Raw genomic sequence first — 41,337 nt, 5'->3', positions numbered from 1 at the left:
CCCCAGTTGAAGGCGAACCGGGCCGCGCCGCAGTGGGAGGCGAGCAGGCGCGCCTGCTCGGGGGTGGGGTCCAGGGCGTAGCGGTAGGCCAGGTGGACCCGCATCAACCCTCCCCCTCACGCTACGTCACCGACCGTCAACGTAGCGTAGGAGCCATGATCAACGACCCCCCGATCGGCGAACAGACCGACGCCCACCTCGGGAGCGCAGGAAGCCGCAGAAGGAGCCGGTGGCCTTGCCAGCCGTGACGGTGGAGGGGTCGGTGGAGGCGGGCACGCCGAGGAAGACGCCTGCGCCGAAGAGACGCAGGCGTACCCCACGGTGGTTGCGCCACGCGAGGCGGCAGAATCGACGTCTGCGACCGGGATCAGCTGTCCGACCTTATGCGCGGGCACGGACAGGGCGCCTTCCCGATACCACCGGTAAGCGGTGATCGGATGGACACCCCGCGCCTTAACCCACTCTTTCACGATCACTCACACATCCTGATACATGCTCAACCAGCAACTGCTTCCAACCCCGCCTGACGCGCCGGGCCGGGGGCGGCGGGCCGCCCCCGGGGCCGCGCGGCCTCACCCGGCGCGCCCCGCGCACGGCGGGCCGTCGTCGGCGGCGCCCGGGCCGGCGAGGCGGCTCCTCCTCAGTCGTCGAGGAGCCGCCACACGGTGAGGGCGAGCCTGGCCCGTACCAGCCCGGTGGGCTCGGTGAGTTCGAAGCCCAAGGTCTTCCCGAGCTGTTCGAGCCGGCGGGAGACGCTGCTGTGGTGCAGGTGGAGAAGGTCCGCGGCCCGGCGCAGGGATCCGGTGGCGCAGTAGGCGTCCAGGGTGTCCAGATCCTCCGGGGTGCCGGCCATCCGGGCGATCGCGGCCACGTCGGCGTTGTCTCGCGCGGTGTCCTGGGGGACCTGCGCGAGCAGCGCCAGCACGCCCAGGTCGTCGTGGTGGACGACCGGCCGGCGCGGGGTGGTGAAGCGCAGGGCGGTGCGGGCCTCCCGCCAGGACCGGTCGGGGCTCTCCGCGGCGCCGACGCCCGCCTGCACGCCTGCCGGGAAGCGGGCCGGGTCCATGGTGGTGGCCAGGATGACGCCCACGTCGGCGACCGGTGCCGCCTTCACCGGGCGGGCCGGGCAGATCAAGCCGCCGACCTGGTCGAGCGGACGCCGCGACCGTACGGCGATGACGCGGATCGGCAGGTCGGCGGCGAAGCCCAGCAGTCGCAGGGCCCGGGCTCTGGCCGCCTCGTCACTGTCGGAGCTGATCACCAGCTCGACGAGCGCGGGGTCGGCCATGGTGGTGCGGGCCGGGCCGTACCTCTCGACGACCGCCGTGGCGGCGATGGCGAGCCGGTCCAGCAGCAGCTCGTCGAGCGGGCCGGGCGGGCCCGGGCGTTCCAGCCACACCGTGCCGACCTCCTCCCCGTCGAGGGTGATCGGCGCCGTGGTGGACGCGGGTGCCGCCGGGGCGGACGCCTCCCCGCCGTCGGGCGACATGCGGATCGCCCGCCCGGTGCCGTGCAGCCGGATCCCGGTCACGCACTCGGCCAGGCCCGCCGAGGCCCGTGCGAGCGCCGGAAGGTCCACCCGGCGGCGCATCAGCGTGTCGTAGAACATCACGACGCGGAGCGCGCCCCCCGCCTCCGAGTCCAGCCGGGACAGCCGTGCGGCCAATGCCTCCATGCCGGAAGGATATGCGGCGATCGTCGCGCGGCAAGGGGGCAATGCCCGACAAGTGGCGGATGATGTCCGGGGCACCGACTGCGAGCATCGTGGTCATGGATCCCGAACTGGAAGCATTCATCCCGCTGATCCCGAAGGCAGACCTGACCGACCCGGTCACCGAACGCAAGAGCTTCGCCGAGCTGGCCACCTCGATACCGGTACCCGACATCGCGGACGTGGAGATCGAGGACCGTACGGTGCCCGCCGACCCGGACGTGGCAGTGCGGATCTATCGCCCGCACCGGGCGCGGGGCGCCGTCATCTGGATGCACGGCGGCGGGTTCGTCATGGGTGACGTGGACACCGAGCACCCGTGGGCCCTCCGGCTCGCGGACGCCTCCGGCGCGGTGGTGATCTCGGTGGGCTACCGCCTCGCCCCCGAGCATCCGTTCCCCGCCGCCCTGGACGACACCTACGCCGTGCTGACCTGGGCGGCCGAGCACGCGGCGGAACTCGGCGTCGACCCGGAGCGGATCGCGGTCGGAGGTCACAGCGCCGGCGCGGGGCTCGCGGCCGCGGCGGCGTTGCGGGCGCGTGACCAGCGGGGGCCGCGGATCCGCTTCCAGCTGCTCAACCAGCCAGGCCTCGACGACCGGCAGGAGACCTGGTCGGCGCGGCACTTCACCGACACGCCCTGGATGAACCGCGACACGGTCACCTCGGCCTGGCGGCACTACCTGGGGTCCGCGCCCGCCTCGCCGTACGCCACCCCGGCGCGGGCCACCGATCTGTCCGGCCTGCCACCCGCCTACATCGCCACCGCGGAGCTCTGCCCGAACCGCGACGAGGACATCGACTACGCGCTGCGCCTGCTGCAGGCGGGCGTGTCGGTCGAGCTGCACCAGTGGCCCGGCACCTTCCACGGGTCGCACGCGATCTTGTCCGCAGAGGTGTCGCGACGGCAGATCGCCGAGCTCGCCGCGGCCCTGCGCCGCGCCCTGGCCGAGTGAGGCCGGCGTCGGCGGCCGGGCCGGCCACCGTCGGCCCGGTCATGTGCCCGATTACGTGCTCGGTCCCGTGCCCGGTCACGACGAGACTGACGAGGAGGGGAGAGTGATGAACGCCACCGCCGTCGCCGAGGCAGAAAAGCGGTCGGCACCGCCACCGGACGCCGATCCCGCGGCCGGGCAGAGCCTGGCGAGGCTGCTGCACCCTTACCGCTGGGGTTTCGCCGCCGTCGTCATCCTGCAGGTCATCGGCGCTGTCGCGGGTCTGGCGCCGCTGCTGGCGGTCGTCGAGCTGGGCCGTGCCCTGTTGTCGCCGGGCCCGATCGATCACGGTCATGTCCGGCTCGTCGTGATCGCGGGTGCGATCGGCTTCTTCGTCCGGCTGCTGTTCACGGCCGCGTCATCCGGCATCGGGCACGTCCTCGACGACCACGTGCAGCTGTCGCTTCGCCGGCGACTGGCCATGCGGCTGGGGCGCGTACCGATCGGCTGGCTCTCCCGGCGCCGGACCGGCGAGCTGGCGAAGGTGGTGGGGCGGGACGTGAGTGCCATGCATCCGCTCATCGCCCACGCCCCCGGCGAGCTCGTCTCCGCGTTCGTGGTGCCGCTGGTGTCGCTGGTCTACCTGCTCACCATCGACTGGCGGCTCACGCTGATCACGCTGATCCCGGTGGCGCTGGCGGTGGCGCTGGTCCCGCTGATGATGACCCCGGCCCGGCTGCGCGAGCAGAAGGCGTTCGACGCCGCCATGGAACGGATCGCGAGCTCCGTCGTCGAGTTCGTCCAGGGCATCTCGGTGATCAAGGCGTTCGGCGGGGGCGAGCGCGCACACCGTGAATTCCGCGCGGCCGTGGACGATTTCGCCCGCGTCTTCTACCGGATGGTGCGCGGTCTCTCCGCGCTCGGTGCGGGGATGCAGGTGGCGCTGTCGCCGCCGTTCGTGCTGCTGGTCGTGCTGACCGGCGGTACGGCTCTGATCACTACCGGTTCCATGGCCCCGGCGGACCTGCTTCCCTTCCTGCTGCTGGGACTGGGCCTCACCGCTCCGGTGGCGGCTCTCGGCCACGGTTTCGACGACCTGCAGGCCGCCCGGCGCGCGGCCGGTCGGATCCGGGACGTGCTCGCGGTGCGGTCGCTGCCCGAGCCCGCGCACCCGGTCGTGCCACGGGGGCACCGGGTGGAGCTGCGTGACGTCCGGTTCGGTTACGAAACCGGCCACGAGGTGCTGCGCGGGATCGACCTGGTGCTCGAACCGGGGACGGTCACCGCGATCGTGGGACCGTCGGGAAGCGGGAAGTCCACGCTGGTCCAGCTGCTGCCCCGGTTCTTCGACCCGACCCACGGTTCGGTCGTCCTGGGCGGTGTCGATCTGCGCGAGCTCGGCGGGGAGCTCCACCGGATGGTCTCCTTCGTCTTCCAGGACGTTCGGCTGCTGCGCGCGTCGGTCGCGGACAACATCGCGCTGGCCGTGCCGCGGGCCGGCCGCGACGACGTGGTGCGCGCCGCCCGGCTGGCGAACATTCATGATCGGATTCTCGCGCTGCCGCGCGGATACGAGTCGGTGATCGGTGAGGACGTCACGCTGTCGGGTGGCGAGGCGCAGCGGATCTCGATCGCACGCGCGCTGCTCGCCGACACGCCCGTCCTGGTGCTCGACGAGGCGACCGCCTTCGCCGACCCGCGGACCGAACAGGCGGTGCGCGACGCCCTGGTGACACCGGCGGGCGAGCGGACGATCCTGGTCATCGCCCACCGTCTGGAGACGGTCGCCGGCGCCGACACCGTCGTGGTCCTGGAGAACGGGGTGATCGTCGAACGCGGCAGGCCCGCCGACCTACTGGCACAGAACGGAAAGTTCGCCGCGTTCTGGCAATCCCATCCGTCCGCGAGCGCCGACGAGACCGAAACCCGCCGTGGCATACCGCAAGGAGACCAGCCTCGATGATTCGAATGCTGCTGCGCGTGCTGGGGCACCGGTACGCCCGCCCGGTACGTCGCACCGTGGCCCTGATGACGACGACCGCGATAGCCGAGGGCCTGTCCTACGCACTGCTGGTTCCCGTGCTGCGGGCCCTGTTCGGGGGCACGCCCGGGGACGCCCGGCCCTGGCTGATCGCGTTCGGGGCCGCGGTCGCGGCCTACGCGGCGCTGCGCTACTACAGCGATTTATCCGGTTTCCGCGTCGGGACCACGATGTTGCGCGGCATGTATCACCGCCTCGGCGATCACCTGGCCCGCCTGCCCATCGGCTGGTACGGCGCCGGCCGGGTCGGCGAGCTGTCCGTCCTGGCCGGCCGCGGCGTCCTGCAGGCGATGAGCGCGATCGCGCATCTGCTGGCACCGTCCATCTCCGCCGCCGTGACCCCCCTGACGATCATTGTCGTGATGCTCGCCTTCAACTGGCGGATGGGGCTGGCCGCGCTGGCCGCCGCCCCGATCGTGGCGGCGATCCAGATCTGGACGGCACGATCGACGGCCGCCACCGATGCCGAGCGCGCAGAACGCGACCACGAGGCCACCGGGCGGGTCATCGAATACCTCCAGGCCCAGCCGGTGCTGCGAGCCGGCGGCCGGAGCGCCGAACGCTTCCGGCTGCTCGACGACTCACTGCGAGAGGTCCAGCGCGCGTCCCGCCGTACCGTGCTGGCGACGCTGCCCGGCGCCGTGGGCCTGACGCTCACCGTGCAGGCGGTGTTCACCGTCCTGCTGTTCCTGGGCGCCTACCTCGCGCTCGGCGGGAGCATCGGCGCCGCTGAGGTGCTGGCCATCCTGGTGCTCGCCGCCCGCTGCGCCGATCCGCTGCTGTCGCTGGCCGACATCGGTAGCCAACTGCGCGGCGCACGTTCCGAGTTGGCCAGACTCGACGCGGTGTTGCGCACCGAACCCCTGCCGGAACCGCGCGAGCCGATCCAGCCGCAACGGCATGACCTGGAGTTCGACTCCGTCACCTTCCGGCACGGCGGCCACACGGTGATCGACGGGGTGTCGCTGTCCGTACCGCAGGGACAGCGGCTCGCCGTCGTCGGGCCGTCGGGCGCGGGCAAGAGCACCTTGCTGCAGTTGCTCGCGCGTTTCCACGACGTGGACCGAGGCGCGGTGCGCGTGGGAGGTGTGGACGTGCGCGCGATCGACACCGAGGTGTTGATGGCGCGGATCGCCATCGTCTTCCAGGACGTCTATCTCTTCGACGGCACGATCGAGGACAACGTGCGTCTCGGCCGCCCCGACGCCGGCGAGGCCGAGGTACGGGCGGCGGCGACCGCGGCACGGCTGGACGAGGTGATCGAGCGGCTGCCCGGCGGGTGGGCGACGAACGTCGGCGAGGGCGGCGCGCTGCTGTCGGGGGGCGAGCGCCAGCGTGTCTCGATCGCGCGGGCGCTGCTGAAGAACGCGCCCATCGTGCTGCTGGACGAGGTCACCTCCGCACTCGACCCGGTCAACGAGACGGCCGTCCACGAAGGCATCGAGCGCCTGATGGCGGGCCGGACGGTGGTGATGGTGGCGCATCGGATGCGGACCGTCCGGCGCGCCGATCGCGTCGTCTTCCTGGACGGCGGCCGGATCGTGGAGGAGGGCGGCCACGACGACCTGCTGCGCCGCGGCGGCCGCTACGCCGATTTCTGGGAGATCTCCATGACGCCGACACGTACCCGGTAGCGCGAAGCCACGCCCGGCCGGCCCCGTCACGCGGGGCCGGGGCCGGCCGCGGTCTCCAGCCAGGCGAGCGCGGCCTCGACGGTCCCCGCCGAGGTCACCCCCTCGGGCGAGGGCGGGCGGCGCACGACCACGACCGGCAGCCCCAGCTCGCGGGCGGCGAGCAGCTTCGCGGTGGTCATCTCGCCGCCGCTGTCCTTGGTGACCAGCACCTCCACCCGGTGCTCGCGCATCAGGGCCAGCTCGCCGTCCACCGTGAACGGCCCCCGGCTGAGCAGCACCTCCAGGCGCCGCGGGACGACCGGCCCCGGCATGTCCACCGAGCGGGCCAGGAACCACTGGCCGTCGAGGCCGGCGAAGACCGGCAGGCTGCGGCGTCCCGTGGTGAGGAACACCCGCTCCCCCAGCGAGGGCAGCAGCTCGGCGGCGGCCTCCAGGGAGGGCACCCAGCGCCAGTCGTCGCCGGGAGCCTCCCGCCAGCCGGGACGCCGCAGGATCAGCAGCGGCAGGCCCGTCCGGCGCGCCGCCTCGACCGCCGAGGCGGTCATCCTGGCCGCGAACGGGTGCGTGGCGTCCACGACGACGTGGACGCCGTGCTCCGCCAGCCACGCCGCGAGCCCGCCGGGGCCGCCGAAACCGCCCTCGCGCACCTCCCCCACCGGCAGCTTCGGGTCGCGGACCCGGCCCGCCAGCGAGGACACCACGCGCGTCCCCGCGCGCCCGGCGAGCGCGGCGGCCAGCCGCCTGGCCTCGTCGGTGCCGCCCAGGATCAGCACGTTCAGCGTGTTCGGCACGCCGTCACCTCGGAACGCGGGCTCAGTCACGGCAGCGGGCGGCCGAGTACAGGTGGCTGTCGGGAAACTCCGAGGCGGTCAGCACGCGGCCCACGACGATCACCGCGGTACGGAGGATCCCCGCGTCGCGGACCTGTCCGGCGATGTCGGCCAGGGTGCCGCGCAGGATCACCTCGTCGTCGCGGCTGGCCCTCGCCACCACGGCCACCGGGCAGTCGGCGCCGTAGTTGGGGACGAGCTCCGCCGCGACGGCCTCGATGCGCTGCACCGCCAGGTGCAGGACCATCGTGGCCCGGCTGCGGCCGAGCGTGCCGAGGTCCTCGCCCTCGGGCATGGGGGTGGCGCGCACCGAGGTGCGGGTCAGCACGACCGTCTGCCCCACCCCCGGCACGGTGAGCTCGCGCCGCAGCGACGCCGCGGCGGCGGCGAAGGCGGGCACGCCCGGGATCACCTCGTACGGCACCCCCTCGGCGTCCAGCCTGCGCATCTGCTCGGCCATCGCGCTGAACACCGACGGGTCGCCGGAGTGCAGCCTGGCCACGTCGTGCCCGGCCCCGTGGGCGGCGACCATCTCCGCGACGATCTCCTCCAGGGCCATCCTGGCGGTGTCGACCAGCCGCGCGCCCGGCGGGCACGACTCCAGCAGCTCGGCCGGGACCAGCGACCCGGCGTACAGGCACACCGGCGCGGACGCGATCGCCCGCTGGCCCCGCACGGTGACGAGGTCCGCGGCGCCCGGCCCGGCCCCGACGAAACGTACCGTCATCGCTTCTCCTCCGGGACCGGCGGCTTGACCGCGGTCCAGATCGTGACGGGCATCATGGGCCGCCAGCCGGTGAACCCGCCGACCGGGGCGGCCCGGCTGACCGCGAGCCGGACCATGCCGCCGCCGAGCCTGCCGTGCCAGCGGGCCAGGACCGCCTCGGACTCGACGGTCACCGCGTTGGCCACCAGCCTGCCGCCCGGCCGCAGCGCCTCCCAGCAGGCCTCCACCATCCCGGGAACGGTCACCCCGCCGCCGACGAAGACGGCGTCGGGCGGCTCCAGCCCGGCGAGCGCGGCGGGCGCGGCGCCGGTCACCACGTCGAGACCGGGAACGCCCAGCGCCGCGGCGTTGCGGGCGACCGCGGCCGCCCTGCCCGGGTGGGACTCCACCGCGACGGCCCGGTTGTCCGGGTGCGCGCGCATCCACTCGATGCCGATGCTGCCCGCCCCCGCGCCCACGTCCCACAGCAGCTGCCCGGGGACGGGTGCCAGCCGGGACAGGGTGACCGCGCGCACCTCGCTCTTGGTGAGCTGGCCGTCGTGCTCGAACGCCTCGTCGGGCAGGCCGGGCAACCGGGGCAGCGGAACGGTCCCGGCGTCGGCGCGGCACTCCACGGCGACGACGTTGAGGTCGTGGGTGGCGGGCAGCGACCAGCTGGCGGCCGTACCGGAGACCGCGCGCTCCCCGGCGCCGCCGAGCCGTTCCAGGACCGTCATCGGGCTCGCGCCGTAGCCTCGGGCGTTGAGCAGCCCGGCGACCCGGGCCGGGGTACGGCCGTCGGCGCTGAGGACCAGCACGCGGCGGCCGTCGTGGACGACCGGGTGCAGCACCTCGGCGGGGCGCGCCACGAGGCTGACCACCTCGACGCGGTCGGCCGCCCACCCGAGCCTGGCGCAGGCCAGCGAGACCGACGACGGGTGCGGCAGGACCCGGACCCGGTCCGCGCCGAGCAGCCGCACCAGGGTCGTGCCGATGCCGTGGAACATGGGGTCGCCGCTGGCCAGCACGCACACCCTGCGTCCCCGGTGGGAGGCGATCAGCGCGGGCAGGGCCGGCAGCAGCGGCGAGGGCCAGACGACACGCTCGGCGCCGGGTTCGATCCCGGCACCGGGTTCGGCGTCGGCTTCCGGGACCAGGCCCAGCTGCCGGGCGCCGCCCATCAGGACCTCGGCGGCGCGCAGCTCGCGCCGCGCCGCCTCGGAGAGACCGGCCCAGCCGTCGTCCCCGATCCCGACGACGGTGACGACGGGATCGGAGGCGAGGCCGGTGGTGGCGGGGTCAGACATTGCCCAGCACCCGGGTGATGCGGATCTCGACCACGACGCGGGCGGGGTTCTCCCGCGGCGCGCGGTAGCGCTCGGCGTAGCGGCGCTCGGCGTCCGCGACCGACCCGGGGTCGGTACGGATCACCGCGCGCCCCTCCAGGGTCGACCAGCGGCGCCCGTCCACCTGGCAGACCGCGACGGCCGCGCCCTCGTCCCCCGCCGCGAGCACGTGGCGGACCTTGTGCGAGCCACCCGAGGTGATCACCCTGGCGATCCCCGCCTCGGCGTCCAGCGTCACCCCCACCGGGATGACGTGCGGCGTGCCGTCGGCGCGCACGGTGGTCATCGTGCACAGGTGACGCTCCCGCCAGAACGCGCGGAGTTCCTCCCCGAGATCCTTCAACAGCCGATCCTTCCCCGATACCGTTTGCCGGGCGACATGGTAGCCCCGGGCCGCGCCCGCCACCGGACCCGGCCGCCGGTCAGGCCCCACGCCCACCCCTGCCGGACCGGACCGAGGCCGAGCGGCGCCGCTCCGGCCGGGGCGGCGCAGGCCGGCCCGCCCCCCTCGGCCGGTGCCGGTCAGCCGTCCACGACGGGCCGGTCGCGCTCCTCCTCGTAGGCCCGCAGGACCTCCTCACGCCGCTCCGCCGGGAGCCGGTCGATGTAGAGGCGGCCGTCGAGGTGGTCCGTCTCGTGTTGCAGGCACCGGGCCAGCAGCCCGGTGCCCTCAACCGTCAGGGGCGCCCCGGTGACGTCGAAGCCGTGCACGACCGCCCGGTCGGGCCGGGCGAGCGACGCCCGCTGTCCCGGCACAGAAAGGCACCCCTCGTCGTAGTCCGCCAGGGTGCGCGCGGCGGCCTCGGGCAGCACCAGGACCGGGTTGACCACGACGCCCTTGCGGTACTCCTCGGTGTCGTCCGGGCAGTCGTAGACGAACACGCGCAGGGGCACCCCGATCTGGTTGGCCGCGAGCCCCACGCCGTCGGCGGCGTACATGCCGGCGAACATGTCGTGCACCAGCGTGGCCAGGTTCTCGTCGAAACGGGTGACCGGCTCGCAGGGCCGGTGCAGCACCGGGTCGCCGACGTGACGGATGGGCGCGGGCCGGCCCTCTCCACTAGCCTCCACCGCTCAGCCTCCCGGGTTGAAGATGACGTCGTCGGGCGTGATTCTCACGGTGATGCGCCGCTCATCCGGGGTCCGGAAGGGATGGGACTCCGCGGTGCTGTGCAACGAGCCGTCCGGCCTGACGGTGGTCGCCCAGGCGTGGATGGGCTGCCTGAGCAGTTCCCTGGCGTCTTCACTGAGCTTTCCCACGGGGACCTCCACGTCATGGACGATGCCTATGGAGTCATCGAACATCACGCACGCGTGATCGCTTCCGTCGCCCCCGGGAAACCGCGGGAGGCTCGCGAAACCGGGCGCGCGTCCGGTCCGGGGCGGACCGGGGTGGGACGGAGCCGCACACGATCCCGATCGATCACTCAGCATTGACGATCAGTGACTCTGCGCGTTACCACTTGACCCGGCTTCATGCTGTCGCAGGACGACACGCCGCCGCACTGAGCGGAGCGAGGCCTCATGCAGAGCGTGCCGCCCGTCCAGGACGTGCCCGCTTCCCCGGGCCGGGGGCGAGACCCCCGCCCCCGGCCCTCACCCGGCCGGCGCACCCCAGGCAGGCGGCATCCTGGTAGGCATGAGCTATCGCATATGCGTGGTGTGCATGGGCAACATCTGCCGCTCCCCCATGGCCGAGGTCGTGCTGAGGAAGACCCTCGACGACCACGGTCTCGGTGACCTCGTCACGGTCGACAGCGCGGGCACCGGCGGCTGGCACCAGGGCGGCCCGATGGACGCGCGGGCCGCCGAGACGCTCTCCGAGCACGGCTACGACGGTTCGGAGCACCGGGCCCGGCAGTTCCTGAGCCACTGGTACGACCGGGTCGACCTGGTGCTGGCCATGGACGCCCACAACCTCGGCGCCCTGCGCCGCCTCGCCCCCGACGGCGCGGACGTGCGGCTGTTCCGCTCCTTCGACCCCGCCGCGCCCGAGGGCGCCGAGGTGCCCGACCCCTACTACGGCGAGCGCGAGGGCTTCGCCGAGGTGCTGGAGATGGTCGAGGCCGCCTCCAAGGGCCTGGCCGAGCACCTGGCGGCCACTCTCAGGTGAGATCTCCCGCCGGCCCCCCGCTTCCGGCCGTCGCCGCCACGACCGGTGAGGGGTTCGGTTTTTCCGTGACGGCATTTCGCCTGCGCCCGCGCCACCGCCTTTACAGTGTAGATCAAAAGCTGGCCCCCGGGGTTCGCGATGCCGATAATTCGAATGACCGCCCCGGGAAAGATCGGGACAATCAGCAGGTATGCGCCACTGGCCTCTGCTGATCATGCCCCGGCTCGAACTGCGGATCCCGGTTCCGGTGGAGATCCACGGCCTGCAGCCATGCCTGCCACACTTCGGTCTGCGTTGACCGCATACCCGTTGGGAAACGGTGCGTCGCCGTTGCCGCGCCGGTCGGCCTCGTCCCGTCACGCGTGTCTGCGGGGAGGCTCGCCGCCTGGTCGATCCGCCGGAGCGACCCTTCGCGTGGCGATGAGGTAGGTGACCGCGGCCGTGAAGGCGAGCAGGGCGGTCCAGTCGTTGAGGCGCAGACCGAGGATGTGGTGGGTGGGGTCGATGCGGAGCCACTCGATCCAGGCGCGACCGGCGGTGTAGGCGGCGACGTAGAGCGCGAATGTCCGGCCACGGTCGAGCCGGAACCGCCGTTCGGCCCAGATGACGAACCCGGCCACGCCCAGGTTCCACAGCGACTCGTAGAGGAAGGTCGGATGGTAGGTGGCGGTGGATTCCATACCCGGTGGCCGATGGGCGGGGTCGATCTCCAGCGCCCAGGGCAGGGTCGTCGGCCTGCCGTACAGCTCCTGGTTGAACCAGTTGCCCCAGCGGGCGATCGCCTGCCCGAGCGCGATCCCGGGCGCGACGGCGTCGGCGAAGTCGCGCAGCGCGACGCCGCTGCGGCGGCAGGCCAGCCACGCGCCCACCGCGCCGCCCGCGACGGCGCCCCAGATGCTGATCCCGCCCTCCCAGATCGCGAACGCGCGCAGCGGGTCGTCGCCGGGGCCGAAGTACTGCTGCCAGTCGGTGGCCACGTGGTAGAGCCGGGCACCGACCAGGCCGAACGGCACGGCCCAGGTGGCGATGTCCCCGACCGCGCCGGGCTCGCCGCCGCGAGCGGCCCAGCGGCGCCGGGTCACCCAGATGCCGACGAGGACGGCGAGCAGCATCAGCAAGGAGTAGGCGCGGATCGGGAGCGGGCCGAGGTGCCAGACGGCTTGGGTCGGGCTGGGGATGGCGGTCACGCCGTCGAGTCTGGTCCCGGTACGGCGGCGCCCGCATCGAACGGAACACCGATCACGTGATCAGTCGACTGGTTGATGCCGAGCGGACGGGTGGTTGATTATCGTCGGCGGTGTGGAGTCCTGGGAGCGGTCGCAGCGCCGGTGGCAGCACGCCTTCTTCGCCTCATGGCTGGTGCTGACCTCGGCCGGCCCCCTGAAGGAGGCGGGCCAGGTGCTCCCGGTCGTGCTGGTGGCCGGGCTGGCCGCCTGGTACGCGGTGTGGTTCGTCCTGCGCACGCCGCCCTCCGACGGCGTGCCCGCGCCGTACACGCTCGGCGGTGGGCTGCTCTGGCTGGGGCTGTTCGCCATCGACTCCTCCTTCCTGGTGGTCGTGCTGAGTGTGCTCGTGCCGTACTGCATGGACGCCGTGCGGGTCGGGCTGGTCGCGGTGGTGTCGTGCGCCGGGGGCTGGCTGTGGCATCGTTTCCACGCGACCGGGTCGATCACCTGGGCCGAGATCGTCATCGCCGCGCTGATCGCGATCAGCGCGGCCACCGCGGTCGGGTACTTCGGCTCGGTGTCCCGGCAGAGCGCCGAGCGCAAGCGGCTCCTCGACCGGCTGCAGGTCGAGCAGGAGGCGCGGGCGGCGGCCGAACGGCAGGCGGGCGTGGCGGCCGAGCGGCAGCGGCTGGCCCGCGACATCCACGACAGCCTGACCCAGGGGTTCGCCAGCGTGGCGATGTTGCTGGAGGCGGCCCAGGCGACCCTGCCGGACAACAAGCACCTGACCCAGGCGCTGCGGGCGACACGGGAGAATCTGGCCGAAAGCCGCCGGGTGGTGAGAGCGCTGCGCCCCGGCCGGCTCGACGAGTGCGGCCTGCCGGAGGCCCTGCAGTGGCTGTCCGGCCGGCTGTCGGACGAGACCGGCGTCCACGCGCACACCGTGATCACCGGCAAGCTCCGGCCGCTCGAAGCCCAGGTTCAGGCGGAGCTGCTGCGCGTGGCGCAGGAGGCGGTCGCCAACGTTCGCCGCCATGCCCGCGCCGAGCAGGTCACGCTGACCCTGTCGTACATGGAGGACCTGGTCGTGCTCGACGTCCACGACGACGGCGACGGTTTCGATCCCGGACGGGCCGCCTTCGGGCACGGCCTTTCGATCATGCGGGAGAGGATGGAGCAGCTCGGCGGCACGCTGCTCGTGGAAAGTACCCCAGGTGCGGGCGCCACGGTGGCGGCCAGCCTTCCAGTGGTGACGCTGAGCGGGGCGCGATGACCGTCCGGGTCCTGATCGCCGACGACCACCCGGTGGTCCGCGACGGCATCCGGGCGATGCTGGGCACCCAGGACGATCTGGAGGTGGTCGGCGAAGCGGTCTCCGGCGCGGACGCGGTGCGGCTGGCGCGCGACCTGCGGCCCGACGTCACCCTGATGGACCTGCAACTGCCCGAGATCGACGGCGCGACGGCGATCGGCCGGATCCGCGAACACGACCCGGGCGCCAAGGTGATCGTCTTGACCACCTACGACACCGACGGCGACATCTCACGCGCCATCGACGCGGGGGCCACCGGCTACCTGCTCAAGGACACCGGCCGTGAGCAGCTGTTCGACGCGATCCGGGCGGCGGCGCGAGGGGAGAGCGCCCTGTCGCCGGCGATCGCGACCCGAGTGTTGTCGTGGGCGCGGGCCGATGCCCCCGATGCCCTCAGCGGCCGGGAGATCGAGGTCCTCGGCGCGGTCGCCCAGGGGATGAGCAACAAGGCCATCGCCGCCCACCTGTGCATCAGCGAGGCCACGGTCAAGACCCACTTGCTGCACATCTTCGCCAAGCTCGGCGTGGACGACCGCACCGCCGCGGTGACGGTCGCCGCTTCCCGCGGCATCATCCGGCTGGGCGGTTAGCCCCTTCGGCCGAGCTCAGCGGTGAGCCGGCCGCGCGGATGCGGGCCGGCGCCTCCGGCCGAGACCGCTCTGGGTCACCGGATCATCGGGAGTGAGCCAGAGCCGTCAAATCCGCGCGCGACACGGATGTCCGGCCCGCCGCGAGGTGAGTTCGAACGGTGCGGCGCTCACCGTCCGTCTGTCGTCGCGCGCGGAGATGGTGCCGGTGGACACCCCGGATCGTTGCCAGTGGACCGCGGCCAGGATGTTTGAATGAATCATGACCGCGCGATATGACGGCCAGGCCGAGTGGTACGACGACTACATCGGGCCCGGCGCCGCCGCCAACGTCGCCCACATGGCCGATCTCCTGGGCCCCGGTGAGGGCCTGTGCCTGGACATCGGCTGCGGCACCGGCCTCTACCTCGACGCCATCCGATCCACCGGCCGGACCGTCGTCGGCCTCGACCACTCGGCCGACCAGTTGCGTCTCGCCCGCCGCAGGGACGGCGCCCCGCTCCTGCAGGGTGACGCGACGACGCTCCCGTTCGCCGCGGACACCTTCGGCACCGTCACCGCGCTCTGGGTCTCCACCGATATCGGCGACTTCGCCGGGCTGATCAAGGAGGCGGCCCGGGTGCTGCTTCCGGGCGGGCTGCTGCTGTTCTACGGGGTGCACCCCTGTTTCAACGGTCCGCACATCGAGCTCCGTACCGACGGAGCGGTGGTCATCCACCCCACCTACCGGCTCAGGGGCTGGCACGAGCGCTCGCCGTGGTGGCGCGAAGGCGGGGTCCGAGACCGGGTCGGAATGAGCCACGTGCCGCTGCCCGACCTGGTCAACGCGTTCATCGACGCGGGACTGAGCATCGATCGGCTCTTCGAGCCACGCGAGCACGCCATCCCATCGGTGCTGGCGGTAAGGGCGTTCCACCGATACTGAGCCGACCGCCCTCAGCCGGCGGCGGCGGTCCGCCGTACGCGAGAGGCCCGGGATCTCCCCCAGGGCTCGCCACCACGCGTCGCCGGTCACCGGACGTCCCTGCGGGTGAGCGCGACGGCCGCCGCGCCGAGGGCCGCGACGACGTACAGGGCCATCACAGCCAGCGCCGCCGCCGGGGACAGCCCGATCCCCGCGGCCGCGTCGCCGAGCCCGACCGCCAGGGGCGGCTCGCCCGCGGCCTGCCGGGTCAGGTCCTCCAGCAGCACCGAGCCGACCCTGGCGTTCCACGGCTCGGGCAGCGCGGTCGCGAACCTCGGCAGGACGTACAGGTACGCGACGACGCCGGTGATCGCCCCGGCGGTGGAGCGCAGCACGACGCCCGCGCCGAGCCCGACCATGGCGAGCACCACCGCCGACAGGCCGGCGGCGAACATCCCGGGAAACTCCTCCCACAGCGGCGTCGCGAAGCCCGGGATCGGGCGGTCGCCGATGATCAGCCGGCCGGCGGCGAACGTCACCAGCCCGCTCCCCTGCCCCACGGCGAACGCGACGGCGGCCACGACCGCCGCCCTGGCCGCCAGCACCACCGCGCGCTGCGGCACCGCCGTGAAGGTGGTGCGGGCCATGCCGGTGGCGTGCTCGGAGGTGAACGCGAGGACCCCGAGCACGGCCATGCAGATCTGCACCGGCAGCAGCAGGAGCTGCTCGGGCCGCGCGGCGCGCAGGGTGGCCCGCCGTTCGGGAGGCAGCCCGTCCCACAGACCGCCCACGTAGAGGGTGAACACCACCATGAGCACGACGGAGGCGGCGACGGCGGTCAGGACGTACCAGGTGGAGCGGACGGTGCGCAGCTTCAGCCACTCGGCGGCCAGCACGTCCGCTGTCGGCCGGCTCCCCGTCACCTCGCGGCGCGGGAGACGCGGGAGACCGGTCATCGCCCGCCCGCCAGGTACTCGGTGCTGTCGCCGGTCAGCTCCATGTACGCCTCCTCCAGCGAGGCGCCGCGCGGGGTGACCTCGTGCACGGCGAGGCCGGCGGCCGCGGCCAGGTCCCCGATCCGCGCGATGTCCAGCCCCCTGACGACCAGTCCCCCGCCCGGTTCCGTCCCGACCGTCGCGCCGGCGGCCTCCAGCACGCCGGTGAGCTCGGCGGTGCGCGGTGAGCGCACCAGCACACCCCGGTCGCGGCGGGCGGCCAGGTCCCCGACCGTGGTCTCGGCGACCAGCCGGCCGCGCCCGATGATCACGAGGCGGTCGGCGGTGAGTTCCATCTCGCTCATCAGGTGGCTGGAGAGCAGCACGGTGCGTCCCTCGGCGGCCAGCGAGCGCATCAGGTGGCGGATCCACCGCACGCCCTGCGGGTCGAGCCCGTTGACCGGCTCGTCGAACATCAGCACGCCCGGGTCGCCCAGCAGTGCCGCCGCGATCCCCAGCCGCTGCCGCATGCCGAGTGAGAGGTCACCGGCCCGCCTGCGGGCCACCCCCGCCAGGCCCACCCGCTCCAGGACGGCGGCCACCCGCGAGGCCCCGATCCCGTTGCTCCGCGCCAGGCAGCGCAGGTGGTCGTAGGCGCTGCGCCCGCCGTGCACCGCGTTCGCGTCGAGCAGCGCGCCGACCTCGTGCAGGGGGTGCCGCATCGTCGCGTAGCGGCGCCCGTTGATCAGCCCCTGGCCGGAGCTGGGGGCGTCCAGCCCGAGCAGCACCCGCATCGTGGTCGACTTCCCCGCGCCGTTGGGGCCAAGGAACCCGGTGACCAGGCCCGGCCTCACCTGGAACGACAGCCCGTCCACCGCGACGGTCGCGCCGTGGCGTTTGGTCAACTCCCTGACTTCGATCATGCCGTCGAGGCTCTCGCGGGGCAGGCCCCGGGCGCGTCGGGCCAGGGCGGGCACTTCGCGGTCGGTCCCGGGTCCGACGGCGACGCCCGCGGCGCGGGAGGGTCGGTCCCGGGGATGACGTCCCGTGGGGGGAGGCGGGGACGCGACCTTGGCGGATACGGTCTCATCGTGGACCTCACCATGGACGACTCGCTCTTCCCGCGGCACTGGAGCCGCGCCCGGCTCGTCCGCCTCGACACCCTGGGGGCGGCGGGGTACGCGCTCGCGCTGCTGCTGTTCGGAGCCGGGCACCCGGACCCGGCGGTGCCCGCGTGGGCGCGGTTCCTGATCCTGGCCGGGATCACCCTGCCGCTCGCGGTACGGCGGCTGTGGCCGCTCACCGTCTTCTGCGCCGTCCTCGCGATGTCGCTGGTGTCCCTCGTCGTCCTCGGCACGGTACACGACAGGTTCGCGGCGGCGGCCTTCGCGATCTACATCGTGGCGCTCACCCGGCCCCGGCCCCGGTGGGAGCCCACGATCGCGATCGGCGCCTGCGGCGCGGTGGCCGTCCTGCTGCTGTCGGCGGTGGGCACCTCCGCCCCGGCACCCGGCGTCGCCGGGCCGCTGCTGGTGGGGGTGGCGTTCATGGGCGGCGCCTGGGTCGCGGGCCGCGCCGTGCGCGAGCGGCGGGCGTACACGGCGCGGGCGGCCGAGCAGCTCGCGGGCCGGGCGGTGGCCGAGGAGCGGCTGCGGATCGCCCGCGAGCTGCACGACGTGGTGGCGCACAGCATGAGCCTGATCGCGGTCAAGGCGGGCGTCGCCCACCACGTCGCCGCCGTGCGGCCCGAGGAGGCCACGGACGCGCTGCGCGTCATCGAGACCACCAGCAGGGGCGCCCTGGCGGAGATGCGCCAGCTGCTGGGAGTGCTCCGCTCCGACCTCGACGCCGACCACGACGCCGATCTCTGCGCGCCGCCCGCCCTCGCCCCCTCCCCCGGCCTCGCGGGTCTCGCCGGCCTCGTGGAGCGGGCGTCGATGGCCGGGGTGCGCGTCGAGCTGGACGTCCGGGCGACCGGCCTGCCCGAGGGGGTGGAGCTGTCGGTCCACCGGATCGTCCAGGAGGCGCTGACCAACGTCGTCAGGCACGCCGCCCCCGCCCGGTGCCGGGTCTCGGTCGAGGCGTCCGGGGGCGAGGTCCGGGTCGAGGTCGCCGACGACGGGCCCGGCGAGCGGGTGCTGCCCGGCGGGCCGGGGCACGGGCTGATCGGGATGCGCGAGAGGGTGGCCGTGTACGGCGGGACCTTCACGGCCGGGCGCCGCCCGGAGGGCGGGTTCGGGGTCTCGGCCCGCATCCCGTACGAGGAGACGCGCGTGCCGCACCGGGAGGCGCGCGCACCGTGCGAGGGGACGTTCCCGCCGCCCCGGGGAACTCACCCGCCGCACGTGCCGCACGGGGAGACGGCCGGGTCACCCGGCACGACGCGCGTGCCGCAGGAGGAGGCCCGGTGATCCGGGTGCTCGTCGCCGACGACCAGGCGCTGCTGCGCGGGAGCTTCCGGGTGCTGGTGGACACCGCGCCCGACCTGGTGACGGTCGGCGAGGCCGGGACGGGTGCCGAGGCGGTGGAGCTGGCGCGCGGCGGGTCGCCGGACGTCGTGCTCATGGACGTGCGGATGCCGGAGATGGACGGCATCGAGGCGACCCGCCGCATCTGCGGCCCGGCGGGTGTCCCGGGCGTGCGGGTGCTCATGCTCACCACGTTCGACCTGGACGAGTACGTCTACGCGGCGCTGCGGGCCGGGGCCAGCGGTTTCCTGCTCAAGGACACCCCGCCGGGCGACCTGCTGGCCGCGATCCGGGTGGTCGCCTCCGGCGAGGCGCTGCTCGCGCCGACGGTGACGCGCCGGCTCATCGCCGAGTTCTCCCGGCGTCCCGAACCGGCGCGCCCGACGGCCCGCGAGCTCGACGGGGTCACCGGGCGGGAGCTCGACGTGCTGGCGCTCGTCGCCAGGGGACTGTCCAACACGGAGATCGCCGACCACCTGACCCTGAGCCTGGCGACCGTGAAGACGCACGTGGGCCGCCTGCTCGGCAAGCTCGGCGCGCGCGACCGGGCCCAGCTCGTCATCGTCGCCTACGAGACGGGCCTGGTCACGGCGGCTCGCCCGCCCCGCTAGGCCGGCCCCCGCACCCCCACCCCTCGGCCCCGCCGTGACGGGCCCTTTCCGGTATCGGACCGGCCGGGCGCCCGCCGTCCCCCGCCCTCGCGCGGCGGGGGACGGTCCGGTCAGGTCAGCGGGGCTCGCCGGTGCCGGTCGCGCGTTCCAGGACCTCCAGGACGGTCCCGGCGAGCAGCGCGAGCTTGGAGGAGTCGGGGGCCGCCGGGGCGCACCGGGCGACGGCCAGCCCGGCCGCCCGGTCCAGGGGCTCGCCCGCCAGGAGCGCCTCCTCGACCTCGGGCAGGCGGACGGGGACGCGGGCGACGCCCCCCGCGGCCACCCGGGCGAAGGTGATCCTCCCGCCGTCGTCGACGACGAGCCGCGCCACCGCCTCCACCAGCGGCCACTCGGCCTCCGACCTGCCGATCGCCCGGTGGTAGGCGGCCCGCTCCCCCGGCACGGGCGGCGGCAGGACGACGGACAGAAGGATCTCCCCCGCGGCCAGCAGGTGGTCGCGGGAGGGGTCCGAGCCGTCTCCGTACAGCTCGGCGATCGGGAACGCGTCCCTGCCGTGCACCTCGACGAAGGCGTCGCAGGCGAGCAGGGCCACCGCCAGCGACGACGGGTGCGGCGCGACGCACGGGCCGGTGTCGAGGATCACGGCGTTCGGGGCGAGCCCGGCGCGTGCCGGGCAGTGGTCGCCGCCGTCCTGGTGGCAGGAGAAGGCCGGGTTGCGGAAGTACGCGCAGCGGTTGCGCTGTAGCAGGTTGCCCCCGACGGTGGCTACCTCCCGGATCTGGGGGGTGGCCAGACCCGCCGCCGTCAGCGCCAGGCAGGGGTGGTCGGCGGCCAGGCGCGCGTCGCGGGCCACCCGCGCGACCGTGGTCAGCGCGCCGATCCCGGCGGAGCCGTCCGGCCGCCAGGTGACGCCGGACAGATCGGGCAGGCCGCGCAGGTCCACGTGCGGCCCCGCCGCGCGGCGGCCCATCAGGTCGGTGCCTCCGGCGCGGAACTCGCCGCCGCGCCGCACGGCCTCGCCGAGGTCGGTGAGTACGGTCATCGAACACCTTCCAGTGCGGGGATCATCGAACAGCTTCCGGCGCGGATCCGCGGGAAGAGGATCACCGGTTGATCCCCTCGAGGAGCCGGTCGGGACGGATGGGCAGGTCGTGGGGGCGCCAGCCGGTGGCGTTGTGGACGGCGTTGCCCACCGAGGCGGCCACGCCGACCGTGGAGATCTCGCCGACCCCGACGCCGTGGCCGTTGACGTGGTCCCACCCGTCGCGGTGGAAGTGCACGGTGATCTCCGGGGTGTCGCCGATGCCGGGGATGCGGTAGTCGTCGAGGTTGGCGGTCAGCACGACTCCCGTCACCGGGTCGACCAGACGCTCCTCGTACAGGGCGTAGCCGATGCCCTGCACGACGCCGCCCTCGCACTGGCTGCGCGCCAGCCGCTCGGCGTAGATGTGGCCCACCGCGATCCCGGCCCACACCCGCAGCGGCCTGACGGCGCCCAGGCGGGTGTCGACCTCGACCTCGGTGACGTGGACCGAACCGCTGAACCCGCGGCCGATCGCCATGCCGCCCACCGGGAACGGGGTGACGTAGCCGCGCCGGTCGCGGCGGCGCCCGCCGACGACCCGGGCGCCGTCGGTCAGGCCCAGCTTCCGCAGGCGCCGCGCGGCGTCGCGCGCGGCGGGGGCCACCGAGACCGTGGTGCGGCTGCCGATCGAGGCCGGCCCGTGCACGGTGCCCGTCCTGCCGATCTCGACGCGGACGCGCTCGGCGGGCAGCCCGAGCTCCTCGCCCACGACGCCGGCGATGACGGTGCGGATGCCGGTCCCGATGTCCTGGGTCGTGGTGCGGGCCACGACCACGTCGCCCTCGACGCGCAGCTCCACCTCCGTGCCGGGGTCGAGCATGTAGGCCCAGTTGGCGGCGGCCACCCCGACGCCCCGGCGGAAGCGGCCCGTCTGGGAGCCGGTCCGCGGCCTGGCCGTCCACCCGGGCAGGGCCGCGGCCAGGTCGTAGAGGGCGTGCCGCTTGCGGTTGCCGTCCCAGCGGCGGCGCAGCGCGATCGGGTCCTCGCCCCGGCGGTGGGCGGCCTCGTCCACCGCCTGCTCCAGCGCCCAGAGCATGGGCGGCGCCCCCGGGCCGCGGAACGGGGTGCCCGGCGGCTCGTTGGTGACCACGTCGTAGTCGCGGAGCCGCCGGGGCGCGGTGCCGTACATGAGGCGGGCCATCACCGCGACGGCCGACCCGATGGCCACGCCGCCGCGCCCGTGGACGTCCATGGTGAGGGCGACGAGGTCGCCGCGGTCGTCGGTGAGCAGTTCGAGGGTGGTGCGGGTGCCGGGGCGGTTGCCCGCGTCGGTGAGCTCCTCGGCGCGGCCGAACACCACGCGCACCGGCGCGCCGCAGGCCCGCGCGAGCTCGACGGCGGCGATCGTCTCCGTGCCGACGCCGCTCTTGGCCCCGAAGCCGCCGCCGACGTGGTCGGTGACGACGTGGACCCGCCCGGCGGGCAGGTTCCACCGCTTGGCGGCCTGCTCGGCGGCCACGCCCACGGTCTGGGTGGACAGGTGCAGGTGCAGGTCGCCCTCGTCGTCCCAGCGGGCGACGCAGGCGTGCGGCTCCAGCGGGGTGTGGACCTGGACGGCGGTGGTGAAGGTGCCGGTCACCAGGCGGGGGTCGGCGTCGCGGCGGGCGGCCTCGATCCGCTTGACGGCGGTGCGCCCGCGCCAGCTCGCCCTGGTGAAGGGACCGCGCACGTTGCCGTTCCAGTCGCCGGGCAGCTCCAGCCCCTCGCTGGAGCTGGGGACGTGCTTCTTGGCGACCTCGTCGTAGACGGGTGGGGCGTCCGGCGCGTCGTCGAGCGCGGCGGGCATCGGGTCGTAGCCGATCTCGGCGGCCTCCGCGATCGCCAGCGCCTCGCGGCGGGTGGGGGCGGCGACGGCGGCGACGGGCTGGCCCGCGTAGCGGACGGTACGGTCGGGCGGCAGCAGGTCGACCACGTGGGCGGCGTCCACCCTGACCGAGGTGACGCGGGCGTGCGCCCTCGCCGAGCGGATGATCACCCCTTCCAGCTGGCCCTCGAGGCGCACGTCGGTGGTGTAGCGGGCGCGGCCGGTGACCTTGTCCATCGCCTCCACCCGGGCGGGTGTCCCCGCGGCGCCGTCGTGCTCGCCCCGGCAGGCGGCGGCGATCGCGGCGTGGATTCCCTCGTACGCGCCGCACCTGCACAGGTGACCGGCGAGGGCGGCGGCGATCCGCTCGCGCGGTGGCGCGACGTCGCCGTGCTCGGCGCGCCAGGCGTCGACGAAGGCGGCGCCCTCGACCGCGAACCCGGGCGTGCAGTAGCCGCACTGCAGGCCGTCGTGGACCGCGAGCGCCCGCTGGACGGGGTGGTCGAGGCCCTCGGCGGTGGTGATCTCGCGATCCTCCAGCGCGGCGGACGGCAGCAGGCAGCTCGCCTGGGGCACCCCGTCCACCATGACCGTGCACGCGCCGCAGACTCCGGTACGGCAGGCGGCCTTGGCGCCGGTGAGGCCGAGTCCTTCGCGCAGGACATCCACGGCGGCGTCGTCGGGGCCGGCGTCCACCGTGGCGGGCAGTCCGTTCACCGTGATCTTCATAGCTCTCCGGTTGACGTCGTCAACATCATGTTGACAGTGTCAACCAGGTACGTTGACGTTGTCAACACACGAGGCCCGGGAAGGTGGACCTACATGGTGGACGACACCAGGACCCGCCTGGTCGACAGCGCGCTGAGACTGCTGCGCGAGGGGGGCCTCGACGCCGTGACGCTGCGCGCCGTCGGCGACCTGGCCGGCCTGTCCCGTACGGCCCCCTACCGGCACTTCAGCGACAAGACCGCGCTGCTGGCGGCGCTCGCCGTCCGGGTCATCGCCGATCTCAGCGCGCACGTCGCCGCGGCGATCCTGGAGGGGACGAGCCCGCGCGACCGGCTGCGGGCCTTCTACCTGAGCTACGTCGAGTACGCCACGACGCACCGCGAGGAGTACCGGCTGGTGTTCGCCGCGGAGTTCCTCGCCGGGGACCACCCGGAGCTGGAGACGGCGATCGACCAGGTGACGACCGCGCTCGGCATGCGGGGCCCCTGGGACGGGCCGGCGTCCAAGGCCCGGGTGATGGCCCTGCTCTCGACCGCCCACGGCCTCGCGGAGTTCGCGGTGGCGGGACAGTTCACGCACAAGGAGATCGGGTACGCGGACATCGTCGACGTCATCGTGGCCCGCGACGGCGAGCCGTGACAGCCGGTCGTGACAGCCGGTCGTGACGGTGGGCCGCCGGCGGGTCAGCCGGGGACGGCGTCCCTGGGCTCGCCGGCGGCGGGCGCGTCGAGGGCGGCGGCCCGGCCCTCGGAGGGGACGGGCAGGACCCCGCGCTCGGCGGCCTTCGCCACGTTGCGCAGCATCGGCCCGAAGATCAGGCTGTGGAAGGGCGCGACCGACCACCAGTAGAGGTGCCCGGCCAGGCCGCGGGGGTGGAAGATCGCCCGCTGGCCGTAGACGGTCTCCCCCCGGTGCGTGAGCACCCGCATCTCCAGCCAGGCGAGGCCGGGCAGGCGCATCTCCGCGCGCAGCCGCAGCAGGCGGCCCGGCTCGACCTCCTCGACCCGCCAGAAGTCGACCGAGTCGCCCACCCGGAGCCGCTTGGGGTCGCGGCGCCCCCGGCGCAGGCCCACGCCGCCGACCAGCCGGTCGAGGAGGCCGCGCAGGCTCCAGGCCAGCGGCAGGGAGTACCAGCCCGACTCCCCGCCGACGGCCTCGACGACCGCCCACAGGGCCTCCGGCGAGGCGCCGACCCGGCGGGCCCGCGCGTCGACGTACAGGCTGCCGCCCGCCCAGCCGGGGTCGGTGGGCAGCGGGTCGCTCGGCGCGCCGGGGATGGAGGCCGAGGACCAGCGGGTGACGACCCTGGCCTCCTTGATGCGCTCCAGGGCGAGTTCGATCGCCCGTCTCAGCCCGGTCAGGCCGCCGGGCGGGTCCTCGACGTGGCGGGCGATGTCGTGCTCGCCGCAGACGGCCTCGTTGCGCAGCGACTCCACCAGCGGGCGGGCCAGGCCCGCCGGGACCGGGGTGACCAGTCCCACCCAGTGGCTCGACAGGCCGGGGCTGAGCACCGGGACCGGGATGATCAGCCGGCGGTGCAGCCCGGCGACCTCCGCGTAGACCCGCATCATGTCGGCGTAGGTGAGCACGTCCGGGCCGCCGATGTCGAAGGAGCGGTTCACCTCCTCCTCGACGGAGGCCCAGGCCACGAGGTAGCGCAGCACGTCGCGGATCGCGATGGGCTGTGTCCTGGTGGCGACCCAGCGCGGCGTCGTCATCACGGGCAGCCGCTCGGTGAGGTAGCGCAGCATCTCGAAGGAGGCGGAGCCGGATCCGATGATGACCGCCGCCCGCAGCACCACCGCGGGCGTCGAGGAGCGCAGGAAGATCTCCCCCACCTCGACGCGGGAGCTCATGTGCGGCGAGAGCCTCTCGCCCGGCGCGGGACCACCGGGGTGGGAGGGCCTCTCCTCCGGGACGAGACCGCCGAGGTAGACGACGCGGCGGACCCCCGCGCGCTCGCACGCGGCGGCGAAGGTGGTGGCCGCCTCGCGGTCGGCGGCGGCGAAGTCGCTCCCCCCGCCCATCGTGTGGATGAGGTAGTAGACCACCTCGATGCCCTCCAGGGCCCTGGCGGCCTGCTCGGCGTCGGACGCGTCCGCCTGGGCGACCTCGACCCGGGAGGCCCACGGCTGGTCACGCAGGCGGCCGGCCGACCTCACCATGCAGCGGACCTCATGACCCGCGTCGAGCAGTTCGGGGACGAGCCGCCCTCCGATGTATCCGGCCGCGCCGGTCACGAGACATCTCATGCCCACATCTTCGTACGGCGCCGCCCGGCGGTTGCGGGCGGGCCGCGTCCCCGGCTCGGAAACCTCGGGTGCGACGCCGCCCGGCGGTCGCGACGGGCCGCGTCACCGGCTCGGAGACCCCGCGTACGGCGCCGCCCGGCGATCGCGACCAGGCCCGGTCGCGAGCGGGCCGCGTCACCGGCTCGCAGCCCCGCGCTCACCGGTCCCGCGAGCCCCGTTTCCGGCTCACAGCCTCCGCTGGAACTCCTCGCGGATCCCCAGGAGGATCTCACGGGTGCGCGTGGCCGGCTCGGCCTCGATGCACAGGCGCTCCATGACCTCCAGGTAGCTGTCGACGTCGTCGCGCTTCTCCAGGTAGACGGCGCTGGTGAGCTGCTCCATGTAGACGACGTCGGGCAGGTCGGGCTGGGAGAACCGCAGGATGCTGAAGGGCCCGCCGGCCGCGGCGTGGCCGCCGACGCTGAAGGGCACGATCTGGACGGTCACGTTGGGCAGTTCGAGCGCCCGCAGGATGTGGTCGATCTGCTCGCACATCGCCTGGACCCCGCCGAGCGGGCGGCGCAGCACGGCCTCGTCGAGCACGGCCCACAGGTGGGGCGGCTCCGGACGGCGCAGCAGCCGCTGGCGCGCCATGCGCAGCTTCACCCTGCGGTCCAGCTCGTCGTGGGAGGCCGAGGGGAAGCCCAGCCGGACGACGGCCCGCGCGTAGCCCTCGCTCTGCAGCAGGCCGGGCACGAACTGCACCTCGTAGTTGCGGATGACGGCGGCCGACTCCTCCAGGCCCACGTACGTCTCGAACCAGGGGGGCAGCACGTCGTTGTAGTTGTGCCACCAGCCGGTGAGGTTGGCCTTCTCGACGAGGGACAGCAGCGGCTCGCGCTCGGCGTCGCTGGTCACCCCGTACAGGGTGAGCAGGTCGGCCACGTCCCTGATCCGGAAACTGACCCTGCCGAGCTCCATGCGGCTGACCTTGGAGTGCGAGGCGCGGATGGAGTGCCCCGCCTCCTCCAGCGTGATGCCCCGCTGCTCGCGCAGGCGGCGGAGCTGCGCGCCCAGGACGATCCGCAGCACGGTGGAACTGCCCCGCGGCGCGGCCATCGAGGTTGGACTGACCGGTGGGCCGTCGGCGTCGGGTGTGATCATCTGCAGTCCTTCGGGCGCGGAACGCGAGCCTCTGCGCACTCTTTGTGGCGATCGCGAGCCTTCACGGTACTCCGCTCGCCGCGTCCAGACCATAGAGAGTTTTATTTTTCAATCACAGTCCCGGCCCCTCAGATGATCAGGTCGTCGAACTCCCCGCCCTTCACCCCGCGGACGAAGTCGTCGGCCTCGCGGCGGGTGTAGATCAGCGCGGGGCCCTCGGGATCGCGGGAGTTGCGCATCGCGACCCTGCCGTCGGGGAGCTCCGCGAGTTCCACGCAGTTGCCGCTGGGGTTGCTGAAGTGGCTCTTGCGCCACACGACGCCGTCCATCAGGGCGGCCGACATGCCGTTGTACAGCTGGTTCATCCTCGCCTCTCACCGGTCGGGGAGGGAAACAACACTTCGAGCATAGGGCTTTTGTGCAGATGCACGTGCATCTGTACTTGCCTATGCACATTACGGAGGGCAAGATGGCTAGACGGATCAACCTCGCCATACGATCGCCCCCCTCCCCAAGGTCGCCGATGACTGGTTACCAAAGACACGAAGCCACACCTATCCGAGCTGAGATCGGAGGGTGGGAACGGTGGTTGTCGATGCTTGATCACCTGCTCCCCCCGAGCGGCCTGCCCCCCTGGGCCGGCAAAGAGGGCCACGCCGGCCAGTTGCAGATGGCCGTGCGCAGCCTTCGTTACGACCCGTGCGCGGCACGGACCGCCCGCGAGTTCACCACCAGGTCGCTGAGGGCCTGGGAGCTGGAGCCGCTGATCGACGACACCGGCGTCGTGGTCTCCGAACTCGTGACCAACGCCCTGCGCCACGGCACCCGCGGCGTCCTGCACGCCCGTTCCTTTCCCGAGGTCAAGGTGATCCTCTGCCACACCGAGCGCTCGGTGCTGTGCGCGGTCACCGACCCCAGCGACCAGGGGCCCTGCCTGCGCGAGCCCGACTACGAGGCGGAGAACGGCCGGGGGCTCCAGCTGGTCGACGGCGTCAGCGAGACGTGGGGCTGGGCCCCGCTGGAGAGCCGCGGCAAGGCGGTGTGGGCGGCCTTCGCCCTGCCCCCGGCGGGGGAACGCCACCTGGAGGCCTGCCACTGACGGCACCCGCCCGCCGACGACACCTGGAAGCCCGCCGCCGACGGCGCGGGGAAACCCGTCCCGGCGGCCCGCCCGTCACCGGCGAGGGAGACGCGGAGCAGGGGGTACGGACCGCCGAGTATCCAAAAAGTGACATGAGCAGAAGGAGGCTCTGGCAAGAAATACAGCACAGCGTGGGCGGAAGGTCGATAATGTCCGCTGGAACCGCATGGCTGGACGGAGGACATCATGGCGTCGCCGCAACCTGAGCGCCTCAGGTTCGACCCCACGATCCCGAACGCGGGCCGGATAACCGACTACTTCCTGGGCGGCAAGGACAACTTCGCCGCCGACCGGACCGCCGCGCAGGCGGCACTCGCGATCGCCCCCGAGCTCCCCGCCATGTCGCGGGAGGGGCGCAGGTTCCTCGGCCGCGCCGTGCGGTTCCTCGTGCAGGCCGGCATCCGGCAGTTCGTCGACATCGGCTGCGGCCTGCCGACCCAGGGCAGCGTGCACCAGATCCTGCGCGGCGTCGCGCCCGAGGCGCGGGTCGTCTACGTCGACAACGATCCGATGGTCGTCGTCCACGCCCAGGCCCTCCTGAAGGAGGACAGCCCGGCCACGGTCATCGAGGCGGACATCCGCGACCCGGAGCGGCTCCTGGCGCATCCCGGCCTCACCGACATGATCGACCTCGACGAACCCGTGGCGATCCTGCTGTTCTCGGTGCTGACCGACTTCTCCGACGACGTGCAGGCCATGCAGATCACGGCCGCCCTGCAGAAGGCCGTCGTGCCGGGCAGCTACCTGGCCCTCTCCCACGCGGTCTCGGACCTGTGCCCGGAGAGGACCGCGAGGCTCGCCGCCCTCTTCCAGGACAGCGGGTCGATCACCGGTCCCCGGCGGGCGAACCTGCGGACCAAGGCCGAGGTCGAGCTCTTCCTCGACGGGCTGCGGCCGGTCGAGCCGGGGATCGTCTACATCCCGGAATGGCGGCCGGAGGGCGCGGTGCCCCACCGGCCGGACTCCGTCTGGGTCGTCGGCGGCGTTGCCCGCAAGGAATAGACTTTCTTGGCAAATAATCACGTTTTTCATGCATAAACCGCGTCTTGACACCTGTTCACGCATCGCGCGGTTCTTTATCGTCACAGGAAAAGGAGGAGCCGATACATGAGCGATGCGTCCCGGCGGCCGGGGGCGGGCCTGGACACCAGCGTGCCCAACATCGCCAGAATGAACGACTACTTCCTGGGCGGTAAGGACAACTTCGCCGCCGACCGCAGGGCGGCCGAGGAGGTGCTGGCCATCGCACCCGAGGTCAGGGCCATGACGCACGAGGCCCAGGCGTTCCTCGGCCGGGTGGTGCGCTATCTCGTCGGGCAGGGCATGACCCAGTTCGTCGTCATCGGCTCCGGGCTGCCCACCCGCCGCAACGTCCACCAGGTGGCCCAGGAGAGCGCGCCCGGCACCCGCGTGGTCTACGTCTCCAACGACCCGGTGGTGCTCTCCCACGGCCGCGCCACGCTGGCCACCAACCCCCACACCACCGTCGTCGAGGGTGACGTCATGCACCCCCGCGAGCTGCTCACCGACCCGGAGCTGCTGCGCCTGGTCGACCTGGACCTGCCGGTGGCCGTCCTGATCCTGTCGGCCCTGCAGTTCATCCCCGACGAGGACGACCCGCACAAGAGCGTGGCCGTTCTTCGCGACGCGGTGCCGGTCGGCAGCCACTTCGGCATCGGTCACGTCGTCTTCGACACGCGCCCGGAGGCCCAGCGCCCGCTGGTCGAGATCTTCCAGCGGATCCTCGGCCGCGGCGAGGACGCCTCACGGCGGAGCGAGCAGGTGCTGCGCTTCTTCGACGGGCTGGACCTGGTCGATCCCGGCCTGGTCTACGTACGCCACTGGCGCCCCGACAACCCGCTCGCCGCGCAGGGCCGCGACAGGACGTGGACGATGGGCGGGGTGGCCCGCAAGTCCGGGGGCTGACCCGGCTCCGGCACGGACCCCGCCCGGCCTAGCCCGCGACCAGGAGGTCGTCGCGCTCGACGGCCTCCAGGGAGAGCGTCTTGTAGCCGACCTCGTCGAACAGCACGGTGATCCGGTCGCTCTCCCTGCTCATCACCATCCCCGGGCCCCAGGCGCTGTGCCGCACCCTGGCGTGCATCGCGAAGGGCCCCTCCTCCGCCGCCCCCTTCACGGCCTCCGGCTCGTCGGGGAGGCCGGCACGGCAGGTGTCGCAGGCCTCGCAGCCGCGCTCGCGCGGCTCGCCGAAGTACTCGAGCAGGAAGCGGCGGCGGCAGCCCGTGGTCTCCGCGTACGCGCGCATCATGTCGATCCGGGAGTCGTCGATGCGGCGCCGGGTGTCGTCCAGCTCGACGGCCCGCGCCGCGGCCGCCTCGGGCTCGGGCCCCTCGGGCACCCCGCGCAGGTCGCCCTCCCCGGTGACCTCGATCGCGTTCGCCCGCTCCAGCAGGTTGACCAGCCGGGTGAGCCGGGTGGCGCCGACGCCGAGCAGGGTTCGCAGCTCCCCCGCCGGTACGGTGCCGCCGTGCTCGTGCACCAGCGTGGCGACGCGCAGCAGGAGCTCCTCGTCGGCCCGTCCCCCGGCGAAGAACCTGCGCAGCCCGAGGTCCTCCGAACGGTAGAACAGCACCGCGGCGGCGGGCTCGCCGTCCCGTCCCGCGCGGCCGATCTCCTGGTAGTAGGAGTCCGGCGACTCCGGCGGGGCGGCGTGCAGCACGAACCGCACGTCCGGCTTGTCGATGCCCATGCCGAACGCCGAGGTCGCGACCACCACGTCCAGCTCGTCGTCGCGGAACATCTCGTGGATCCTGTGGCGCTCTGCCGCCTTCATCCCCGCGTGGTACGGCTCGGCCCTGCGACCGGCCTCGCGCAGCGCGGTGGCGTACTCCTCGGCGGCGCGGCGGGTGGCGACGTAGACCAGCCCGAGCCCGGAGCGGGACGCCGCGTCCTCCACCAGCGCCCGCCTCAGGTCCTCCTGGGTGACGAAGCGGCGCACCTCCAGGTCGATGTTGGGCCGGTCGAAGCCCCGCACGATCTGACGGACGTTCCTCAGGCCGAGGGCGGCGATGATCTCCTCGCGCACCGCGGGGGCGGCCGTCGCGGTCAGCGCCACCACCGGCGGATGCCCCAGCCGCTCGATGACCTGGCCCAGCCTCAGGTAGTCGGGCCGGAAGTCGTGCCCCCACGCCGACACGCAGTGCGCCTCGTCCACGGCGATCAGCGAGGGACGCGCGGCGCGCAGCCGCTCGACCGTCTCCGGTTTGGCGAGCTGCTCGGGCGAGAGGAACACGAACTCGGCCGCGCCCGCGCGTACGGCCTCCAGGGACGCCTCGCCGCCGGACTGGGCGGAGTTGACCGCGACCGCACCGCCCGCGTCGGCCTCGGCCAGCCCGGCGACCTGGTCGCGCTGGAGGGCGATGAGCGGTGAGACGACGACGGTGGGCCCGTCGAGCAACAGGGCCGGCACCTGGTAGACGGCCGACTTGCCGCTGCCGGTGGGCATGACCACGAGGGCGTCGCCGCCGCCCAGCAGGTGGCGCATGGCGTCGAGCTGCCCGGGCCGCAGGTCCCGCCAGCCGAAGACCTTGCGGGCCACCGCCCGCAGCCTCCGCGCCCTCGGCCCGAACCTGTCCTTGATGTTCATGCCCTCCGCCTTCCCTCCGCGTGACGGCCAGTTACCCGTGGATCGGGGCGCTAGTCGCGCGACGTCCCCTTGATCGCCGGATGGCACGAGACGGGTATGGGCGGGCGGTGGACACGGGCCGGAGGCACGCGTGCGGAGCCGTGGGATCAGGACACGCGTGCGGAGCCGTGGAAGCAGGGACACGCGTGCGGGGCCACGGGTGAGGGGCGCCCCGCACGGGCACCCCTCCTTCGGCCGGAGCGACCCGGCCGGCCGGGCCACGACGGCCACCGGGGCCGTCGTGGTCGTCACGGCCGTCGTGACCGTCACGAGCGTCGCGAGCGTCGCGTCACCGCGGTCACTTCGGCATGAGCACCGTGTCGATGAGGTAGACGACGGCGTTGGAGGTCTGGATGTTGCCGCAGACGACCTTGGCGTCGTTGACGGTGAAGTCCTCGCCGGAGCCCGTGACGTTCAGCGTTCCTCCCTGCATCGTGGTCAGGTCGCCGCTGCTCAGGTCCTCGGGGGCCTTCTTCCCCTCGACGACGTGGTAGGTCAGGACCTTGGTGAGCTGCGCCTTGTCGGCCAGGAGCTTGTCGAGCGCGTCCTTCGGGATCTTGGCGAACGCGTCGTTGGTCGGCGCGAACACCGTGATGTCCTTGGCGGAGTTGAGCGTCTCGGTCAGGCCTGCCTGCTCGATCGCCTGGGCCAGCGTGGACAGGGCGGGGTTGGAGGCGGCCGCGGTGGCGACCGGCTGCGAGGCCATCTCGCTGAGGCTGCCCTCGCCGCTGGCGGGCAGGGACGCGCACCCGGGGCCGAACGGCTCCGTCATCATGCCCGAGGGCTCGGGCGACATGCTGTCCGTGGGCGAGGCGCTGTCGGTCGGCAGAGCCGTGTCCGTCGGAAGCGGTGTGGGAGAGAAGATGCGCGCGTCGGCGGCGGCCGCCTGCGCGGCGGGGACGGCGGTCAGGGCGAGCACGGTCAGGGCCGATGCCAGAAGAGACTTCTGCTTCACGGTTATCTCCTTGTTTGGGCGGATGAGCCATCCGGGGTCCGTCGGCGGGTTCCCGAGCCACTCATGTCCTGCATTGGAGATCAATTCCCTGATATTTGGTGTCAAATGCCCCATTAGACGACTCTTGACCACATATCTCCCGAGAAAGAGAGCCATTTTCCATTCGTCAGGGCGTTAATTCGGGCGTGCCACATCCCCCGTAGAGTGGGCATTATGAGCCCGAAGATCGCAACCAACGAGGTCGTCTCCCGCGACCGGCTTCTGGATTTCCTCCGTGTCCGCCACCGCGCGCTGGTCATCACGGCGCGGCGCGACGGCAGGCCGCAGGCGTCCCCGGTGACCTGCGGCGTCGACGCCGAGGGCCGGATCGTGGTGTCCACCTACCCCGAGCGGGCCAAGACCTCCAACGTCCGCCGCGACCCCCGGGTCAGCATCGTGGTCCTGTCGGACGACTTCGACGGCCCCTGGGTGCAGGTGGACGGCACCGCCGAGGTCCTCGACCTGCCGGAGGCCCTCGAACCGCTGGTCGACTACTACCGGTCGATCTCCGGCGAGCACCCCGACTGGGACGAGTACCGGGCGGCCATGACGCGGCAGGGCAAGTCGCTGCTGCGCCTCACCCCGGAGCGCTGGGGCCCCATCGCCACCGGCGGCTTCCCGGCCCGGCTGGCCTGAGGGACGCCCCCGGGTCAGGCGCCCAGGTCGGCCAGGACGGCGTCGGCGGCCCGGCGCCCCGAGACCAGGGCGCCCTGCTGCGAACCGGTGTCGCGGTGGTCCCCGCACACGTAGCGGCCCGGCGCGAGGCGCACCGGGCGCCGCAGCCGGAACGGCGGCACCATCGCGGGCAGCGCCCCCTTGACGGCGTACGTCGCCAGATGCTCCCAGCCCGAGGTGTCGGTCCCGTAGATCTGCGACAGCCGCGCCCTGACCCGGGGCTCGTCCGCGTCGGAGAGGACCCCCAGCACCGACGTGGAGACCAGCGCGCGGCCCGGCGGGGCGTACTCCGGCGCGGCGTCGCTGATGACCAGGGTGTCGGTGATGTGGCCCTCCGCGTCGACGATCTGCGTGGGGTCGTCCATGGGGGAACGGGAGGCGGCGTGGTAGAAGGTCGTCACCGAGCGCATCGCCGGGATCTCCAGCCCCGGACAGAGCGTGGCGGCCATGGCGGGGTCGGTGGCCACCACCACCGCGCGGGCCGGGATCGTCGCGCCCCCGGCCGTCTCCACCCCCTCCCCGGTCACGGCGAGGACCGGGGTGCCCGGCGCGAGCGCCCCCTCGGGGAGGCGGGCGGCGAGCTGCCGGGTGATCTCCCCCATGCCGAGCGCGGGCACCCCGACCGTTCCCCGGGCGAAGGCGCGCCAGACGAGGTGGAAGAAACGGCTGGAGGTCTCCAGCTCCCGCTCCAGGACGACGCCCGACAGGAACGGGCGGATCAGCTTCTCGACCATCTTCGGCGAGACGCCCCAGTGCCGCAGTTCCTCGCGCGTGGTGCGCTCGCGCCCGCCGCGCAACAGGCTCGCCGGCAGCAGGAGGTCCCGCGCGGTCAGCGCCGCCAGGGCCGCCTTGTCGGCCGGTGAGCCCACGTCGGCCAGCAGCCCGCTGAGCGCCTGGCCCGGGTGGCGCCAGGGCAGCATGAGCCGCTCCCGCCGCCCCCTGTCGAAGGAGATCAGGCCGGACGGGATCGGGCGCAGGTCCAGGGCGGCGACGTCGAGGACCCGCGCGGCCTCCGGGTAGGCGGTGTTGAACACCTGGAAGCCGTGGTCCAGCCGGAAGCCGTCCACGACGTCGGTGCGTACCCGGCCGCCCACCTCGTCCGCCGCCTCGACGACGCGGACCTCCACTCCCGCCGAGCGCAGCCGGAGGGCGCACGCGAGACCGGCGAGCCCCGCACCGACGATGACCACCGTGTCCCGCATGACGCGTCCCCCCGGGTCGACGGCGGCACGGAGTCCGCGGGCCCCCCGGGTTCACCGGGTTCACCGGGTTCACCGGTCCGTGGGTCCGTGGAGTCCCCCGGCTGCGGGGTCCGCCGCCTGTGTCTTCGAGAAGGCGGGTGCCGGGGGTTGCGTCCGCCGCTCCCTTCCTCGTACGACCTACCCCAGCCTCACGGTGATCTCTCCCCCGAGCCGGAAACCTCCGGTCAGCTCCAGGTCGTCGCCGCTCCAGAACCGGCCGGGGTCGTACCAGTTCGGCCGCCGTCCCCCCGGCAGCAGCCCCATGGCCTCGTACGTGACCGCGACGACCTCGGCGCAGTAGGCGCTCTCCAGGGCGCTCTCCTCCGTACCCCGCTTGAAGATCTTGGGCACCCGCCCCTTCATCCAGCGGCCGGCGAGCCTGGCCGTCGAGGGGAAGGGCGTGCCGTCCAGCCGGGCGACGGTGCGCAGGACGGCGTCCTCCATCTCGCGGGGGGTCTGCGGCTCCAGTTGCCGCAGCCAGCCGCGCTGGCCGTATCTGGTCGCCCAGACCGTGACCGCCTCCCGCAGGTCGTGCAGCTGGACGCCGCGCTGGTGGGTTCCCGACCACAGGTCGGGCAGGGAGCGGCCCAGTTCCGCGTGCCACATCAGGGGCGGCATGTCGTCGATGACGACCGACATGCCGACGTGGTTGACGGGGCTGTTCGTCATGGTCTGGATGGCTCGATCGGGCACCGTTCGACCGCGGAACAGCCACACGTCGCCGGTGCGGGTCAGGTTGACGGCCTCGTCGAGGCTGATGCTCTTGCCGGACATTCCGCTAGCGTAGGCACATGCGATGGTGGAAGGTACTCGGTCTGGCAGGAGTGGCGGGCGTCGCGGCCACGGGGGTCGTGATCGCGCGGGCCGAGCGCCGGCGGCAGGCGTACACCCCGGACGAGATCCGCGCCCGCCTCCGCGCCCGCCTGGAGGAGTCCGCCGGAGAGCCCGCCGAGCCGGAGCCGAAGACCGTCGACCCCGCCGACCGGGCCCCCTGAACGAACGCGTCCCGGCCCGCCCGTGGGCGGGCCGGACCCGCGACGGCGCTCACACCGGCCCGTCGGAGGCGAGGGCCGTGGACAGGGCGTCGAGGGCGGCCGGGTAGGCGCGCTCGGACGAGGCGGCGAAGCCGACCAGCAGGCCCCGCGGGCGGCCGGCGGGATCGTGGTGGAGTTCGGTGAGACCGCGCAGGGCGACGCCGTGGCGGGCGCACCTGGCCAGGAGCCGGTCCTCGGTGGGGCCGCCGGGCGCGAGGGTGACGAAGGTGTGCAGGCCGGCGGGGACCCCCTGGGCGGTAAGGCCTGGAACGGCGGCCAGCCGGTCGAGGAGGAGTTCGCGGCGACGGCGGTAGCGCAGGCGGGCGGCGCGGATGTGGCGGTCGTAGGCGTGGGTGGTGATCAGGTCGGCGAGGACGAGCTGGCCCAGGGTCTCGGTGTACAGGTCGGATCGTTCCTTGGCCAGCGTCACCGGTCGCACCAGGTGCGGCGGCAGGACCATCCAGGCCAGGCGGAGGGCGGGGCCGAGGGTCTTGGACGCGGTGCCGCAGTACACGACCTGGTCGGGGGCGACGCCCTGGAGGGCACCGACGGGCTGGCGGTCGTAGCGGTACTCGCCGTCGTAGTCGTCCTCGACGATCAGACCGCCCGTGGAGCGCGCCCACGCGACCAGTGCCTGGCGGCGGCCGGGACGCAGCGGGACGCCGGTCGGGTACTGGTGCGAGGGGGTGAGGAACGCCGCTCCCGCGCGCCGTGTCAGCGTCTCCACGCGGGCGCCGTGCGCGTCGACGGGCAGGGCGAGGACGGTGAGCCCCGCGCGCCGGACGACGTCGCGGAAGACGTTGTGGCCCGGGTCCTCCACGGCCGCGGTGCGGGTGCCGTCCGCGGCCAGCACCCCGCTGAGCAGGCCAAGACCCTGATAGTAGCCCGAGGTGATCACGATGCGGTCCGGGGTCGTGATCACGCCGCGGGTGCGGCCCAGGTAGTCGGCGAGCGCCTCGCGCAGCTCGATCCGCCCCTGCGGGTCTCCGGCGCCGAAGACCTCGGGGCGGGCGTGGGCCAGGACGCGACGGGTGGAGGCGAGCCAGGCACGGGTGGGGAAGGCGCTGACGTCGGGGCGGCCGGGGCGGAGGTCGTGGGGCGGGGTCACCGGCGCGGGCGCGCGGGGCGCGGGAGCCTGGGCGCGTCGCGGCGCCTCGGCCACGCTGGTGCCCGATCCCGGCCGCGTGGTCAGGTAGCCCTCCTCGACCAGCTGGTCGTAGGCGGCGCTGACGGTGCCGCGCGAGAACCCGAGTTCCCGGGCCAGCCCGCGCGTGGACGGCAGGAGCGTCCCCGCGGGCAGGCGCCCCTGACGGATCGCCGCCCGGAGCGCGGACTCCAGGCCGGAGCGCCGCCCGCCCGCCGCGTCGGGGGAGATGTACAGGTCGAGCCGGGAACCGGCCCAATAATTCGGCATGAAACTGGATCTTATTCTTGGTCCGGTGACCTTCTACGTTCGAGGTGAGCCTGAACGGGGAGCACGAGCGCGAAACGGATCGCCGTCATCGCGATCGGTGCGCGACCAGGGCCGCTCGGCCGTCCTCGCGATCGGTGCGCCGGCCGGGGCCGCTCGGCCGTCCTCGCTCACCTCCCGCACACCGCGACGAAGGGACCCCGGTGATGATCGTGATCGCCCACCTCAGCGACACCCACATCGACGGCGGGGAGCGCAGCGCCGAGCGCACCCGGGCCGTCATGGACCACCTCGAAGACCTCCCCTACGACCTGGACGCCGCCCTGGTCACCGGCGACATCGCCGACCACGCCCTGCCGGAGGAGTACGAGCGGGCCCGCCTGCTCCTGACCTCCCGGCACCCGGTCATGATCTGTCCCGGCAACCACGACGAACGCGCCGCGTTCCGGCGGCACCTGCTCGGGCGGCCGGAGACGACGGCGCCGATCAACCAGGTGCACCACGCGGCCGGCGTCGTCATCGCCCTGTGCGACTCCTCCGTGCCGGGCAAGGACGAGGGCTTCCTCGAGGACGAGACGCTGGCGTGGCTGGAGGACACCCTGACCCGGGCCCCGGCCCGGGTGCCCGTGCTGGTCGGCTTCCACCACCCGCCGGCTCGGCTGCACGCCCCCTTCGTCGACGGCATCCGTCAGTTCGGCGCGGAGCGGCTCGCCGCGATCGCGGACCGCCACCCCAACCTCGCGGCCTTTCTGTGCGGGCACGCCCACACCCCGGCGGCGACCACCTTCGCCGGACGGCCGCTGCTGGTGGCACCGGGAGTCGTCTCCACCCTCCGGCTCCCCTGGGAGCACCGGGCCCACGCCGAGGACCACGTCCACCTCGACCAGCCGCCCGCGCTCGCCTTTCACATCCTGGACGACGAGGGACGCCTGACCACCCACTACCGGTGCCTCCCCGCGCCGGGGACGAGGTAGAGGCCGGAGCGGGGGTCATGGAGGCCGGCGCGCGCCTGGTAGACGTTCATGATCACCAGCATCAGGACCGAGAAGGCCCCGTACTGCAGGCCGCTCAGCCCCACGGCGAGGTCGATCGGGGCAGCCAGGGCGATCACCACCCGGACGGCCGCGTCGGCCAGCGCCCCGACGCCCCAGACGACCGTGGAGACCCGCCACACCCGGCGGAAGCGCGGCGAACCACTCCAGAGGTCGTCCCACGACACGTCCCTGGCACCGGTCCGGCCCTCCAGCAGCGGCCGGGAGAACTGCAGGGCCAGCGGTCTCGGCCCCCGGGCGGTGGCCAGAAACCAGCCGCCGGCCACGACCATCAGCAGGGCACCCTTGAGGAGCAGGAAACGGGGGCTGCCGCCGACGACCGCCAGCCCGGCGCTCACCAGCATGGCGCTCGCCATGAAGAGGCCCACGGAGTCGAGGCGGCGCTCCCTGACGAGGACGGCGACCATTCCGGTGCCGGGCACCAGGGAACCGGCGACCAGGGCGGTGACGTAGCCGACGTCCGCCGCGCGCAGGGCGTAGTAGAGGCCGATGGGCAGGACGAGGTCCACGAGCATCAGGACGGCCGCGGCCCGACGGCCCGCGCTCGTCCTCGTCTCCGCCCTCGCCCCGGCCCCCGTTCCCGTCTCCGGCTCCGCCCCTGCTCTCGCCTCCGCCCCGGCCCCCGTTCCCGTCTCTGTCTTCGGATCCGTCCCTGTTCTCGTCTCCGTTCCCGGCTCCGCCCTCGCCTCGCGTTCCGCTCTCATCTCCCGCTCCGCGTGGCCAGGTCGAAGATGGTCACCAGCTCGGCGGCGTAGAGGGCGGTGTCGACGTCCGGGTCGGCCTCCAGCAGGAAGGGCAGCCCGTCCACGGACCGCTGGATGCTCATCGCCATCACCCTCGGCTCGAAGGCGCGGAACTCGCCCTCCCGCTGGCCCCAGCGCAGGATCTCCTCGATGTGGGAGAGGGTTCCCAGGTCGGTGGCCGCGTCATGGGAACGTTCGCCGTCCTCGCCCCGGTAGTTGACGAAGATCTCGTACAGCGCCCTCATCCGGACGCGGTGGGTGGCGATGAACTCGACGTTGCCCGTGATGTAGGCCCTGATCGCCCCACCGGCCGTGAGCTCCGCCCGCACCCGCTCGGACATGAACTCGCCGATCTCCCGGTGGACCTCGGCGACGACCTGGGCGATCAGCTCGTTCTTGCCCCGGAAGTGGTACGAGATCAGGCGGGTGCTGCTGAGCCCGGCCCGCTCGGCGATGCGCGCGAAGGAGGCCTGCCCGTACCCCAGCTCGGCGATCGTCTCGATCGCCGCCTCGACGATCTGGGCGCGTCGCGCGGTGGCCGCGAGACTCGAAGGCTTTGTTACTTGCATAAGTAATAAATAACTCGGACGAGTAACAAGCGCAAGGGGCGGACCGGAAAACGGTCCACCCCTCGCGTCCTCGCCGTCGGGCCCCCGGGCCCGGACCCGTCAGTCGAAACGGATCGCGGCCGGGTCCCATCCCTCGGGCAGCGGCGCCGGTACCGGGCAGGTGCTGCCGATCTCCACGAACTCGGCCCGCTCCGCGGACTCCGCGACGGCGATCATCGTGTCGAGGACGTGCAGGCCCAGCTCGCCGGTGGTCCGGTGCGGCCTTCCCTCGCGGATGGCCTGGGCCATGTCGAGCACGCCCAGGCCTCGACCGGCCTCGGTGCCCTTCGCAGGGACCGGCACCCACTCGTCGTCGACGGCCCGGCGCAACCGCACCTCACCGCCGAAGGTGTTGGGATCGGGCACCCGCATGGTCGCCTCGGTACCGGTGATCTCGACGAACCCGGTGCGGCGCAGCGGCGAGTCGAAGCTGAAGACCATCGTGGCGGCCTGTCCCGCGGCGAACTCCAGGAGCGCGCTCGTGTGGGTGGGCACCGCCACCGGAAAACGCGTCCCGGCCTTGGGACCGGAGCCGACGACCCGCTCGTCCCTGGCCCTGCGGCCGACCGCGGTCACCCGCGACGCCGGGCCGAACAGGGTCACCAGGGTCGTCAGGTAGTAGGGGCCCATGTCGAACAGCGGCCCGGCTCCCGGCTGGAAGAAGAACTCCGGGTTTGGGTGCCACGACTCGGGGCCGGGCGTCTGGAACAGGACCAGGGCGGTGAGCGGGGTGCCGATGGCCCCCTCGGCGACGAGCCTGGCCGCGGTCTGCAGCCCGGCGCCCAGGAAGGTGTCGGGGGCGCTGCCCAGGAGCACCCCCGCCGCGGCGGCGGCCTCCACGAGCCGCGCGCCGGACTCCCGGTCCACGGTGAACGGCTTCTCGTTGTAGACGTGCCGTCCGGCCCGGACGGCGGCGAGCGCCACCTCGGCGTGCGCGGCGGGGACCGTGAGGTTGACCACCAGCTCCACGTCGGGGTGCGAGGTCGCCTCCTGCGGGGAGGTCGCCACCGGCACGCCGTACCGCGCGGCGACCTCCGCGGCGCGGTCCAGGTCGAGGTCCGCGCACGCCACCACCCGCACGCCGGGGAAGGAGGTGAGGTTGCCCAGGTACTGGTGGCTGATGTTCCCGCAGCCGACGATCGCCACCCCGAGCGGGCCGGTCACGGGTTCACCCGCCCGGCGGCGGCGAGACCGGTCAGGTAGGCGTGGCTGTCGGCCAGCGCCTGGAGCATGTCGGTGGCGCAGTGGTCGAGTTCCACGATCCGCACCGCGTCCGGCGCGGTGTTCAGCGCGTCCACGATGGGCACCCGGCCGGAGCCGACCGCGGTCATCGGGCCCTCCTGCGTGGCGGGGCCGTCCTTGACGTGCAGGTGGCTCACCCGCTCGCCGAGCCGGGTCAGCAGCTCCGACGGGTCGACCCCGCCGGTCGCCGCCCAGTAGAGGTCCACCTCCAGCAGCACCGAGGGGTCCAGCAGCTCCGCGAGCACCTCCAGCGCGGGACGGCCGTCCACCCGCTGCTCCAGCTCCCACCAGTGGTTGTGGTACCCGAGCCGCAGCCCGTGGTCGGCCGCCTCGCGGGCCGCCTCGCCGATGTTCCTGGCGGCCAGCTCGACCCCCTCCCTGCCGGCGAACCACTCGGCGGGGGCGGCGGGCACGATGACGGTCTCCGCGCCGACGGTGACGGCTCCGGCCAGCGCGGCCGCGCGCCGCTCGTCGAGGAGCGGGGCGTGCACGCTGCACACCGAGAGCCCCGCCTCCCGCAGGTCGTCGCGGAGACCTTCCGGATCGAGGTGCACGTCGTACGGCTCGACCGCGCCGTAGCCCATGCCGGCGATGCGGCGCAGCACGGCGCGGCGGTCGACGGCCGCCTGTTCGCGCACGGAGTACAGCTGGACGGCTAGTGAGCTCATCGGTTCTCCTTAGCGTGGACACCTCCGCCTGCGGGCGGAGGAGAGAACGCGGTCCTCTACCCCGCGACGGGGAGGACCAGGGCCGCGGCGCCGTACAGGCCGGCGTCGCGTTCCAGGGAGGTACGTTCGATGTTCAGGCCGCGCAGGAAGCCGAGGCCCGCCCGCTTGGCGACCGCCTGGCGCAGCGGGGCGAGCAGGGTCTCCCCCGCCCCGGAGACGCCGCCCCCGATGACGACGTCGTCGAGGTCGAAGAGCGCCGCCGTGGTGAGGATCGCCACGGCCAGCGCGTCGGCGGCCCGCTGGAAGGCCTGCCGGGCGACGGGGACCCCGCGCGCGGCGTCGGCCGAGAGCGCGCGGGCGTCCGGGTGCGCGCCGGAGGCGCTCCAGCCGTTCTCCAGCGCCCAGCGGACCATGCTCGGGCCGCTGGCGATCGTCTCCAGGCAGCCGGTCGCCCCGCAGGGGCAGAGCCGTCCGTCGCTGTCCACCGCGATGTGCCCGATGTGCCCGGCGTTTCCGGTCGGTCCCACGTACGGCACCCCGTCGAGGACCAGGCCCCCGCCCACGCCGGTGG

General features: G+C 73.6%; 42 protein-coding genes (1 of these 42 only partly in view). 16 read left to right on the top strand and 26 right to left on the bottom strand.

Annotated features, from left to right (window positions below):
- Together ACTOQ2_RS34475 and ACTOQ2_RS34470 are read right to left on the bottom strand one after the other, a co-directional pair.
- A partial coding sequence (locus tag ACTOQ2_RS34475; protein WP_440105010.1) for a helix-turn-helix domain-containing protein occupies positions 1 to 104 on the bottom strand: 104 nt, incomplete at its 3' end.
- Between the two features lie 536 nt (positions 105 to 640).
- Positions 641 to 1,675, bottom strand: a complete 1,035-nt coding sequence (locus ACTOQ2_RS34470) for a PucR family transcriptional regulator (protein WP_440105009.1) — start codon at positions 1,673 to 1,675, stop codon at positions 641 to 643.
- A gap of 95 nt (positions 1,676 to 1,770) precedes the next feature.
- On the opposite strand from ACTOQ2_RS34470, the gene ACTOQ2_RS34465 reads away from it, so the two are divergent.
- From ACTOQ2_RS34465 to ACTOQ2_RS34455, 3 genes are all read left to right on the top strand, one after another.
- Positions 1,771 to 2,667, top strand: a complete 897-nt coding sequence (locus tag ACTOQ2_RS34465) for an alpha/beta hydrolase (protein ID WP_440105008.1) — start codon at positions 1,771 to 1,773, stop codon at positions 2,665 to 2,667.
- Between the two features lie 106 nt (positions 2,668 to 2,773).
- The gene (locus ACTOQ2_RS34460; protein WP_440105007.1) at positions 2,774 to 4,609 is read left to right on the top strand and encodes an ABC transporter ATP-binding protein; all 1,836 of its coding nucleotides are present in this window, start codon (positions 2,774 to 2,776) and stop codon (positions 4,607 to 4,609) included.
- On the top strand, positions 4,606 to 6,321 hold the full coding sequence (locus ACTOQ2_RS34455) for an ABC transporter ATP-binding protein (protein ID WP_440105006.1): 1,716 nt from the start codon (positions 4,606 to 4,608) through the stop codon (positions 6,319 to 6,321). Before ACTOQ2_RS34460 ends, ACTOQ2_RS34455 begins: the two co-directional genes overlap by 4 nt.
- 26 nt (positions 6,322 to 6,347) lie before the next feature.
- On the opposite strand, the gene ACTOQ2_RS34450 is transcribed toward ACTOQ2_RS34455, so the two are convergent.
- From ACTOQ2_RS34450 to ACTOQ2_RS34425, 6 genes are all read right to left on the bottom strand, one after another.
- On the bottom strand, positions 6,348 to 7,112 hold the full coding sequence (locus ACTOQ2_RS34450; protein WP_440105005.1) for a cobalt-precorrin-6A reductase: 765 nt from the start codon (positions 7,110 to 7,112) through the stop codon (positions 6,348 to 6,350).
- A 22-nt stretch (positions 7,113 to 7,134) separates the two neighbouring features.
- A complete protein-coding gene (gene cobM, locus ACTOQ2_RS34445; protein ID WP_440105004.1) occupies positions 7,135 to 7,878 on the bottom strand; it encodes a precorrin-4 C(11)-methyltransferase in 744 nt (247 codons plus the stop codon).
- Positions 7,875 to 9,164 carry a precorrin-6y C5,15-methyltransferase (decarboxylating) subunit CbiE gene (gene cbiE / locus ACTOQ2_RS34440; RefSeq protein ID WP_440105003.1) on the bottom strand — a complete coding sequence of 430 codons (1,290 nt, stop codon included), beginning with the start codon at positions 9,162 to 9,164 and terminating at the stop codon, positions 7,875 to 7,877. The genes cobM and cbiE overlap by 4 nt, the downstream gene beginning before the upstream one ends.
- Positions 9,157 to 9,546 carry a pyridoxamine 5'-phosphate oxidase family protein gene (locus tag ACTOQ2_RS34435; RefSeq protein WP_440070865.1) on the bottom strand — a complete coding sequence of 130 codons (390 nt, stop codon included), beginning with the start codon at positions 9,544 to 9,546 and terminating at the stop codon, positions 9,157 to 9,159. Before ACTOQ2_RS34435 ends, cbiE begins: the two co-directional genes overlap by 8 nt.
- Positions 9,547 to 9,725: 179 nt before the next feature.
- Positions 9,726 to 10,274: a peptide deformylase gene (gene def / locus ACTOQ2_RS34430; protein WP_440105002.1), complete on the bottom strand. Its 549-nt coding sequence runs from the start codon at positions 10,272 to 10,274 to the stop codon at positions 9,726 to 9,728.
- Positions 10,275 to 10,277: 3 nt separating this feature from the next.
- A complete protein-coding gene (locus tag ACTOQ2_RS34425; RefSeq protein WP_440105001.1) occupies positions 10,278 to 10,463 on the bottom strand; it encodes a hypothetical protein in 186 nt (61 codons plus the stop codon).
- A gap of 379 nt (positions 10,464 to 10,842) precedes the next feature.
- On the opposite strand from ACTOQ2_RS34425, the gene ACTOQ2_RS34420 reads away from it, so the two are divergent.
- Complete coding sequence (locus ACTOQ2_RS34420) at positions 10,843 to 11,316, top strand: low molecular weight protein-tyrosine-phosphatase (RefSeq protein ID WP_440105000.1); 474 nt, start codon at positions 10,843 to 10,845, stop codon at positions 11,314 to 11,316.
- A gap of 356 nt (positions 11,317 to 11,672) precedes the next feature.
- Here the strand turns inward: ACTOQ2_RS34420 and lgt are convergent, their stop codons facing one another.
- On the bottom strand, positions 11,673 to 12,503 hold the full coding sequence (gene lgt, locus ACTOQ2_RS34415) for a prolipoprotein diacylglyceryl transferase (protein ID WP_440104999.1): 831 nt from the start codon (positions 12,501 to 12,503) through the stop codon (positions 11,673 to 11,675).
- A 112-nt stretch (positions 12,504 to 12,615) separates the two neighbouring features.
- Between lgt and ACTOQ2_RS34410 the strand changes: the two genes are divergently transcribed.
- The 3 genes from ACTOQ2_RS34410 (at position 12,616) to ACTOQ2_RS34400 (ending at position 15,306) form a co-directional block, all read left to right on the top strand.
- A complete protein-coding gene (locus ACTOQ2_RS34410; protein WP_440104998.1) occupies positions 12,616 to 13,755 on the top strand; it encodes a sensor histidine kinase in 1,140 nt (379 codons plus the stop codon).
- Entirely contained in the window at positions 13,752 to 14,384 is a 633-nt protein-coding gene (locus tag ACTOQ2_RS34405) for a response regulator (RefSeq protein WP_440070857.1), read from the top strand. Before ACTOQ2_RS34410 ends, ACTOQ2_RS34405 begins: the two co-directional genes overlap by 4 nt.
- A gap of 259 nt (positions 14,385 to 14,643) precedes the next feature.
- On the top strand, positions 14,644 to 15,306 hold the full coding sequence (locus tag ACTOQ2_RS34400) for a class I SAM-dependent methyltransferase (RefSeq protein WP_440104997.1): 663 nt from the start codon (positions 14,644 to 14,646) through the stop codon (positions 15,304 to 15,306).
- A gap of 86 nt (positions 15,307 to 15,392) precedes the next feature.
- Here ACTOQ2_RS34400 and ACTOQ2_RS34395 read toward each other — a convergent pair whose 3' ends face one another.
- Positions 15,393 to 16,241 (bottom strand): ABC transporter permease, encoded by an 849-nt coding sequence (locus ACTOQ2_RS34395; RefSeq protein WP_440104996.1) that lies wholly within the window; start codon positions 16,239 to 16,241, stop codon positions 15,393 to 15,395.
- Positions 16,238 to 17,143, bottom strand: a complete 906-nt coding sequence (locus ACTOQ2_RS34390) for an ABC transporter ATP-binding protein (protein ID WP_440104995.1) — start codon at positions 17,141 to 17,143, stop codon at positions 16,238 to 16,240. The genes ACTOQ2_RS34395 and ACTOQ2_RS34390 overlap by 4 nt, the downstream gene beginning before the upstream one ends.
- A gap of 168 nt (positions 17,144 to 17,311) precedes the next feature.
- On the opposite strand from ACTOQ2_RS34390, the gene ACTOQ2_RS34385 reads away from it, so the two are divergent.
- Complete coding sequence (locus ACTOQ2_RS34385) at positions 17,312 to 18,631, top strand: histidine kinase (protein ID WP_440104994.1); 1,320 nt, start codon at positions 17,312 to 17,314, stop codon at positions 18,629 to 18,631.
- Positions 18,628 to 19,299 carry a response regulator gene (locus ACTOQ2_RS34380; protein WP_440070852.1) on the top strand — a complete coding sequence of 224 codons (672 nt, stop codon included), beginning with the start codon at positions 18,628 to 18,630 and terminating at the stop codon, positions 19,297 to 19,299. Before ACTOQ2_RS34385 ends, ACTOQ2_RS34380 begins: the two co-directional genes overlap by 4 nt.
- 115 nt (positions 19,300 to 19,414) lie before the next feature.
- On the opposite strand, the gene ACTOQ2_RS34375 is transcribed toward ACTOQ2_RS34380, so the two are convergent.
- Both ACTOQ2_RS34375 and ACTOQ2_RS34370 read right to left on the bottom strand, forming a co-directional pair.
- The gene (locus tag ACTOQ2_RS34375; RefSeq protein ID WP_440104993.1) at positions 19,415 to 20,341 is read right to left on the bottom strand and encodes an FAD binding domain-containing protein; all 927 of its coding nucleotides are present in this window, start codon (positions 20,339 to 20,341) and stop codon (positions 19,415 to 19,417) included.
- A 61-nt stretch (positions 20,342 to 20,402) separates the two neighbouring features.
- Positions 20,403 to 22,916 carry a molybdopterin-dependent oxidoreductase gene (locus ACTOQ2_RS34370; RefSeq protein ID WP_440104992.1) on the bottom strand — a complete coding sequence of 838 codons (2,514 nt, stop codon included), beginning with the start codon at positions 22,914 to 22,916 and terminating at the stop codon, positions 20,403 to 20,405.
- A gap of 93 nt (positions 22,917 to 23,009) precedes the next feature.
- Between ACTOQ2_RS34370 and ACTOQ2_RS34365 the strand changes: the two genes are divergently transcribed.
- Positions 23,010 to 23,555, top strand: a complete 546-nt coding sequence (locus ACTOQ2_RS34365; RefSeq protein ID WP_440070849.1) for a TetR/AcrR family transcriptional regulator — start codon at positions 23,010 to 23,012, stop codon at positions 23,553 to 23,555.
- Between the two features lie 44 nt (positions 23,556 to 23,599).
- On the opposite strand, the gene ACTOQ2_RS34360 is transcribed toward ACTOQ2_RS34365, so the two are convergent.
- From ACTOQ2_RS34360 to ACTOQ2_RS34350, 3 genes are all read right to left on the bottom strand, one after another.
- Complete coding sequence (locus ACTOQ2_RS34360) at positions 23,600 to 25,168, bottom strand: SDR family oxidoreductase (protein WP_440104991.1); 1,569 nt, start codon at positions 25,166 to 25,168, stop codon at positions 23,600 to 23,602.
- 225 nt (positions 25,169 to 25,393) lie between these two features.
- Positions 25,394 to 26,311, bottom strand: coding sequence for a helix-turn-helix domain-containing protein (locus ACTOQ2_RS34355; protein WP_440070847.1), 918 nt, complete (start codon positions 26,309 to 26,311; stop codon positions 25,394 to 25,396).
- Positions 26,312 to 26,439: 128 nt separating this feature from the next.
- Positions 26,440 to 26,676 (bottom strand): DUF397 domain-containing protein, encoded by a 237-nt coding sequence (locus tag ACTOQ2_RS34350; RefSeq protein ID WP_440083279.1) that lies wholly within the window; start codon positions 26,674 to 26,676, stop codon positions 26,440 to 26,442.
- A gap of 230 nt (positions 26,677 to 26,906) precedes the next feature.
- Between ACTOQ2_RS34350 and ACTOQ2_RS34345 the strand changes: the two genes are divergently transcribed.
- From ACTOQ2_RS34345 to ACTOQ2_RS34335, 3 genes are all read left to right on the top strand, one after another.
- The gene (locus tag ACTOQ2_RS34345; RefSeq protein WP_440104990.1) at positions 26,907 to 27,410 is read left to right on the top strand and encodes an ATP-binding protein; all 504 of its coding nucleotides are present in this window, start codon (positions 26,907 to 26,909) and stop codon (positions 27,408 to 27,410) included.
- Positions 27,411 to 27,638: 228 nt separating this feature from the next.
- Positions 27,639 to 28,454 carry an SAM-dependent methyltransferase gene (locus ACTOQ2_RS34340; protein ID WP_440104989.1) on the top strand — a complete coding sequence of 272 codons (816 nt, stop codon included), beginning with the start codon at positions 27,639 to 27,641 and terminating at the stop codon, positions 28,452 to 28,454.
- Positions 28,455 to 28,559: 105 nt separating this feature from the next.
- Positions 28,560 to 29,378: an SAM-dependent methyltransferase gene (locus ACTOQ2_RS34335; protein WP_440104988.1), complete on the top strand. Its 819-nt coding sequence runs from the start codon at positions 28,560 to 28,562 to the stop codon at positions 29,376 to 29,378.
- Between the two features lie 28 nt (positions 29,379 to 29,406).
- On the opposite strand, the gene ACTOQ2_RS34330 is transcribed toward ACTOQ2_RS34335, so the two are convergent.
- Positions 29,407 to 31,059 carry a RecQ family ATP-dependent DNA helicase gene (locus ACTOQ2_RS34330; protein ID WP_440104986.1) on the bottom strand — a complete coding sequence of 551 codons (1,653 nt, stop codon included), beginning with the start codon at positions 31,057 to 31,059 and terminating at the stop codon, positions 29,407 to 29,409.
- Between the two features lie 337 nt (positions 31,060 to 31,396).
- A complete protein-coding gene (locus ACTOQ2_RS34325) occupies positions 31,397 to 32,053 on the bottom strand; it encodes a fasciclin domain-containing protein (RefSeq protein WP_440104985.1) in 657 nt (218 codons plus the stop codon).
- Between the two features lie 213 nt (positions 32,054 to 32,266).
- Here ACTOQ2_RS34325 and ACTOQ2_RS34320 point away from each other — a divergent pair, with 213 nt between their 5' ends.
- Positions 32,267 to 32,728, top strand: a complete 462-nt coding sequence (locus ACTOQ2_RS34320; protein WP_440104983.1) for a PPOX class F420-dependent oxidoreductase — start codon at positions 32,267 to 32,269, stop codon at positions 32,726 to 32,728.
- A 14-nt stretch (positions 32,729 to 32,742) separates the two neighbouring features.
- On the opposite strand, the gene ACTOQ2_RS34315 is transcribed toward ACTOQ2_RS34320, so the two are convergent.
- A complete protein-coding gene (locus ACTOQ2_RS34315) occupies positions 32,743 to 33,969 on the bottom strand; it encodes an NAD(P)/FAD-dependent oxidoreductase (RefSeq protein ID WP_440104982.1) in 1,227 nt (408 codons plus the stop codon).
- A gap of 177 nt (positions 33,970 to 34,146) precedes the next feature.
- Positions 34,147 to 34,782: a hypothetical protein gene (locus tag ACTOQ2_RS34310; protein WP_362694859.1), complete on the bottom strand. Its 636-nt coding sequence runs from the start codon at positions 34,780 to 34,782 to the stop codon at positions 34,147 to 34,149.
- A gap of 17 nt (positions 34,783 to 34,799) precedes the next feature.
- Between ACTOQ2_RS34310 and ACTOQ2_RS34305 the strand changes: the two genes are divergently transcribed.
- The gene (locus ACTOQ2_RS34305) at positions 34,800 to 35,003 is read left to right on the top strand and encodes a hypothetical protein (protein ID WP_440104981.1); all 204 of its coding nucleotides are present in this window, start codon (positions 34,800 to 34,802) and stop codon (positions 35,001 to 35,003) included.
- Positions 35,004 to 35,052: 49 nt separating this feature from the next.
- Here the strand turns inward: ACTOQ2_RS34305 and pdxR are convergent, their stop codons facing one another.
- Positions 35,053 to 36,456, bottom strand: coding sequence for a MocR-like pyridoxine biosynthesis transcription factor PdxR (pdxR, locus tag ACTOQ2_RS34300; RefSeq protein ID WP_440104980.1), 1,404 nt, complete (start codon positions 36,454 to 36,456; stop codon positions 35,053 to 35,055).
- A 203-nt stretch (positions 36,457 to 36,659) separates the two neighbouring features.
- Between pdxR and ACTOQ2_RS34295 the strand changes: the two genes are divergently transcribed.
- Complete coding sequence (locus tag ACTOQ2_RS34295) at positions 36,660 to 37,427, top strand: metallophosphoesterase (RefSeq protein ID WP_440104979.1); 768 nt, start codon at positions 36,660 to 36,662, stop codon at positions 37,425 to 37,427.
- Here ACTOQ2_RS34295 and ACTOQ2_RS34290 read toward each other — a convergent pair.
- The 5 genes from ACTOQ2_RS34290 to ACTOQ2_RS34270 form a co-directional block, all read right to left on the bottom strand.
- Positions 37,394 to 38,209, bottom strand: coding sequence for a VC0807 family protein (locus tag ACTOQ2_RS34290; protein ID WP_440104977.1), 816 nt, complete (start codon positions 38,207 to 38,209; stop codon positions 37,394 to 37,396). The genes ACTOQ2_RS34295 and ACTOQ2_RS34290 overlap by 34 nt on opposite strands.
- Positions 38,206 to 38,817, bottom strand: coding sequence for a TetR/AcrR family transcriptional regulator (locus ACTOQ2_RS34285; protein ID WP_440104976.1), 612 nt, complete (start codon positions 38,815 to 38,817; stop codon positions 38,206 to 38,208). Before ACTOQ2_RS34285 ends, ACTOQ2_RS34290 begins: the two co-directional genes overlap by 4 nt.
- A 99-nt stretch (positions 38,818 to 38,916) precedes the next feature.
- Positions 38,917 to 40,020 carry a Gfo/Idh/MocA family protein gene (locus tag ACTOQ2_RS34280; protein ID WP_440104975.1) on the bottom strand — a complete coding sequence of 368 codons (1,104 nt, stop codon included), beginning with the start codon at positions 40,018 to 40,020 and terminating at the stop codon, positions 38,917 to 38,919.
- On the bottom strand, positions 40,017 to 40,766 hold the full coding sequence (locus ACTOQ2_RS34275) for a sugar phosphate isomerase/epimerase family protein (protein WP_440104974.1): 750 nt from the start codon (positions 40,764 to 40,766) through the stop codon (positions 40,017 to 40,019). The genes ACTOQ2_RS34280 and ACTOQ2_RS34275 overlap by 4 nt, the downstream gene beginning before the upstream one ends.
- A 56-nt stretch (positions 40,767 to 40,822) precedes the next feature.
- A protein-coding gene (locus tag ACTOQ2_RS34270) for an ROK family protein (protein WP_440104973.1) crosses the window boundary here: on the bottom strand, positions 40,823 to 41,337 show its 3' portion. The gene runs 445 nt beyond the window's last position; 515 of the gene's 960 nt are visible here — the last part of the coding sequence; its start codon lies beyond the right edge, outside the window; the stop codon is at positions 40,823 to 40,825.

It is taken from the genome of Streptosporangium sp. H16 (genome assembly GCF_051918855.1).
Lineage (GTDB): Bacteria > Actinomycetota > Actinomycetes > Streptosporangiales > Streptosporangiaceae > Streptosporangium.
The sequence above is the reverse complement of the archived record's forward strand: the minus strand, read 5'-3'. Positions and strand labels throughout refer to the sequence as shown.

What these genes read in the sequence shown, in the direction of transcription:
- ACTOQ2_RS34470 (WP_440105009.1), bottom strand. Translation starts at nt 1,675, where the DNA reads ATGGAGGCATTGGCCGCACGGCTGTCCCGGCTGGACTCGGAGGCGGGG.
- ACTOQ2_RS34465 (WP_440105008.1), top strand. Translation starts at nt 1,771, where the DNA reads ATGGATCCCGAACTGGAAGCATTCATCCCGCTGATCCCGAAGGCAGAC.
- ACTOQ2_RS34460 (WP_440105007.1), top strand. Translation starts at nt 2,774, where the DNA reads ATGAACGCCACCGCCGTCGCCGAGGCAGAAAAGCGGTCGGCACCGCCA.
- ACTOQ2_RS34455 (WP_440105006.1), top strand. Translation starts at nt 4,606, where the DNA reads ATGATTCGAATGCTGCTGCGCGTGCTGGGGCACCGGTACGCCCGCCCG.
- cobM (WP_440105004.1), bottom strand. Translation starts at nt 7,878, where the DNA reads ATGACGGTACGTTTCGTCGGGGCCGGGCCGGGCGCCGCGGACCTCGTC.
- cbiE (WP_440105003.1), bottom strand. Translation starts at nt 9,164, where the DNA reads ATGTCTGACCCCGCCACCACCGGCCTCGCCTCCGATCCCGTCGTCACC.
- ACTOQ2_RS34420 (WP_440105000.1), top strand. Translation starts at nt 10,843, where the DNA reads ATGAGCTATCGCATATGCGTGGTGTGCATGGGCAACATCTGCCGCTCC.
- ACTOQ2_RS34405 (WP_440070857.1), top strand. Translation starts at nt 13,752, where the DNA reads ATGACCGTCCGGGTCCTGATCGCCGACGACCACCCGGTGGTCCGCGAC.
- ACTOQ2_RS34400 (WP_440104997.1), top strand. Translation starts at nt 14,644, where the DNA reads ATGACCGCGCGATATGACGGCCAGGCCGAGTGGTACGACGACTACATC.
- ACTOQ2_RS34395 (WP_440104996.1), bottom strand. Translation starts at nt 16,241, where the DNA reads ATGACCGGTCTCCCGCGTCTCCCGCGCCGCGAGGTGACGGGGAGCCGG.
- ACTOQ2_RS34390 (WP_440104995.1), bottom strand. Translation starts at nt 17,143, where the DNA reads ATGATCGAAGTCAGGGAGTTGACCAAACGCCACGGCGCGACCGTCGCG.
- ACTOQ2_RS34375 (WP_440104993.1), bottom strand. Translation starts at nt 20,341, where the DNA reads ATGACCGTACTCACCGACCTCGGCGAGGCCGTGCGGCGCGGCGGCGAG.
- ACTOQ2_RS34370 (WP_440104992.1), bottom strand. Translation starts at nt 22,916, where the DNA reads ATGAAGATCACGGTGAACGGACTGCCCGCCACGGTGGACGCCGGCCCC.
- ACTOQ2_RS34365 (WP_440070849.1), top strand. Translation starts at nt 23,010, where the DNA reads ATGGTGGACGACACCAGGACCCGCCTGGTCGACAGCGCGCTGAGACTG.
- ACTOQ2_RS34360 (WP_440104991.1), bottom strand. Translation starts at nt 25,168, where the DNA reads ATGAGATGTCTCGTGACCGGCGCGGCCGGATACATCGGAGGGCGGCTC.
- ACTOQ2_RS34355 (WP_440070847.1), bottom strand. Translation starts at nt 26,311, where the DNA reads ATGATCACACCCGACGCCGACGGCCCACCGGTCAGTCCAACCTCGATG.
- ACTOQ2_RS34350 (WP_440083279.1), bottom strand. Translation starts at nt 26,676, where the DNA reads ATGAACCAGCTGTACAACGGCATGTCGGCCGCCCTGATGGACGGCGTC.
- ACTOQ2_RS34345 (WP_440104990.1), top strand. Translation starts at nt 26,907, where the DNA reads ATGCTTGATCACCTGCTCCCCCCGAGCGGCCTGCCCCCCTGGGCCGGC.
- ACTOQ2_RS34340 (WP_440104989.1), top strand. Translation starts at nt 27,639, where the DNA reads ATGGCGTCGCCGCAACCTGAGCGCCTCAGGTTCGACCCCACGATCCCG.
- ACTOQ2_RS34335 (WP_440104988.1), top strand. Translation starts at nt 28,560, where the DNA reads ATGAGCGATGCGTCCCGGCGGCCGGGGGCGGGCCTGGACACCAGCGTG.
- ACTOQ2_RS34330 (WP_440104986.1), bottom strand. Translation starts at nt 31,059, where the DNA reads ATGAACATCAAGGACAGGTTCGGGCCGAGGGCGCGGAGGCTGCGGGCG.
- ACTOQ2_RS34320 (WP_440104983.1), top strand. Translation starts at nt 32,267, where the DNA reads ATGAGCCCGAAGATCGCAACCAACGAGGTCGTCTCCCGCGACCGGCTT.
- ACTOQ2_RS34315 (WP_440104982.1), bottom strand. Translation starts at nt 33,969, where the DNA reads ATGCGGGACACGGTGGTCATCGTCGGTGCGGGGCTCGCCGGTCTCGCG.
- ACTOQ2_RS34310 (WP_362694859.1), bottom strand. Translation starts at nt 34,782, where the DNA reads ATGTCCGGCAAGAGCATCAGCCTCGACGAGGCCGTCAACCTGACCCGC.
- ACTOQ2_RS34305 (WP_440104981.1), top strand. Translation starts at nt 34,800, where the DNA reads ATGCGATGGTGGAAGGTACTCGGTCTGGCAGGAGTGGCGGGCGTCGCG.
- pdxR (WP_440104980.1), bottom strand. Translation starts at nt 36,456, where the DNA reads ATGCCGAATTATTGGGCCGGTTCCCGGCTCGACCTGTACATCTCCCCC.
- ACTOQ2_RS34295 (WP_440104979.1), top strand. Translation starts at nt 36,660, where the DNA reads ATGATCGTGATCGCCCACCTCAGCGACACCCACATCGACGGCGGGGAG.
- ACTOQ2_RS34290 (WP_440104977.1), bottom strand. Translation starts at nt 38,209, where the DNA reads ATGAGAGCGGAACGCGAGGCGAGGGCGGAGCCGGGAACGGAGACGAGA.
- ACTOQ2_RS34285 (WP_440104976.1), bottom strand. Translation starts at nt 38,817, where the DNA reads ATGCAAGTAACAAAGCCTTCGAGTCTCGCGGCCACCGCGCGACGCGCC.
- ACTOQ2_RS34275 (WP_440104974.1), bottom strand. Translation starts at nt 40,766, where the DNA reads ATGAGCTCACTAGCCGTCCAGCTGTACTCCGTGCGCGAACAGGCGGCC.